40 protein-coding genes are annotated in these 52,016 nt (G+C 61.0%); 13 read left to right on the top strand and 27 right to left on the bottom strand.

Translation table 11 applies throughout. The annotated features are described in order from the left end of the window. Both RR842_RS01285 and RR842_RS01280 read left to right on the top strand, forming a co-directional pair. Window positions 1-1,674 (top strand): FAD-binding protein (locus RR842_RS01285; protein WP_332728838.1); only part of this gene is annotated, 1,674 nt, incomplete at its 5' end. A gap of 170 nt (window positions 1,675-1,844) precedes the next feature. Beyond that, window positions 1,845-2,381: a DUF2510 domain-containing protein gene (locus RR842_RS01280; RefSeq protein WP_332517345.1), complete on the top strand. Its 537-nt coding sequence runs from the start codon at window positions 1,845-1,847 to the stop codon at window positions 2,379-2,381. A gap of 125 nt (window positions 2,382-2,506) precedes the next feature. Here RR842_RS01280 and RR842_RS01275 read toward each other — a convergent pair whose 3' ends face one another. The 3 genes from RR842_RS01275 to RR842_RS01265 are packed head-to-tail and all read right to left on the bottom strand — an operon-like array spanning window position 2,507 to window position 6,385. Further along, window positions 2,507-2,968, bottom strand: coding sequence for a VOC family protein (locus tag RR842_RS01275; RefSeq protein WP_332553147.1), 462 nt, complete (start codon window positions 2,966-2,968; stop codon window positions 2,507-2,509). Window positions 2,969-2,981: 13 nt separating this feature from the next. Then, window positions 2,982-3,803, bottom strand: a complete 822-nt coding sequence (locus tag RR842_RS01270; RefSeq protein WP_332511576.1) for a 4Fe-4S dicluster domain-containing protein — start codon at window positions 3,801-3,803, stop codon at window positions 2,982-2,984. Between the two features lie 2 nt (window positions 3,804-3,805). Then, a complete protein-coding gene (locus RR842_RS01265; protein WP_332511577.1) occupies window positions 3,806-6,385 on the bottom strand; it encodes a molybdopterin-dependent oxidoreductase in 2,580 nt (859 codons plus the stop codon). A 356-nt stretch (window positions 6,386-6,741) separates the two neighbouring features. Here RR842_RS01265 and RR842_RS01260 point away from each other — a divergent pair, with 356 nt between their 5' ends. Continuing rightward, window positions 6,742-8,379: a LuxR C-terminal-related transcriptional regulator gene (locus RR842_RS01260; RefSeq protein ID WP_332728839.1), complete on the top strand. Its 1,638-nt coding sequence runs from the start codon at window positions 6,742-6,744 to the stop codon at window positions 8,377-8,379. Between the two features lie 136 nt (window positions 8,380-8,515). Continuing rightward, complete coding sequence (locus tag RR842_RS01255; protein WP_332521989.1) at window positions 8,516-9,724, top strand: MFS transporter; 1,209 nt, start codon at window positions 8,516-8,518, stop codon at window positions 9,722-9,724. Here the strand turns inward: RR842_RS01255 and RR842_RS01250 are convergent. Further along, window positions 9,711-10,094 (bottom strand): hypothetical protein, encoded by a 384-nt coding sequence (locus RR842_RS01250; protein WP_332728837.1) that lies wholly within the window; start codon window positions 10,092-10,094, stop codon window positions 9,711-9,713. The genes RR842_RS01255 and RR842_RS01250 overlap by 14 nt on opposite strands. A 159-nt stretch (window positions 10,095-10,253) precedes the next feature. Here RR842_RS01250 and RR842_RS01245 point away from each other — a divergent pair, with 159 nt between their 5' ends. Together RR842_RS01245 and RR842_RS01240 are read left to right on the top strand one after the other, a co-directional pair. Beyond that, the gene (locus RR842_RS01245) at window positions 10,254-10,661 is read left to right on the top strand and encodes an MFS transporter (protein ID WP_332728836.1); all 408 of its coding nucleotides are present in this window, start codon (window positions 10,254-10,256) and stop codon (window positions 10,659-10,661) included. Between the two features lie 207 nt (window positions 10,662-10,868). After that, window positions 10,869-11,549 carry a Crp/Fnr family transcriptional regulator gene (locus RR842_RS01240; RefSeq protein ID WP_332511581.1) on the top strand — a complete coding sequence of 227 codons (681 nt, stop codon included), beginning with the start codon at window positions 10,869-10,871 and terminating at the stop codon, window positions 11,547-11,549. Here RR842_RS01240 and RR842_RS01235 read toward each other — a convergent pair. The 10 genes from RR842_RS01235 to RR842_RS01190 all read right to left on the bottom strand — a co-directional run bounded on the left by RR842_RS01235 (window position 11,546) and on the right by RR842_RS01190 (window position 21,950). Then, window positions 11,546-12,508, bottom strand: coding sequence for a radical SAM protein (locus tag RR842_RS01235; RefSeq protein WP_332511582.1), 963 nt, complete (start codon window positions 12,506-12,508; stop codon window positions 11,546-11,548). The two genes, RR842_RS01240 and RR842_RS01235, sit on opposite strands and share 4 nt — an antisense overlap. Further along, complete coding sequence (locus tag RR842_RS01230; protein ID WP_332728835.1) at window positions 12,505-13,743, bottom strand: molybdopterin molybdotransferase MoeA; 1,239 nt, start codon at window positions 13,741-13,743, stop codon at window positions 12,505-12,507. Before RR842_RS01230 ends, RR842_RS01235 begins: the two co-directional genes overlap by 4 nt. A gap of 57 nt (window positions 13,744-13,800) precedes the next feature. After that, window positions 13,801-15,051 carry a nitrogenase component 1 gene (locus RR842_RS01225; RefSeq protein ID WP_332511584.1) on the bottom strand — a complete coding sequence of 417 codons (1,251 nt, stop codon included), beginning with the start codon at window positions 15,049-15,051 and terminating at the stop codon, window positions 13,801-13,803. Continuing rightward, window positions 15,051-16,250: a nitrogenase component 1 gene (locus tag RR842_RS01220; protein WP_332511585.1), complete on the bottom strand. Its 1,200-nt coding sequence runs from the start codon at window positions 16,248-16,250 to the stop codon at window positions 15,051-15,053. Before RR842_RS01220 ends, RR842_RS01225 begins: the two co-directional genes overlap by 1 nt. A gap of 1 nt (window position 16,251) precedes the next feature. Further along, the gene (locus RR842_RS01215; RefSeq protein ID WP_332511586.1) at window positions 16,252-17,013 is read right to left on the bottom strand and encodes a nitrogenase iron protein NifH; all 762 of its coding nucleotides are present in this window, start codon (window positions 17,011-17,013) and stop codon (window positions 16,252-16,254) included. 66 nt (window positions 17,014-17,079) lie between these two features. Next, window positions 17,080-18,171, bottom strand: coding sequence for an ABC transporter substrate-binding protein (locus RR842_RS01210; protein ID WP_332511587.1), 1,092 nt, complete (start codon window positions 18,169-18,171; stop codon window positions 17,080-17,082). Further along, window positions 18,168-19,013: an ABC transporter ATP-binding protein gene (locus RR842_RS01205; protein ID WP_332511588.1), complete on the bottom strand. Its 846-nt coding sequence runs from the start codon at window positions 19,011-19,013 to the stop codon at window positions 18,168-18,170. Before RR842_RS01205 ends, RR842_RS01210 begins: the two co-directional genes overlap by 4 nt. Then, on the bottom strand, window positions 19,013-19,987 hold the full coding sequence (locus tag RR842_RS01200; RefSeq protein WP_332511589.1) for an iron ABC transporter permease: 975 nt from the start codon (window positions 19,985-19,987) through the stop codon (window positions 19,013-19,015). The genes RR842_RS01205 and RR842_RS01200 overlap by 1 nt, the downstream gene beginning before the upstream one ends. 254 nt (window positions 19,988-20,241) lie before the next feature. Continuing rightward, window positions 20,242-20,844 (bottom strand): HD domain-containing protein, encoded by a 603-nt coding sequence (locus RR842_RS01195; RefSeq protein WP_332511590.1) that lies wholly within the window; start codon window positions 20,842-20,844, stop codon window positions 20,242-20,244. Window positions 20,845-20,993: 149 nt separating this feature from the next. Then, the gene (locus RR842_RS01190; RefSeq protein WP_332511591.1) at window positions 20,994-21,950 is read right to left on the bottom strand and encodes a putative manganese transporter; all 957 of its coding nucleotides are present in this window, start codon (window positions 21,948-21,950) and stop codon (window positions 20,994-20,996) included. A gap of 111 nt (window positions 21,951-22,061) precedes the next feature. On the opposite strand from RR842_RS01190, the gene RR842_RS01185 reads away from it, so the two are divergent. Next, complete coding sequence (locus tag RR842_RS01185; protein ID WP_332511592.1) at window positions 22,062-22,985, top strand: DMT family transporter; 924 nt, start codon at window positions 22,062-22,064, stop codon at window positions 22,983-22,985. A gap of 122 nt (window positions 22,986-23,107) precedes the next feature. Here RR842_RS01185 and groL read toward each other — a convergent pair whose 3' ends face one another. The 6 genes from groL to RR842_RS01155 form a co-directional block, all read right to left on the bottom strand. Beyond that, a complete protein-coding gene (groL, locus tag RR842_RS01180; protein WP_332511593.1) occupies window positions 23,108-24,739 on the bottom strand; it encodes a chaperonin GroEL in 1,632 nt (543 codons plus the stop codon). A 221-nt stretch (window positions 24,740-24,960) separates the two neighbouring features. Next, window positions 24,961-25,248 carry a co-chaperone GroES gene (locus RR842_RS01175; protein WP_332511594.1) on the bottom strand — a complete coding sequence of 96 codons (288 nt, stop codon included), beginning with the start codon at window positions 25,246-25,248 and terminating at the stop codon, window positions 24,961-24,963. 219 nt (window positions 25,249-25,467) lie between these two features. Then, window positions 25,468-26,268 carry a response regulator transcription factor gene (locus RR842_RS01170; protein WP_332553142.1) on the bottom strand — a complete coding sequence of 267 codons (801 nt, stop codon included), beginning with the start codon at window positions 26,266-26,268 and terminating at the stop codon, window positions 25,468-25,470. Further along, on the bottom strand, window positions 26,261-27,487 hold the full coding sequence (locus RR842_RS01165) for a sensor histidine kinase (protein WP_332511596.1): 1,227 nt from the start codon (window positions 27,485-27,487) through the stop codon (window positions 26,261-26,263). Before RR842_RS01165 ends, RR842_RS01170 begins: the two co-directional genes overlap by 8 nt. A gap of 204 nt (window positions 27,488-27,691) precedes the next feature. Continuing rightward, complete coding sequence (locus tag RR842_RS01160; RefSeq protein ID WP_332728834.1) at window positions 27,692-32,572, bottom strand: acyl-CoA dehydratase activase-related protein; 4,881 nt, start codon at window positions 32,570-32,572, stop codon at window positions 27,692-27,694. Window positions 32,573-32,622: 50 nt separating this feature from the next. Then, window positions 32,623-33,273, bottom strand: a complete 651-nt coding sequence (locus tag RR842_RS01155) for a TetR/AcrR family transcriptional regulator (RefSeq protein WP_332511611.1) — start codon at window positions 33,271-33,273, stop codon at window positions 32,623-32,625. A gap of 404 nt (window positions 33,274-33,677) precedes the next feature. Between RR842_RS01155 and RR842_RS01150 the strand changes: the two genes are divergently transcribed. Then, window positions 33,678-34,649 (top strand): biotin--[acetyl-CoA-carboxylase] ligase, encoded by a 972-nt coding sequence (locus RR842_RS01150; RefSeq protein WP_332511598.1) that lies wholly within the window; start codon window positions 33,678-33,680, stop codon window positions 34,647-34,649. 60 nt (window positions 34,650-34,709) lie between these two features. Here the strand turns inward: RR842_RS01150 and RR842_RS01145 are convergent, their stop codons facing one another. Then, window positions 34,710-36,005 carry a hypothetical protein gene (locus RR842_RS01145; protein ID WP_332553138.1) on the bottom strand — a complete coding sequence of 432 codons (1,296 nt, stop codon included), beginning with the start codon at window positions 36,003-36,005 and terminating at the stop codon, window positions 34,710-34,712. Between the two features lie 290 nt (window positions 36,006-36,295). Here RR842_RS01145 and RR842_RS01140 point away from each other — a divergent pair, with 290 nt between their 5' ends. Both RR842_RS01140 and RR842_RS01135 read left to right on the top strand, forming a co-directional pair. Further along, the gene (locus RR842_RS01140) at window positions 36,296-37,813 is read left to right on the top strand and encodes an FAD-dependent oxidoreductase (protein ID WP_332517337.1); all 1,518 of its coding nucleotides are present in this window, start codon (window positions 36,296-36,298) and stop codon (window positions 37,811-37,813) included. Window positions 37,814-38,021: 208 nt separating this feature from the next. After that, complete coding sequence (locus tag RR842_RS01135; RefSeq protein WP_332511601.1) at window positions 38,022-39,386, top strand: PFL family protein; 1,365 nt, start codon at window positions 38,022-38,024, stop codon at window positions 39,384-39,386. A gap of 165 nt (window positions 39,387-39,551) precedes the next feature. Here RR842_RS01135 and RR842_RS01130 read toward each other — a convergent pair whose 3' ends face one another. Then, entirely contained in the window at window positions 39,552-40,283 is a 732-nt protein-coding gene (locus tag RR842_RS01130) for a TlyA family RNA methyltransferase (protein WP_332511602.1), read from the bottom strand. Between the two features lie 110 nt (window positions 40,284-40,393). Here RR842_RS01130 and RR842_RS01125 point away from each other — a divergent pair, with 110 nt between their 5' ends. The 3 genes from RR842_RS01125 (at window position 40,394) to RR842_RS01115 (ending at window position 45,951) form a co-directional block, all read left to right on the top strand. Next, the gene (locus RR842_RS01125) at window positions 40,394-43,270 is read left to right on the top strand and encodes a sensor histidine kinase KdpD (protein ID WP_332724272.1); all 2,877 of its coding nucleotides are present in this window, start codon (window positions 40,394-40,396) and stop codon (window positions 43,268-43,270) included. Beyond that, window positions 43,267-43,980: a response regulator gene (locus RR842_RS01120; protein ID WP_332511604.1), complete on the top strand. Its 714-nt coding sequence runs from the start codon at window positions 43,267-43,269 to the stop codon at window positions 43,978-43,980. The genes RR842_RS01125 and RR842_RS01120 overlap by 4 nt, the downstream gene beginning before the upstream one ends. A 309-nt stretch (window positions 43,981-44,289) precedes the next feature. After that, a complete protein-coding gene (locus tag RR842_RS01115) occupies window positions 44,290-45,951 on the top strand; it encodes an FAD-binding protein (RefSeq protein WP_332511605.1) in 1,662 nt (553 codons plus the stop codon). 281 nt (window positions 45,952-46,232) lie between these two features. On the opposite strand, the gene RR842_RS01110 is transcribed toward RR842_RS01115, so the two are convergent. From RR842_RS01110 to RR842_RS01090, 5 genes are all read right to left on the bottom strand, one after another. After that, a complete protein-coding gene (locus RR842_RS01110; RefSeq protein WP_332511606.1) occupies window positions 46,233-47,726 on the bottom strand; it encodes a LuxR C-terminal-related transcriptional regulator in 1,494 nt (497 codons plus the stop codon). 166 nt (window positions 47,727-47,892) lie between these two features. Next, entirely contained in the window at window positions 47,893-48,933 is a 1,041-nt protein-coding gene (locus tag RR842_RS01105; protein WP_332574288.1) for an aspartate-semialdehyde dehydrogenase, read from the bottom strand. Window positions 48,934-48,941: 8 nt separating this feature from the next. Continuing rightward, entirely contained in the window at window positions 48,942-50,219 is a 1,278-nt protein-coding gene (locus RR842_RS01100; RefSeq protein WP_332511608.1) for an aspartate kinase, read from the bottom strand. A 228-nt stretch (window positions 50,220-50,447) separates the two neighbouring features. Then, window positions 50,448-50,633 carry a hypothetical protein gene (locus RR842_RS01095; RefSeq protein WP_332511609.1) on the bottom strand — a complete coding sequence of 62 codons (186 nt, stop codon included), beginning with the start codon at window positions 50,631-50,633 and terminating at the stop codon, window positions 50,448-50,450. A 240-nt stretch (window positions 50,634-50,873) separates the two neighbouring features. Beyond that, window positions 50,874-52,016 (bottom strand): helix-turn-helix domain-containing protein (locus RR842_RS01090; RefSeq protein ID WP_332728833.1); only part of this gene is annotated, 1,143 nt, incomplete at its 5' end.

Below are 52,016 nucleotides of genomic sequence, written 5' to 3'. Positions count from 1 at the left end.
GCGTTTGCCGCCATCGGGCTGTCGGGCTGCGCACCCAAAGCCAGTGCAGAAGACACCTCGGCAAAATCTGCCGCCGCAGGCGACGCTAGCGCGACAGCCGCAGCCGACTGGCTGGGCAGCGCACCTGAGATAGCCGCGAGCGATATCAAGGAAACCAAGAGCACCGATCTGCTGATCATCGGCGCGGGCAACGGCGGCATGGCCGCCGCAGCAACCGCCACCGACCTCGGAGTCGACTTTATGCTGTGCGAGAAGACCGGCTCCATCCAGCGCTCACGCCACTGGTTCGGCGCCATCAACACCAAGTACACCAAGGCCGCCGGCGTGGAAGTGGACGAAGGCCGTCTGCTGAACGAGTTCTCGCGCTACGCCTCCGGCCAGTGCGACCAGCGCGTCATCCGCACGTGGATTCGCGAAAGCGCCAGCGTGGTGGACTGGATCGACCCCATCCTCACCGGTGCTGGCATGAAGTGCGCCTTCGATGCCGATATCGACCACGAGACCGGCGGCACAAGTTACTACCTGGCGCCCATGGAGCACTACTACTCGGGCAAGGACGCCAACGGCGAGGCCATGGAGCGCAACAAGGTGCTGCTCTCCTACCTTAACGGCAAAGGTCACGATGTAGTCTTCAACCACAAGTTGGTGAAACTGGTGCAGGGCGACGGCGGCAAAGTGACCGGCGCCATCTTCGAAACACCCGACGGTTACGTGCAAATCGATGCCGCAAAGGGCGTGCTGCTGACCACAGGCGGCTATACGAGCAACGCCGAAATGCTGAAGGCCTGCAACCCGTTGGTGGACCGCTGCGTCACGCTGCAGTACGGCTCACCCAACAACGTGGGCGAGGGCATCAAGGCCGGCATCTGGGCAGGTGGCCAGAAAGACAGTACCGGCGCGCCCATGATCTTCGACCGCGGCGCCGTGAAGCCCGGCGAGAACGCAGGTGTCGTGAGCGAGCCGGGCGCCACCGCCGGGTTCGCAGGCACCGACAAGCAGTTCAACCTGGGGTCACAGCCCTTCATGAAAGTGGTGCGCGACGGCAAGCGCTTCGTGAACGAGTCCACCCCCTACGACTTCTGCTGCTTCGCGGCGGCCGAGCATGAGGGCGGCGTGTTCTGTCAGGTGTTCGACTCCAACCTGAAAGAGGACGTGAAGCGCTTCTCCACCATCGGCTGCTCGCGCCAGACCCAGCAGCTGCTGGCCAAGAAAGCCGCAGCCCCCATCGACGACATCTACGCCGCCGAGCTGGAGAAGGGCGTCATGGTGAAGGCCGACACCATCGAGGAGCTGGCCGACAAGCTGGGCTTCGAGAGCGGTGCCAAGGCGACGTTCTTGGCCGAGGTGGAGAAGTACAACGGCTTCTACGACGCCCAGAAAGACGGCGACTTCGGCAAGGAGGCCTACCGCCTGTCCGCCTTGCGCACAGCGCCCTTCTACGGCGGCTGGTTCGGCGGCTCGCTGCTCACCACGGTTGACGGCCTGCGCATCAACGAGGATATGCAGGTCATCGATGCCGACGCCAAGCCCATCGAGGGCCTGTACGCCGCTGGCGACTGCTCCGGCAGCATCTTCGGCAACAACTACCCCGAGTACATCGTGGGCTGTGCCTGCGGCCGCACCATCACGTTCGCCCGCCACGCCGTGCGCCATGCAGCCGGCGACTTGAAGTAGCCCATCCTCCTCCCCTTCGAGAACTCCTCCCTTTCTCGAAGGCTCCAGAACAGCCGGAAGCCCCGTTTTGTGGGGCTTCCGGCTGTCACCCCGCCCAAGCGTCGGCACGACCAGCCGAAATCTTAAGGCGAATCTTAAGAACCCGTTACGTTTTGCTGTCGCCGTGTGCCATGCGGCTTCTCGCGAAGCTCGTGGGCTATACTGGCAAGAAAGTTACTACTCTTATCGTGCTGTTGGAGGACGACATGGCAAATGCGCAGGCAGGCTGGTACCCCGACCCATCGGGAGACACAACGAGGCTCCGATATTGGGATGGAGCGCAGTGGACCGAAAACGTAGCGAATGCCCAGCCAGCAGGCAGCGCGGAATATGGGTACGGCACTCCAGCATACGACCCAACCGCCTACACGCAGCCCGCTTACGCACAGCCCGTCTACGGACAACCTGTCTACGGGCAGGCCTACTATCCGGTGGCGCAGGGCAACGACCGCACTTTCGCGCTGATCGCTTTCATCTTCTGTCTTCTTTCAACGGTGACCGTCGGATGGCTGCTCATACCGCTCGCCTGGATGATTCCCATGACCGTCCATTGCTGGGGAATCTACAAGGGCGAGAAGCCCAACACCATAGCCTTCGGTGTGTGCACGCTCATATTCCTCAACTTCGTGGGCGGCATCTGCCTGCTTGTAGGTGAAAAGGACCTCTAGCCGACTCGCTCGCAGCACGTGCTTCCCGCCGCAAGCCGAACCCGCCCGGGAAGGGGTCATCTTCCCCAGAGTGCCCCCGACAAATGGCGGGGGCACTCGACCTTCCGTATGCAACAGTTGGCAGTCTACAATCCGGAGATGTTGTCCTGCACGATCTCGAAGCGCTCGTTGCCGGGACCCCTGAAGAAGCAGATCCTCATGTTGAGCCCGCGCTCGCTGCACGTCTCGAACACTTCGCCCTCAAGATCGCAGGGACGATCGAAGTCAAGCGGCGGGTCGAACGGACCGGCTTCTATCTCCACACCGCACTCCACCAGATGGGCCACTGCCGCATCCATGTCGGGCACGCGGAACGCCAGATGGTTCAAAGAGCACGCCGTCGCCTCGAGCGGCGCTTTGTCCTCCTGCTCCAGCAATTCGACGATGATGCCTTGCGGGTGGCGCATCCACGCCATCTTCAGCGGCTTGTCGCCCTCCATGGCCAGCGACTCGAACAAGAGCTCGAAGCCGAACACGTTCTCGTAAAAGGTAACGGATTCCTTGATGTCACGGCAGTAGATGCCCGCATGCTGCGATCTGATATCCATGACAGCCTCCTCCTCAAGCCCGGTACAGGGCGATGGTTCCCACGTTCAGGTCGCGCTCGACCGTGGAGATGAAGTCTGTCACATGGCGCGTACGATAGCCGTCCATCTCCACGTCGATGCTGTACTCCGCCGCCGGAATCTGCTTGAACCAGAAGTCGCCGAAGTCGTCGGTCGTCGTCTCGAGGGTCTCGCCCGATGCGAGGTTCGTCAGCACCACACGTGCGCCAATCAGCACTTCTTCCGCCTCAAGATCGGCCACTTCGCCGCCGATGAAACGCTTGGGCAGGTTCAGATAATACACGTGCGGATTGGTACCGGCCTCTGGCAGCAAGCATTCCGCAGCATCCAACTCGCCTGCGAAGTCGTCCAGCTCGCCGAAGCGCAGCGCGTCATGAGCGCACGCCTCGACGCAGCGCGGCACCGTCCAGCCGTCGTCCAGCAGGTGGGCACAGCCGGTGCACTTCTGCGGGATCTGCAGCTCTTCATTCCAGAACACGGCATGGTAGGGGCATGCCTTCACAATCTGTTCCTGACCCTTGGACTTCACCGGGTCGACCACGACCAAGCCGTCCTCGCGACGGTACACCGCTCCGTCCTTGGCGACGGCCATGCAGGGCGCGTCGGCACAGTGCTGGCACAGGACGGGCGTGTAGGTGACGCACACCTTCGGCGACTGTCCGCGCTCTTGCTCCTGCACGTTCATCCAGAACTGGCCGGTATCAGGCTGAGGCGCCGCATAGGGCATCCAATCGTTGTCGCAGTGCTCGTCTTTGCACACCAACTGGCAGCTGCGGCAACCGACGCACTTATCGATGTCGACGACGAATACTTTCATGGCTACTCCCCTTCCTTGATGATGACGGCATCTGCAATCTGACCGGTGTGCTTGTCGTACTTCTTAGCGAACGCCTCGGGATACTGCTCGGCCAACGCAAGCACGTCTGCCTTCTCCACGTTGACGAGGAAGCTGTTCGTGACCTCGCCCGGGCAGTTCTTGGACGTGGTGTTCGAGGGGCAGATGAGGTTGTTCGCACCGGCGCGGTCGAACTCGCCGATGACGATGTTGTCCACGCGTGCGCCGTGGTCTTGGTACAGGGCACCGGGGATGACGCGCTCGCTCAGGCGAACGCCGCCGAGCACCGCGCCGCGGTCGTTGAACATCTTCACGATGTCGCCATCGTGCATGTTCAGCCTCACGGCATCCACCGGGTTGATCCACAGCGGCTCGTAGGCGTAGCCGTCCGGTCCGACCACCTTGCACGTCTCGATCTCACGGCACCAGGTGTTGTCGTCGTTGTTCGCGTGCACGCGCCAACGGGGATGGTTGGTCACCAGCAGGAACGGGTACTCCTTCGAGCGCGGGTGCAGCATGCTTTCCTGATGGGACTCGCCGTAGGGCACGAAGTGCGGCACGGGCGGGCGCTCCACGTCATCGGGGTAGTGCTCGGCCAAACCGGTGGAGTAGAACTCGATCTTGCCCGTGGGCGTGTCGAGGCGCAAGGCTTCGGGGTCGTCATGCCAATCGCGCATGCCAACCGGATCGTCTTCCCAGCCTTCGGCCGTGGGCACCACGAAGTAGCCCTTCTCCAGCCAGTCCTCGTAAGAGATCATGCCGGCCACGCCGGAATTCTCAAAGCCCTTCTTGATGAGCTCGTCTTCGGTACCGCCCACATACTGCTCGTAGAGACCCAGCTTCTTGGCCACCTCGCCGACAGCCTCGAAATCGGACAGCGAATCTCCCACATGCGGTACGGCCTGCTCCTCGTGCATGAGCATGTTATACTGGCCGCTGAACAGGTCGTTCGACACGTCGTGCACTTCGAGCTTCGTGGTGGTGGGCAGGATGATGTCGGCAAACAGGCAGTCATTTTCCAACCATGGATGCTGCGCCACGATAAACTCCAGGTTCGGGTGCATCAGCGCACGCTGCATCTCGTTGCCGCCGTTCCAGCACGTCTGCCAGCACGGGCTGTCCGTCCATACCATGTGCAGCTCGCCGGAACCAGGCTGCGGGAAGTCCCACTCGATGAACTGATCCTCGGCCGGCAGGCCCGCTATGACGTGTCCACCCGACCAGTGCACCGGCGGGTTCATGATGGCCTGCGGGATGAGCGTCTTGGGGATGAAATTCACGGGCTCGGTGAGCATGGCCCAGCCGTTGTAGATGGAGTTCAGGTCGGGCTGGCACACGGAACGTGGCAGCGGGTAGATGGCGTCGATGCCGAACAGGCCCAAGTCCATGAAGTTGATCTGGCCCGCGCCCGGCTTGCCGAGGCCTTGCATGACCAGCAACGCAACTTCGAGACGCGCAGGTTCGCTCGAATAGGCCGCACGGATAAGGCCGCCGCCGGCACAGTGCGCGATGGACACAGCATGCTTCGCCCAGTAGCGCGCGAGCGCCTTGATCTGACGAGCCGGAACGCCCGTGATGGGAGCAGCCCATGCCGGGGTCTTCGGCACGCCGTCCTCGTTGCCCATGATGTAGTACTCGAACCAATCGAAACCGACCGAATGCTCCTCGACCCACGTGCGATTGAACAGCCCTTCGTCAAACCACACGTGAGCAATGGCGCACTGCAGTGCCGCATCGGTGTTGGGCAGCACGGGAATCCACTTGTCGGCATGCACGGCCGCGGCGTAGTTGAGGTCGGGGCAGATGAACACCTGCATGATCTCGGCTTCGGTAAAGAAACTCTCGATGCGGCCGGGCATCATTCCGCCCCAGCCCCACGGCGTGGTCTCGGGGTCGGCACCCCAGAACAGCACCGCGTCGCCGTTCTCCGCAATATCCTTGAACAGGTTCTCCGTATGGGCCTGCTTGCCTACCGGGTGCATACCCCAGATGTGCTTGGCGCCCCACGTCCAGCCTTCCCAGCTGTCGGGCTGGCGCGCTTGCAGCGTATAGCCGCCCATGAGGTCGAGTAACTTGCCGGGGCAGCCGTGGGCCGCATGGATGATCTTCGACTCGCCATGTCCGTCGATCTGGGCCAGTACGGCGAAGGGGCCGTACTCCTTATGGATGCGGCGCAGCTCATCGGCGATGATGGTGGTAGCCTCGTCCCACGAGATGCGTACGTACTTCGACGTGCCGCGCGTCTCGGGATGGCGCTCTCCATTCGGGTCCCAGTCCACGCGCTTGAGCGGATAGGGAACGCGGTTTTTTGAGTAGACGCGCTTCTTGTAAGCGTATTGGAGCGGCGTAGGCAACGTGTGCGTCTTCGGTTCGAGCACGGCGCCGTTGCGCGCGGTGATCTTCCAGGGGCGCAAATCGTCCATATCGTATTTCTCGTCGTAGTGCATCGGACGGATACGCAGGATCTTCCCGTCCTTCACATCGACCGCAGCGGAGTTCGAACCCAATCCAAAACCACAGAGCCCCAAGGACTTGTACACTGTCTTGCTGTTGGCTTCCGACATTGCTTCTCCTTACCTCTCGGTTCGCAAACTTGGCTGTGCAACGTCTCGCGACAATCCGCGCGACGATGCTTTTCTGTTCGGACCCGCACCATGCAACCCGCTTGTGCCAGACGCCGCGTTGCATGCAAGGACGGCGCCAGCGCTTTGCTCCCCTCCCCTCTGTGAGGTATAATCTTCCCGTTGGAGCTTTCGGCTTGCCTCCAACTTCCAATTCAGGTGCGTCTGCCAGGACGAAACCTCCTCCGAGTTTATGCGCTCGTACAAAAGCGGGCCATACCTCGGATCGATTGAAACACCGCAAACGCCTACAGCGAGAAACGGTATTCAGCGTGATGAAGGAGAGGTAGGACGTGGGGATGTCCGTCACCAGCAGAAAACCTGTCGCAGAAAGCAGCCCATCCGAAGCATGTGAAGCACGCGCCGCCCGAACCGCGCCCGAAAGTACGACCGATGCGCCTGAGCACCCCGGCGGGCGCGAACCTTTCTGGGAGCGTTACACGAACATCCCGTTTCGCCTTTTGGGATACGGCATGCTCATGGGGTGGCATTTCCTGCTGCTGTACTTCCTCATCCAACCGCTGAGCGGCAACGCCGACCCCGACGTGCTATTCTTTCGCCAAATGGCACTGAACGTCTCGCTGGTTTGCGTGTTCGCGCTGTTGGCTGCATTGGGACGGAAGGATTTTCTGCCTTCGCCGGGCTTTTCCATCAGGTTCCTCGTCGCAGTATCCGCACTGGCAGCGGTCGCGACGGCTTGCACCGTGCTCGCCGCCCTGCAAGCGAGCGCCGTCCCCATGATCGTGTTTACGGTCATTGCAGGCGCCACTGAAGCCGTGCTGCTTATGGCATGGCTCCACTACTATTCGGAGTCCTCCGACGACTACGCCACTCAGTACATAGCATTCTCCCTGATAATCGGTGCTGCTGTCGCATTTTTCACCCACCATCTCACACCTGAGCTCGGATGGGGCTGCTTCGTGGTACTGCCGGTGCTCTCAACCCTTATGCTTTCCAGCAGCATGAAGCAAACCCCCATACGCAGCGCCGAACAGGGAGAACGTGGCGTACGCGACCACGAGGGGGCTATGCGACCACTCGCGGCGAGCACGCTGAACCTCGTGGTATACGGCGCTGTGTTCGGCTTCCTGCAAGGAAGCGGATCGGCCGACGGCGGACCCATCCTCACCATATTCTCGCCGAACACCGTGATCGGAGCAGGGTTGGCCGGAGTGCTTACCCTACTCGCTTACCACAAGGTTCCCGGCAAACGGGCGGCCGAAGCACTACGGCGGAGCTCGCTTATGCTGTTCGTAACGGGAGTGCTGCTCATTGCAGTGCCCTCGCCCCTCGCCAAGGATCTTGCAGGCAACCTGGTGATGATGGGCTTCATTACCGCCGATATCACCGTGCTTGTGTACGTAGTACGCCTGATACGCGCTTATGACCTGAACTCTTTTTTTGCCATCGGATTGAACCGAGCAGCCGAGTACGCGGCTTTTGCGCTGTTTATTGCCATAGGGGCAGCCTTAGCAAAGGTTATGGGAGGCGCCTCTTACTACCTGCCGACCGTATGCGGCTTGTCTACGGTTATTGTCCTGGGGTACACCTTGCTGAGCATGGGCGAGGGCCGTCTCGACTGGATTCACCAGCTCTACGCCCACGAGCCCGCCGATCAGGTATCGGAAGGCGAGAATGAACCCGAAAGGACCGATGAGGCGGCGCACGCGGGCGGGCGCTGGAAAATGCGCTGCCGCATCATATGCGAGCGCTCGGCGCTTTCGCCGCGCGAGTCGGAGGTCTTCACGCTCATGGCCAAAGGGCGCAACGCCGACTACATCCAAGGAGCACTTGTCATTTCCGGGTACACCGCCAAAACCCATATCGCCAATATCTACCGCAAGGTGGAGGTGCATTCGCTGCAGGAGCTTATCGACCTCGTCGAGCAAGTCGATCTGGAAGCAGCAGAGAATCAGCACCTCAACCACGCAAGCTAGTGTCTCCGACCCGAGGCGAAAACGAGCTTTCAAGCACGCAGGGGGATGCCCGATAACCGTCGAGCCCCTATCATGCAAGTCGGATCTACTGCCAGGACTACAACTGCCTATCCCGTCTTGATAAACAGGAGGCACCATGAACGACAAGAACCAAGCGTTCTCCATGGGGCGCCGTTGGTTGATTTTCTCCACGGTATTCGTAATCGGAATCTTGGCAGCCTACAACATGTTCAAAGCACCGCCCTTGTTCTCCGTGATCATTCCCGAGCTGGGATTCACCGACGAGAACGTGGGCTGGGTCATGTCGATGTTCGGCATTATCGGCGTGGTGCTGGCCTTCCCCGCCGGCGCCATCCTGAACAAGCTCGGCATCAAGAAGAGCCTTATCATCACCGCAGCCAGCCTCGCAATAGGAAGCGCGCTCGGTGCTGTAGCCACCAACGCAGGTATGCTGCTGGCCTCGCGCGTAGTCGAGGGCATCGGCATGGGGCTCATCTCGGTCGTAGGACCCGCAGCCATCGCCACCATCATTCCCCGCGCAAAACAGGGCCTTGCCATGGGGCTTTGGGCCGTATGGTTCCCCGCTGGAACCGTGTTCGCATTCAACACTGCCCCGGCGCTGTCTGCGGCGCTGGGCTGGCGCTCGGTGTGGTGGATGGCGGCAGTGCTGTCGGTAGCAGCCCTGGTGTTCGCCGCCTTGTGTTATGCCCAGCCGCCCGCAGAAAAGACCGCCGAGGAAGCCGGAGCACCTGCTGCCGCACTGCGCAAGCCCGATATGCGCAGCATTCTGCTGGTAGCCATCGGCTTCATGGTGTGGAACATGTTCAACGCCGGAGCCATCGGCGGGTTCTACCCCACCTTCTTGCAGACCGTGCACGCCATGGACCCGCAGACCGCCGGCTTCGTGGCCAGCATCACGAACATCTGCGTGCTGTTCTTGGGACCGATCTCGGGCGTGGTGTCCGACAAGCTGGGCACGCGCAAGGGTTTGCTGGTATTTGCCTTTGCCGGAGCAGCCGCATTCCTGGCATTCGGCTTCGGGAACAACCTGGCGCTTATCTACGTGTTCCTGATCGGCTACTCGTTCTTCTCGGCATCCGCTGCTACCGGCACGTTCTCCATCATCCCGGAGCTCACGCATCAGCCTGAAAAGATCGGCTTCAGCATGGCCATCGTCGCGTTTTTGCAGAATATCGGCATTGTCGTCGGATCGGCCGTGTTCCCCGTCTTGGCAGCAAGCTTGGCCTGGGACTGGAATACCGCATCGCTGATGTTCTGCGTGCCCCTAGCCGTCGTCGGCCTCGTATGCTCGATCTTCGTACGCGAGAAAGCTAACAAGGAATAGCGTGGTTCTGCGGTGGAGGCACCGTCTTGGACGGTGTCCCTGCCGCACCCGCATCGAACTTGCAACATCCGAACCGACGGCGCACACCTATCGCCGCACATCCGAAAGGAGACACCTCCATGTGCTTCAGACCCCCCTCCGTCGAACAAGATCCTAGCAAGGCGGCTCCCACCGTTCCCGGTGCCCCGCCGGCGCCCGGCGCACCGGGCGCACCCTCGGCACCGGGCACATCGCCGAGTCCCACAGCACCATCCGCCCCGGGAGTCCCTTCGGCCCCCAAGGTGCCCACCGTACCCACGGCACCACCGACCAAGTAGGACAAAGCTTCCTGCAGGCAAGCCGGTGTGATGTCGAGTACGCAGCTCGACATCACACCGCCAAACACCCCGACGAAGCGCGAGACACCGGTACGCATCCGAAGCGAGAAAACAAGATACTTGTCAAGGTTATTTTGTATCTGTTAGGCCTGTTCATCGGCGCTCTGGACACCGGCATCGTCACCCCAGCCCGTACCGTCATCTAAGATGACTTGCAGATAGACGAACAGCTGGGCATTTGGATGATCACCATCTACACGTTGGCCTACGCAGCAGCCATTCCCGTCATGGGAAAGCTGGCCGATAAATTCGGACGCAAGTACATCTACCTGGCAAGCATCTTCTTGCAGAAGATGAAGGACGGCATGCCCCAGGCACTCGATGGCGCGAAGCAGAACTACCTTTCCGCCATCGACGCGAAAGCCGGGACCATCGAAGATAGGTACCAAACCACTTTGAGCGACGGGTTCCGCAACATGTTCATCCTTGTGGCAGCATGCTCGGCAGCGGACCTAGTGCTGACAGCATTCTACCGTGACGACAAGCGGGCAGCGAGAAAGGCCGCGGAAGCAGACGCACCGGAGGCAGCAGCTGCCACCCAGCGGCAAAGTCCCGCTTAGTGCCCAACCGCCCATCGCCCCCTGCAACGTCTGAGGGAGAACATTTCGAGGCGCGAGACCTTGATCTCTACGATAAACGATCAGAGCTATGTCGGACAGAGCGACAGACCCACCTGACGAACAGTGCGGCGACAAGCTGAGGGGTTCGCATATCCGCACTTCTATATTATACTTAGACAAGAATATAATCAGGAGTGAAGAGATGCCGTGGATACCCTTCCCCAACAAATCGCCGATCTGCCTATAGACTCTCTCGAGCTGCTCAAAGGAATACCTTCCGAAAAGCATCGAGCCGTTCTGCGCTGCCTCGACGCCCGTCTATCCCATTTCGACAAGGGCGATCTGCTGGCCGATCGCGATTCCACCCCAACATGTACGCGCTACCTCACAAGCGGGGCGGCACTCATCTTGCGCTACGATATCGAAGGAAACCGCTCCATCCTGGGAAGCTACCGAAACGGATCGGTGATCGAAAGCGATATGTCGCCGCAGTTCCGCCAGGCAAATGGCCTGGACATTGTGGCAACCGAGCCTTGCACAACCTTCGATTTCAGCATTTCTCAAAAAATCGAGGGTTGTGCCTGCTGCATCAAGTACATCAACCTCATCAAAGGTAATCTCGTCCAATCGCTCGCCGACACGAACCTCGGGTTCCTCAAGCGGCTCGACACCCTCGCCCACCGGTCCACGCGCGAAAAGGTGCTCGCTTTCCTGCGCGAGCAATCCCACGAAGCCGGAACGCGCACGTTCAGCATTCCCTACAATCGCCAAGAGCTGGCGGATTACCTGTACATCGAACGAAGCGCCCTCTCTCGCGAGCTAGGGAGCATGCGCCACGAAGGCATGATCTCGTTCGAGCGCAACGTTTTCTGCCTTACGGACGACTAGCGGCCAGATGCCGCCCAATGAGTGCGACCCTTCGAGAAACTGCAGGGTATAGTGATGGACCCAGCCCCAGCCCCTGTGGCGCGGACTTGATCCTTTGCACACCATCCTGCGGCGGCTCGAATATGCACTTCGCGCAGCACCAAGCGAGCCATGGCAATAAGTGCGAGCGCCTCGTCGAGCGGGCACTCCGGATGATCGTTCATGAGTATGCGCGCCGCATGCCTGAACTTCGATACGTACACACAGGACAGGTTTTCAAGAGCCGCAAGATCTGAAAGAGCTTTCGCATAGTCTTCGAAACGCGTGTCGACCGGCCCCAATCCTGCCATGATACCCGAACCCACCTCCATGCCCGCCTGCGCGATGCGCGCTGCAAACCGCCTTTTCTCGTCGAGATCGTCCCCTGGCTTCGTTGCAGAGAACACCTGTGGATTCGTAGTCTCGAACACCGAAAACACGCGCTTGACACGCAGTTCCTTTAATCGCGCAAGGTCAGCATCGGAAAAGGAGGCACCGCAGTTCACCACCACATCCATATCCACGAATCCGGCATCCCGTATAGCCTCGACAATACCCACGACACCGCAGTCCTCCGGTCCACGCAATGAACCTCCGCTGAGATGAAACTGGCGCACCTCGGTTTCCTCACGGAGGTAACGCACCTGCTGAACAATTTCCTCGACGCTCATAAGTTCCTGATTCTCATCGCGCCAATAGGGGCAATAGCAGCACAGCGGACGAAGCAGGCAAGGCACGACCGAGTTGAAGGCCGCCTCCACTTCGTCGCGTCCATTCATTTCGCGATCGCGCACCCTTGCAGCCACTTCGCACAATGCGGCAAGTGCCTGCGCGCTCCCGTCGACCGCCCGAAAAAGCCAGATCGTTTCCTCAAGCGAAGGGGGGCGCGTTCCCATCTCCTCAAGCAGCTGACTGAACGCACTCACCTCAAAACCATTCATGCCGAAACTTCCGCATCCCATGAGGCGCGCACCGCTTCCCAGGGGCGCAGCAACTCAACCTCTACGACTGCTCCCGCCTGAACGCCTTCAGATTCGATAGGCAGAACAAGCATGGCATCGCTTGCTGCCACGGTGCCCGGAACGTCCAGCCCGGCGGAAAGCAGCGAGCAGGTGCAGCCTCCTTCTGCACCGGGAGCGAGGGAAACGCGGATGAGGCGCTCGAATCCTTTCGGCTTTGCTACGGATTCGGTTATTGTCGCCCGAACCTTCTGGCGGCGCGGCATTGGAACGTCGTAGAAGTGGGCCACGAGGCCCCGGATGAGCCAGTCCATGCACAAAAATGCCGCGAGCATCGGACCCGGCACATTCACCACAGGCTTTCCCTCGACAAGAGCCATGCCCACCGGCCGGCCGGGAACTGCCCTTACTCCGTGGCGAAAATACGTTCCCCGCCGTTGGAGTAGACGCGCGTTGAAGTCCTCCTCACCGCGCGACGAACCGCCGTTGACGATGACGATATCGGCGTACTCGAGCGCCCGGTCGAGCGCCCGGTCGATGACGACCTCATCATCGCACGCAACGGGATAGCAAAAGCACTCGGCGCCCCATTCAGCGAGCATGCCCGCAACCATAAGGCTGTTGACCTCGATGTTCTGACCACGCTTCGGAGCCGACCCCCAGGAAACCAACTCGCTGCCGGTAGGTAGGTAGGCCACTTTCGGCCGTGCGAACACGGGAATCTGCGCCAAACCCCCCATGGCGGCAGCCGCGACCGATTCCGGCGCCAAACGCCGGTGCCGCGACACCACCATGCTGCCTTCGCGCACGATAGACCCGCAGGGATTGACTCCCGCCCCCGGCAGCACTTCTAGAGCATCGTTTATGATGGACACGCCTCCGGCCTCGTCGAAGACGATATCCTCCACCGCGATCACCGCGTCGAACGCATCGGGGAAATCGTCTCCGGTATCGGCCTGGGCGTAATCGATGCCGCGGCGCCAAGCGCACGTATCGGGCGCTCCTTGGACGAAATCGGCCGCCCGCACTGCAATGCCATCACGCTTCGACGAGCGCTTCACCGGCAGCGAGCACACGGCGTGCACCTCATGTGCAGCAACGCGACCAAAAGCCCGATCAAGCGGCACCACCTCCACCTGCGGATGCGGCCTCCACCGCTCCTTTAACTCTTGCAGCGCCACCCCACGCTCTACACTTTGCTCGTATTCGAATTTCATCGGTGCATTCCTCTCTTCTATCATCCGCATGTTTTACTCGTCTTCGGTCGCCCTCCCTCAGCGACCCAGCCTTTTCACAAACACATCGAGAGCCTCGATTGTCTCGGACTCCGTATAGCGCAGCAGCCGCTCTGCAAACAGCGGCCCGGAAACCGCTTCGTGAGGAAGCTCCAAAAAGACAGCGTCGCGAAGCGCCGGTATCTGCGTAAACAGCGGGTCGGCCACCACCGCAAGACCCGGATGGCTCTCGGCGAATGCCATGAGCGCACATTCGTCGTCAAAGGACATATCGCCGGACTCCGCCCACGTTCGCTCCGAGGAGAAGAACGTGCCCACCACCACGGGACGCTCGATGCCCGCCCAGGAAAGCCGCGCACGCACGTGGGGACGCAGCGAGTTCATGACCACCTGATCCCCCACCAAAAGCACCGGAGGGTTGCACGATGCGGATTCTCCTTCGGCTGCGCTCGGACCGTTCGCGCCATCCCCGATTACAGCCCAAAGCGGCCGAAAATGTTCGCCGCGCACCTCGCGCGCGATTGCTTGGCAGTCGTCGTCTCCGAAAGGACAGGCCGCGAGATACGGTACGCCACACCGGTCTTGCAGCAGCTGCGCAGCAGCCACGCCTGACCAGGCCACCACGATGCTGGCATCCGCCCAACCCGCACGCTCGACGTCGTCCAGCGAAAAGCTGCGCGCGGTACTGAACCCAATCTCCAGTCCCGCTTTTTCCAGGCATCTCTCGACTGCCTCCATATTTGCCTCCGACGCGAAATCGTGAGGGGTCATACCCAGCACGTTCACCACGGGCCTTTCGCAAGCAGTCTCGCGCCCGCCTCTAAGCGAGTCTGCGCTACGCTCGCCAACCGCAAACCGACGGCAAAGGGCCTCGAGCGCAAGCGAAGCTCCCTGCTCATAGGTTTCAAACCCCGAAGTCGCAAGACCCAGCGAGGGCACGCCGGATACCTGCTCGATCTCGTAGGCCATACCCGCCAAGTCCATGCCCACGATAGCCGGCACCGGTGTGCCGACTAGGGCGATGGCGGCAGGATGCAATTCTCGCGCCACTTCGAGCGTCTCAGCAATGATGCGCGAATCGTCCCCCAGCACCGCGTCGAGGGTGCGCAACTGGGCGGAGAACGCGCTTTTTCGCCGACGCGCCCAGCGAGTCTCGTCGTATTCCACATAGTTGCGCGTGCAGCAGCCCGCATCCACGATGACGATAAGGCAATCCAGCCCGAACAGCGTCGAACACGCTCCCGCATAATCGCCCGCAAACGGGGGGAGATACAAAGACAAGCGCGCCATCAGATGATCCATTCCTGCGTGCGGCCGACCGCAGCGGCAAGCTCCATCATCAAGCGTTCCACGCCGTGAAACCCGAAGCAGCCCTCGTCATGGTACAGATCGGCCAGGTGGCGCGCGTGCAGCAAGAATCCCGCGTCACTGCCCACTGCAACCCAGCGCTCACCCATTCCGTAGCCGCAAAGAGCCTCGTAGCTCTCACGCCGCACGACCATGATCTCGGGGCATTCAGCCATAAGCCGCGCCTCGGCCTCATCGTCGCATCCCTTCAGATGAAGCCCGAACACCGCCCTCACGTTGAACCCGTACGCCCGAAGGGCGAGCGCCAGCGAAAACGGCATCATGGACGATGACGAATCCACTGCAATCGGAAGGTCACCCACTGCCTCCCGCGCCCACGCCACTGCCTGCTCAGCGCGCGCACGATATCCGGCACAATCCACGGGATTACTTCGCAGCGCCAAAGCGAGCTCTTCGTAGCGCCGTTCTATCTCATCGAGGTCATAGCTTGCAGGCCAGCGAAAGCTGGGGATGCCCAACCGCGACTCCATATCCGACGCGGCCGCGTCTCCCAGATGAGACAGGCTCAACGTGAGCATACTCGAAGCCATACGCGCATAATCGCCATACGACACCGAAGTAACTATCTGGCGAATCGGGCCTGCCTGCGCCCCACGGAGCACGTCGTAAAGCTCGCAGTCGGCTGCAAGCGGCTCGAAACCACCCACCAGATTCACCCCCGCATCCTTATGCGCACGCGGTTCCAGCAGCGCGTAGAGGTTGGCGTGGATTCTCTGGGCGGTCGAGCTTTGCACATCCGCAGCGATAGGGTTGATATGGGACAGCAAAAACCGCGTTTCCGGAAACCGTGTGCGCAGCCCTGCCAAAAGGCTTTCGCCATCGGTTCCCAAAAAGTCATCGATGCAGTTCACGTACAACGACAATACCTGCGGGCGCGGCCGTACCGTCGCTAGCAACGTGGCCACGGCATCTTCCACCTGCTCGAGATAATCGCCCAGCACTACGTCGGCCTGCGAGAAGCGCAGAAACGACACGTGGTCAGCAACGCCGTTGCGCAAAGCACGCAAGCCCTGCCGTCGCCCGCAGGCATTCGGACACAGGTAGAGCGTATGGCTTTCGGGCACGCGCAGCACTCGTCGCGGTCGCCCCCGGTCGGGTATCTGGTAGGAAAGCTGAGCCATCTCAGGCACCCTTCCTTTCCGCATCTTGCGCCACCAGGTCGGCGAGGGATCGGTACGCACATGCCAAGTCGGAAGAGACAAACGCCTCGATCACGGTCGCGCCGGCATCCTCGGCCTGCTGGATAAGCCCGCAGCGGGGAATCGTCGCCACCACCTCGACTTGCTCTTCCTCGCAAAAGCGCGCTATCTTCTCCTGCTCATCATCTATGTTGCGCAAATTCGCCACCAGACCGCGCAACTGCGCATACCCGCGCTTCTTGAAATGATCGATGGCGTGCATGATATTGCTGGCAGCATACAAAGACATCATCTCGCCCGAGGTGACGATAAGCACCTCATCGGCGTAGTCGCCACGCAACGGCAGGGCGAACCCGCCGCATACCACATCCCCCAACACATCGTAGAGCACGAAATCGGGCTGGTACGTCTCGTAGGCATGCAGTTTTTCAAGCGCCTCGAACGCCGCGATAATGCCGCGGCCCGCACATCCGATACCCGGCACAGGACCGCCCGCCTCAACGCACAGCACCCCGTTATCCGCACGGCGCACTATCCGGGAGAGATCGAGGGCGCCCCCCTCCCTCATGCAGTCGAGCACGGCAGGCAGAGCATCGCCGCCTCGGTGCAGATGGGTTGAATCCGCCTTCGGGTCGCACCCGATTTGCATGACCGTGAATCCCTGCGCAGCCAACGCCGCTGCAAGGTTGCAGGTCGTCGTAGACTTGCCGATGCCCCCTTTGCCGTAGATGGCAACCTTATACATCTTCGATCCTATTCAGTCGGAGGGTGCGCGCCCCGGCTCGCAAAAGCCGGGGCGCGCAAGGAAGGACTACTGGTAGTTGATGATGCCCTTGATTTCCGCATCGGACATTTGGTAATTGAAGAAATGACTGTAGAAGTATTTGATGTCTCCCGAAAGCTCAGTTTCAGAGTAGAGCTCGGGATACAGCTTGTTCATGGCCCACAGCACCGTCAACGGTTGTTCGACCGTGCGGTTGCCCCATACATGGGCGACCGTCGGCACCGCATAGATGCGCTTGTCCGCAACAGCCGGAAGGCTGGCGATGTTCGCATTGGCGTAAAGCGCATCGACGTTGATGCTGCTGGAGAAAACCACCTGGGGCTGCCACGCCAGCAATTCTTCCATCGTGTATTCGAGGGAGTTCTTCTTGTGCGTTTCGGCCGTCACGCTCTTGCCCCCGGCGGCATCGATCCACCATTCGGATATCACGTGGGGGTTCGTCAGCGATTCCACGTCGCCGTAGAGAACGGCGAGTTTATCGGCATCCGCCAGCTTGGACGTGCGATCCGTAGCCTTGGCAACGGTTTCGTCGAAGTACGTGCGGTAATCGGCCGCGCGATCCTCGGCACCCAGGATCTGACCCATAAGATCGACAGCCTTCTTCACGTCCTCAGTGTCGTTCCAGGTGAGCACGATGACATTTAGCCCCGCTTCCTCAAGTTGCTGCGCTATATCCTCCATCATAGTGATGCACAGATCGGGATTCAGCGACATGGTGGCCTCCATGTCTACGCCGTCCGCCGTTTCGAGCACCGGTCCGTTCTTGATCTGCGGGGCGAACTGGTACTGCATGGCCCACTTGTCGCTTTTCGTGAAGTTAGCAGGCATCTCGTTTGCGATGAGATCGCCTTTGCCCATACATTCCACGAACGCATTGAGCACGCCTACGGAGCCGAACGTGGCGACGCTCTTGACATCGATCGGAAGCTCCACGCTGCGTCCGGCCATATCGGTGACGGTGCGAGTTTGCGGCTCTTGCTGCTGGACGGGTGCCGGCTCGCTTTTCTGCTGCTCGGCAGGCGCCGAGCAGCCGGCAAGCCCCATGCATCCAAGCGCCGCCGCAAGCATTGCGCCAACTGCGGTTTGAAGCGCCGTCCTCCTGGTCATTGCATATTTCATACGGTCGATCCTTTCTGGGTCGGATTGGTATCTTCTTCCTCCAAAGCACTAAGGGACAGCGCCTCGTCGAGCAAAGGAATGCAGGTTTTTATCGAGAAACCACCCATATCGGCACGCGCCACATGAACCGGCGTATTGTAAAGCGCGGTCAGGCTCTCACTCGTAACCACGTCATCAGGTGCCCCCAGCGCGACGATACGCCCTTCCCGCATAAGCGCCACTTTGGAGCAAGCGAGAAAGGCGTGATCGGGGTAATGGGATGTCATGAGGATGCCGAGTCCTTGCTGGGCCAGATGCTTGATAGCCACGAGTATCTTTACCTGGTTGTGGTAGTCGAGGTTCGCCGTGGGCTCATCCATCACCAACAGCTGCGCCTCTTGTGCCAAGGCGCGTGCCACCAGCACCATCTGCTTTTCACCGCCCGAAAGCTCCTGATAGCGCCGAGATGCCAAATGCGCTATCTGAAGCCTCTCCATTGCGTCGAGGGCTGCCTGCTTGTCGGCAGCCGCGTGCGCAGCGCCGACGGCAAGGTGAGAGACGCGCCCCATGAGCACCACTTCTTTCGCCTGATAGGGAAAGGCGAGCTCCGAGGATTGCGGAACATAGGCCAGGTAACGGGCGCGCTTGCCCACACGCATGGCCGAAACATCTCGGCCATCGATCGAAACGCTTCCGTGCTGGGGCTTCGAGAACCCGAGCAGGCAGCGCAAAAGCGTGGTCTTGCCCGTGCCATTCGATCCCAAGAGGCACAGTATCTCGCCTTTCTCCAGACAAAACGTCACGCCCTTGAGTACCTCCCTGCGCGCATGGTAGGAAAAACGGATGTCTTCGACGGCAAACATCAGGCCCACTCCCTCCGCGTGCGCACCAAGAGGAACACGAAGACCGGCGTACCGACGAGCGCCGTGAGCACCCCAAGCGGAAGATCAGCGAAGGAGGCACGCACGATGTCATCGATAAGCACCAGGAAGATGCCGCCGATAACAAACGAGCCCGCAACCAGCTTTGCATAGGACGCACCCGTCACCGTGCGCGCTATATGGGGAACCACCATGCCTATCCAGCCGATAATTCCCGCCACCGAAACCGCGCATGCCGTCATGAGGGTCGAAGCAATGATGACGACCCCTTTGACCAGAGTCACGTTCACTCCCATAGCCGCCGCCTCATCCTCGCCTGCCGCGAGCACATCGATCTTGTGACGGAACACGAACAGAAGCGCCGTCGACAGGACGGTCGCAGGAAGCATGACGAGCAAATCGGTATTGTCGCCCTTGTTCAGACTGCCCATAAGCCAGAAGGTAATGGAAGGCAACACGCTGTCAGTATCAGCAACCGTCTTGACAATGGAAATGAGCGCCTGAAAGAAGCTCGACACCACCACGCCGGCGAGAACGAGCACGGTCAGATTCTGCTTGCCGAATATGGCGCCGATGAAGTAGGCAACGCACACGGCCACGATACCGCATACGAATGCCGATATCTGCACCTCCCACCACGTTCCGCCCGCAAGCATGGCCGCCGCAGCACCGAAACCGGCACCTGCCGACACGCCCAAAATATCCGAGGACACCATAGGGTTCTTAAACACGGTCTGATACGAGGCACCCGAAACCGACAACGCTCCACCAATAAGAAGCGACAGCGTGATCTGGGGGAATCGGACGTTCAGCATGATAGGTTCCAGGACGTCGTCCCAATACTGCTCCACCGGCATGAGCTGCGAGCGCAACACATCGATCACCGTTCCCACGGAAATATCGACGCTGCCGATAAGGAACGAATACAGGTACACCACAACGAGCACAGCCCCCATGACAAGCATCTTCGCTGAAAACCCGAAACGGAGCCTCGATGATCCTCCAGATTTCACGCACGTCCCCTCAACGGTTTGAGAGATGCCGCGCCAAACGCCCTTTCGCACAAGAAGGAACAGGGCGACCATCATCTCTCAAAAAATTATTCTCAATAAGCTATATTAGTTTTGTATGAGGATAATTGCGGTTGCATTAGCAACGAGAGGCGTCCTTTTGGCCGCCTCTCGGAAGGAAAACGCGCTTTTGGACTGGCTTACGCTACCGGGACGAACGTGTCCTTGTCGGGCGCGAACGACTGCATGGCGACGATCGTGCGGGCGAACAGGTCATCCAGCTCCCAGCCCAGCATTTCGGCACCGGAGCGGATGACGTCGCGGCTGACGCCGGCAGCGAAGCGCTTGTCCTTGAACTTCTTCTTCAGCGATTTCACCTCGAAGTCCATGACGCTCTTCGAGGGGCGCATGGCAATGGCGGCCCCGATGAGGCCCGTAAGCTCCTCGGCTGCGAACAGTATCTTCTCCATCTGCAACTCGGGCTTGGGCAGCTCGGGGTTGAAATCGGACGTGTGGCTCTGAATGGCGCGAATGAGCTCGGGCGAGCCGCCGGCCGCCTCGATGTCCTTGGCGGCGAACACCGTGTGCAGCTCAGGCTCGTCGTCATGCTCTTCCCAATCCAGGTCGTGCAGCAGGCCCACGATGCCCCAGAACTCCTCGTTTTCCGGGTCGAACTCGTGCGCGAAGTAGCGCATGGTCTGTTCCACCGTCTCGCCGTGCTCAAGGTGGAACGGATCCTTGTTGTGCTCCTGCAACAACGCGAATGCAGCCTCGCGCGTGATACCGGCTTCCAGATTACCCATAACGCTCTCCTTTTCGCCTGCAATACTTTGCTTGACGATATGCTAACCCAAAGCCCCGCCAATGTCAGGCCCGAATGCCCGCTAGAGCACGTTGCAAAACAAGGACGTAAAAGTACTAGTTTTCGCATTTTCAGGACGAGCTTGGCGTTCTAAAACACGATCCCCAGCGCGTTCACCACGAGGCCCCAGAACACGCCCATCGCGTACAGCGCCACGATAACCATGAGGTTCTCCCGCACGCGGCGGTTCGTGCGCACCAGCACCAGCAGGCCCACGCCGGCAGAGACCAGCAAGCCGGCGAGCATGGCACCCGAGCCCAGCGCGCCCTCGACGTAGAGCTGCGCGATAACGATGCTGGCTGCGCAATTGGGCACGAGGCCCACCAGCGCCGACCCGAACACCGACAGCACCGGGTTCGATCCCAAGAAGTCGGCGAGCACGTCCTCACCAACCACTTCCAGCACGCCGTTCAGCACGATGGTGATAACGAAGATGAACACCGCGACCCGCAGCGTATGCCGCAGCGCCGAGCGCACGATGGAGCCGTGCTCGTGGTCGTGGTCGTGGTCCTCGTCGTGCTCGAAGTCATAGGCAAGCTCGGGGCTTTCCTCGCAGGTGGCACAATCGCCGTTACAGCCGCAGTTGTCCTGCTCGCACAGCTCATGGATACGCAGTTTCTTGCTTTCGCGGCGCGCGATGCGCACGGCGGCATCCACGACGAAGCCCATGACCATGCCGATGACGACCTTGGCACCCAGTATCTTCAGGATGACGTCCAACGGCACCTGCTCCGCAATGAAGATGGGGAGCATCTCGTCGGACGTGGACAGAAAGACAGCGAACAGGGTTCCCAGAGTAATGACGCGGCCCGCCCACAACGTTGCCGCCACCGCCGAGAAACCGCATTGCGGCACCACGCCCAGAAGCGCGCCCGCGATCGGACCAGCCGCACCCGCACGCCGGATGGCAGCCTCGGTCTTGCCGCCCGTCTTGTGCTCCAGCCACTCCATGAGCAGATACGTGGCGAACAGAAACGGGATCAGATACAGTGTGTCGCCAACCGAATGGGTCAGCACATGCCGCATTATGTCGGGAAACGATTCCATGAAGAAGTATTGTACCCCTCCGGACGGCTCCGGCCTTCAACGTAGGCGAATGGTCATGAAAAGCAGCACTGTCGCCAGCCATAAGACAATCCCCTGCTATACTTCTGACCCATGAACTCAGAGAAAAGACAACTTCCCCGCTGGATATATGCAGCACTGCTTATCGCAGCAGCGGCAATCTGGGGTCTGAGCACGGTCGTCATCAAGGATACGGTTGCCTCGTTTCCGCCGGGATGGCTGGTGGGCATTCGCTTTCTTGCTGCAGGCATCGTGCTTTCGGTGGCGCTGTTGCCGCGCATGGTGCGCACCCTGAACGCCGACCATCTGAAAACAGGTGCGCTGCTGGGCGTATTCGTAGGGATGTCGTATCTGCTCAATTCAACCGGACTTGCCTACACCACTGCTTCCAAAAGCTCTTTCTTAACAGCCACCTACTGCGTACTCGTCCCGTTCCTTTCGTGGGCCATCCTGCACAAGCGCCCCTCGGTCTACAATATCTCGGCTGCAGCCATCTGCATCCTGGGCGTGGGGCTGGTATCGCTGCAATCGTCGGCTTCGTTTTCCTTGGGTCTCGGCGACAGCATCACCCTTGCTTCCGCCTTGTTCCTGGGCGCGCACTTAGCCCTTACTTCCAAGCTAGCGCCGGGGCGCGACATCCTGGTACTGACCGCGTTGCAGTTCATCGTGGCCGGCCTTATGGGCCTGGCCTGGGGTGCGGTATCCGAGCCGTGGCCCACGCCCGAGCAGTTCAGCCCGGACATGCTGTTTAATTTGGCGTACATGGTGCTTGCAGCTTCGTGCATAGCCCTTTTGTTGCAAAATATTGGCTTGGCGCACATCCCCCCAGCGCCCGCCTCGCTGTTCCTGGCCACCGAGTCGGTGTTCGGCGTAGCGTTCAGCGTGTTGCTGCTCGGCGAGGTTCTCAGCTCGCAGATGGTATTCGGGTTCATATTGATCTTCTTTGCCATCATGGTAAGCGAATATTTCCCCACCTCGAAATTCATGAAGAGGGTTCTCGCCAAACGTCAGAAGTAGAGTCGGGTAAGCGGCTCCGGGCTATCACCTGCTAAAAACGCACTGTGCTCCGGCACACAAAAGGAGAGCCTGCTTGACGCGGGCTCTCCTTTTTGGTTCGGTTCGCAGAAGGTTCTGCGAACTTACATCATACCGCCCATGCCGCCGCCGGCACCGGCCAGCGCAGACAGGTCCGGACCGTCCTTCGGAATGTCGTTGATGGTGGCCTCGGTGATGAGGATGAGGGCCGCAACGGAAGCAGCGGACTGCAGAGCCGTGCGGGTCACCTTGACCGGATCGTTCACGCCCATCTCGATCATGTTGCCGTACTCGCCGTTAGCGCAGTTCAGGCCTTCGCCCTTGCCCATGCCCTTCACGTGCTCGACCACGACGCTGCCCTCGAAGCCAGCGTTTTGGGCGATGGCGCGCATCGGAGCCTCGAGCGCCTTACGGATGATAGCCACGCCGACCTCTTCGTCCTTGTCGACAGCCTCCACCGTATCCAGCACGGGAAGCACGTCCACCAGCGCCACGCCGCCGCCGGCAACGATGCCTTCTTCCACCGCCGCACGGGTTGCCTGCAGGGCATCCTCGATACGGGCCTTCTTCTCCTTGAGCTCGGACTCGGTCGCAGCGCCCACCTTCAGCACCGCCACGCCGCCGGACAGCTTCGCCAGACGCTCCTGCAGCTTCTCGCGGTCGAAGTCGGAATCGACGCGCTCCAGCTCGGCCTTGATCTGGGTGATGCGGTCCTCGATGTTCTTCTTCTCGCCAGCACCGTCCACGATAAGGGCGGCGTCCTTGGTGACCTTGACCGTCTTGGCATGGCCCAGCATGTCGACGCGGGCGTCGGCCATGGTCATACCGAAGTCCTTGTCGATGACCTGGGCGCCCGTGACGGCCGCGATGTCCTCGAGGATGCGCTTGCGACGGTCGCCGAAGCCGGGGGCCTTGATGGCGACGCAGTTGAACGTGCCGCGCAACTTGTTCAGCAGGATGGTGGCCAGCGCCTCACCCTCGACGTCTTCAGCAACGATGAACAGCGGGCGGCCGGACTTCATGATGTCTTCCAGCAACGGCACCATGTCCTGGATGCTGGTGACTTTCTGGTCGGTGAGCAGGATGTAGGGGTCGTTCAGCACGGCCTCCATCTTCTCCATGTCGGTGGCCATGTACGGCGAGATGTAGCCGCGCTCGTACTGCATGCCCTCGACGATGTTCATCTCCAGGCCGAACGTCTGGCTCTCCTCGACGGAAATGGCGCCATCCTTGCCCACAGCCTCCATGGCTGCAGCGATCTTGGAGCCGATCTCGGAATCGCCGGCAGAAATGGTGCCGACGTTGGCGATCTGGGCTTCCGTGGACACCGGGGTAGCGTCGGCCTTGATGGCCTCCACAACGGCGTCGGTGGCCTTCTGGATACCGCGGCGGATGCCCAGGGCATCGGCACCGGCGGTTACGTTGCGCAGGCCCTCGGACACGATGACATCGGCCAGCAGCGTGGCGGTCGTCGTGCCGTCGCCGGCTACGTCGTTGGTCTTAACGGCAACTTCGCGCACCAGCTGGGCGCCCATGTTCTCGATGGGGTCTTCCAGCTCGACTTCCTTGGCAACGGTCACGCCGTCGTTGGTGATGGTGGGGGCACCATAGGACTTCTCCAGTGCCACGTAGCGGCCCTTAGGACCAAGCGTCACCTTTACTGCGTCGGACAGCTTACGCACACCGGCAGCAAGGGCGCTGCGGGCATCGGCCTCAAATTTGATTTCTTTCGCCATGATTCGCTATTCCTTTCAGATTGCGTATCTTATACCTACTGCTTGTGGGTTTTCCGGCTTCGCCGGAGGTAGAGCACCAACTCAAACAACAGGGTTTCCGTGGTGAGTCGCATAGCCGTGAAGCACCGAGGAGCTTGAACTAAGCGGCCTTCGCGCCGTGCATGAAAGCGACGAGAAGGCTGAACGGCTAGGCGGCCGCCACGGGAAGCCGTCAGGTTGCCTTATGCAAACACTGCGTACAAGTCGTCGGCACGCAAGATCATGACGTCTTCGCCATCCACCGTGATCTCGGTTCCGCCGTACTTGCCGTACAGGACCTTGTCGCCCTCTTTCACGGGCATGGGCAGCAGGTTGCCGTCCTTGTCCAGCTTGCCAGCACCCACGGCCAGCACGGTGCCCGTCTGGGGCTTTTCCTTTGCTTCGGTCGCCAGATACAGACCGGATGCCGTCGTCGACTCAGCCTCGTCCTGCTTGATGATGACGCGGTCACCCAATGGTTTCAAATTCATATCCTTGCCTTCCTTTCGTCCGCCTCTTGTCCGAAATTGGTTGAACGTTTCTATTTAACCACTCCGTCTTAGTGACTGCTAGCACTCATTGGGTAACGAGTGCTAAACATTGCGTTATCATAGCAGCCCTGCCGACGAATGCAAGAGATATTGAGGAAATATGAGCGTAGGAGACTGAGGTTTGCGCCAATCGTCAGAGGATCGTCACAATTCCAACATTCACCGCTCGCCCGGCTTCACCAAGCCGCCCTCGTAGGCACGTACAACCAGCTGGGCACGATCGTGGGCATCGAGTTTCGCCATGATGCGAGCAAGGTGCGTCTTGACCGTTGCGGGAGATATGAACAGGTCAGACCCTATTTCATCATTGGACAGCCCACGGGCTACCAACACCAGTATTTCGCGCTCGCGCTCGGTGAGTACGGCAAAAAAATCGCTGCCGGAAGCATCAGAGGGCCCCGTTGCCGGGCGCGTGCGCACAAACGTCTCTACCAGGCGGCGCATGACCGAAGGCTGAATAAGCGCATCGCCCTTGGCCACCACTTCGATGGCGGCAGCAATGTCGTCGGGCTCGGCATCTTTCAGCATGAACCCGCTGGCACCGGCCGCCAGGGCATCATATACGTATTCGTCGATGTCGAAGGTGGTCAAGATGAGCACATGTGTGCCCTCAAGCTGAGGATCGGCCCTGATCGCCCGGGTGGCTTCGATGCCGTTTTCCACCGGCATACGGATATCCATGAGCACCACATCGGGTCGCGTCTCGCGCACACGCTCGACCGCCTGGCGCCCGTCGCCCGCCTCCCCCACCACCAACAGACGAGGATACGACGACAGGATAAGCCGAAAGCCGCTGCGCACCAGATCCTGATCATCGGCAACCACTACGCGCAACACCGTGTCGTCGCGCCGCCGTTCGTCGGCACGCCTCGCCGCCTGGGCGCTGCTCTCGCGCAGCCGCTCCTGCACCGCACGGTACGCGTCATCCTGGAAACTACCGCCGATAAGCTGCTCAGACATGAGATGCCCCCGTCCCGCCCAGCGGCAGGCCCACCCGCACGGCGAACCCGCCTTGAGCTCGATTGCCCGCCCAAAACGTGCCGTCCAGCAGCCCCACGCGCTCTGCCATGCCGGCGATGCCATGGCCGCCGGGCGTGACGGCATCGCCGCGACCGCGTCCGTCATCCTCGATATCGAGCCGCGCCGTGCTGCCATCGAGCGTCAAGCGCATAACCGCCGTGCGCGCATCTGCATGACGCACGATATTCGTGGCCGCCTCGCGCGCGATGCCGTACAGGGCCACATCGACATAGGCGGGCACGCGGGAACGGTCGTAGCCGCCCCTATCCAGAATCGTCTCCACGCCCGCATTCCGCAAATATACCGCCAGGTCCTCCATGCGCTCGGTGCCAGCTGTCGGCTCTGTTTCGGCGACGTCGTCACACCGGAGCACGCCGATCATGCTGCGTATCTCCTCAAGCGCATCCTTAGCCGTCGTGCGTGCGGTGGCAATAGCCTGCTTCGCCGCCTCGGGATCGCGGTCGATCAGCCGTTCAGCAGCAGCCGCCTGAATGCTCACGGCCGACAGCGAGTGAGCCGTGATATCGTGCACCTCGCGCGCAATGCGCACGCGCGCCTCCTCCACCCGACGTGCCGCCTCTTCCCCGCAGGCGCGCTCCGCCTCAAGGGCCCGCTGCTCGGTTTCGACCACGTAGGCGCGGTGCGTGCGATATGCGTAGCCGGCCAAGGCCGCCGCAGCGGCAAACGCGATGTTCTGGAAGCGCGTGAAGAAGATCAGGCTGGCCGTACGCGCCGACATGTCCACAAAGAGCAGCCCGCCCACCGCCAAAACGGCGGCCACCAGCGCCTCGACGCGCCCCCGCTCGCTGGCAATGGTATAGAGCGCCACCGCGGGCCCGATCATCGTAAGGGAAAGTCCGCGAAACGAGCTTTGCAGTCCCAAAAACACCACCATGACAAACAGGAACACCGGCCAAGGAAACCTCCTGCGCGCCACAAGCGGCAGCGTGGTAAGCGCCAACGCCACGAACACCGAGGCATCGGGCACCACGTTCACCGTACCCAAGTATTGGCGCAGCGCCAGGTCATGGACTACAAGCGACGACGAGGTGACCATGAGCTGCACGCAGCCGAAAAGAAGCGCGGCCACGGCGAGGGCCACATCGATGCCCCAGTCCTTGGGCGACATCGGACGATTGTTCACCAAAAAGTTTTCCATGCATCCATACTACGCGACGCACCTATCAAGCGCCATACACCGGCAAGGGTATTTTCCGCCCTTCAATTCCAGGCTTGCCAAGTCGAGCGGACCGACAAAGAACGTCTAGCGCAAGGAGGCGTCACACGACAAGGACCCTCCTGCCGCTCTTGGCTAGAGGGTCCTTGCAGCCGTTTCGCTCAACCTCTACCGAGGGAACCTGCTCTACACCTTCTCGGTTTCTACCTGCAATTCCCCCGCCGACTCTTGGACCGCAGTAAAGCCGCCTGCTTTGACGAACTTGTCGCGGGCTGCTTTCGCCTCGGCTTCCTTCTCGGTCAAGTTCGCCTTGGCCACGCTGATCATCAACTTGATGCGGTTCAGCTGGTTCACCTCGGAGGCACCGGGGTCGTAGTCCACCGCCACGATGTTGCTCTCGGGATAACGGCGGCGCAGCTCCTTGATGACCGACTTGCCCACCACGTGGTTCGGCAGGCACGCAAAGGGCTGCGCGCACACCACGTTCGGCGCACCGGTGCGCACCAATTCCACCATCTCAGCCGTGAGCAGCCAGCCTTCGCCCATCGAGTTGCACAAGCTGAGTATCTCGCTAGCGTACCCGGACAACTCGTAGATATCGGCCGGCACCTCGAAGCGGTTCGAGGAGGCAAGCGCCTTCGTTATCGGGGCACGCAGTTTCTCCAAAGCCGCAATACCGACACGCGCACCGAAGGCGCTCTTCCTTGAACGTCCGAGCGGGTCTTTCTGGAAGATGGCCCCGGCAATGCCGAACAGGAAGAACTCGGTGATCCCCGGCACCACCGCCTCGCAGCCTTCGTGCTCGATTACCTCCACCACCTGGTTGTTCGCGGTAGGATGGAACTTCACCAATATCTCACCCACGACACCCACGCGCGGCTTCGCACCTTCACCCGCAAGCGGCAGCGTGTCGAAATCCTCCACGATACGGCGCACGGTGTCCTTGAACGTGCGACGCGAGAGGCCTTCCAGAAGCTGGCGGCGACACGTGCTCATCCAGTGGTCGAACAGGCGGTTCGCACTGCCCGGCGTCACCTCGTAGGGGCGCGTGCGGTACAGCGTCTGCATAAGCAAGTCGCCGTAGAAGATAGCGTACGCCGCCTGCAGCAGCATGCCGGGCGTCACCTTGAAGCCGGGATGGTTCTCGCCCAGATCCTTGAACGAAAGCGCGATCACCGGCACGTGAGCCAGGCCCACCGCAGCCAATGCCTTGCGGATAAGCGAGATGTAGTTCGTGGCACGGCAGCCGCCGCCCGTCTGCGTAATAATGACGGCCAGCTTGTCCGTATCGTATTTGCCTGACATGACCGCTTCCATGATCTGGCCGGTAACCAGGATGGACGGGTAGCAGATGTCGTTGTTCACGTACTTCAGACCCGCATCGACCGCACCATGATCCACCGACGGCAGCAGCTCGAAGTTGTAGCCGCTTTTGCGGAATATCTCCACCAGCAGGTCGAAATGGATGGGAGCCATCTGCGGGCACAGGATGGTATAGCCCGCATCCTTCATCTCCTGCGTAAACACTGCACGGGGGAACTCCGTGGTAGCGCCCTTGCGGTGCTTGTAGCGCTCGGCCACTTCGGGGGCGGACTTCTCGGCAAACGTCTCAGGCGGGGCGGGCGCCTCAGCCGCAGCATCGGCAGCGTTCAGGCTCCTTGCCGCCAGTTTTTTGGCGATTGCGGCCTCCGTGCGGCCGGTTTTTCCCGCCACCGCCGCATCAGGCGAGGAGATGAACCGGTCCGGATCGAACTCCATAGCCGGGCAACCGCGCAGTACGCGCCGGGCCTCGACCTGCTCGTCGGACTGGTCCTTGAGCGCCGCCAGCAGCGAGCGCACGCGGATGCGCGCTGCGCCCAGGTTCGACACCTCGTCGATTTTCAGCACGGTGTACACCTTGCCGGCGCGCTCCAATATCTCCTGCACCTGGTCGGTTGTAAGCGCATCCAAACCGCAGCCGAAGCTGTTCAACTGGATAAGATCCAGGTCGGAGCGCTCGGTGGCCACCTTGGCCGCAGCATACAGGCGCGTGTGGTACATCCACTGGTCCACCAGGCGAATGGGACGTTCCAGCTGCCCCAAATGCGCAATGGAGTCCTCCGTAAGCACCGCAAGGCCGAAACTGGTCAGCAGCTCGGGGATGGCGTGGTTGATCTCGGGATCGCTGTGGTACGGACGGCCCGCCAGCACGATGCCATGCGTGCCGGTAGCCTCCATCCACGCAAGCGTCTCCTCGCCCTTGGCGCGGATGTCGCGCTTGTAGGCCTCGTCCTCGGCCCAGGCCGCCTCCACCGCCGCGTCGACCTCGGCCTGCGTGAGGGCGGCGGCGCCCAAGAACTCGGGATGGTGCTCCGCCAGCTCAACGAACAGGCGCTTCTTCAAATGTTCCTTCTGATCGTAGGGCACCCACGGCGTGAGCAAGGGCACCTCTGACGTGCGCAGCTCGTCGATGTTCAAACGCAGGGCCTCAGGGTAGCTTGCCACGATGGGGCAGTTGAAGTGGTTGCCCGCGCCTTCGTCTTCCTGGCGTTCCCACTTCGAGCAGGGCATCCAGATAAAATCGGGATGTTTGTCCAGCAGGTTCATGATATGCCCGTGCGACAGTTTCGCCGGATAGCACACGCTCTCCGACGGCATGGACTCGATGCCCGCCTCGTAAGTCTTCTTCGTGGACGGATCGCTGAGCACCACACGGAAGCCCAGACGCGTGAAGAACGTGAACCAGAACGGGTAGTTCTCGTACAGGTTAAGCGCCCGCGGGATACCCACCGAGCCGCGCGGGGCGTCCTGGGGAGACAGGGGCTCGTAGCCGAACGTGCGCTCGGATTTGTACTCGTACAGGTTAGGCACGTCCATGCTCTCGTGGTGCGTGCCGGCACCCTTCTCGCAGCGGTTTCCCGTAGTGAAGCGGCGGTGCTTGCCGGTGCTCTCGTCTATGCCGAAGTCGTTCACCGTCAGAAGGCAGCTGTTCGAGCAGCCCTTGCAGCGCACGGTTTTATGCGAGGGGGACAACGCCTCGATCTGCTCGAGGGACAGCAGGGTTGAGCGCACCTCGCCAGCAGCATCCTCGGTGTCGAAATCGGAACTCCACGCAGCAGCCGCTTCGGCCCTGCTCGCTTCCCGCATCCGAGCGGAGCGGTGGTGATCGCGCGCCAGAAGGGCTGCGCCGTACGCGCCCATGTTGCCCGCGATATCAGGGCGCACGGCCTGGACCTCGGATAGCTGCTCAAAGGCTCGCAACACGGCGTCGTTCAAGAACGTGCCACCCTGCACGATGACCTTCGTGCCCACGTCATGCGGGTCGCGGATCTTGATAACTTTGAACAGTGCGTTCTTGATGACGGAAATGGCCAGGCCCGCAGCGATATCGCCCACGGTGGCGCCTTCCTTCTGCGCCTGCTTCACGCGGCTGTTCATGAACACGGTGCAACGGCTGCCCAGATCCACCGGACGCTCGGCCTCGATGGCTGTCTGCGCGAACTCGGCCACGTCCAGGTTCAGCCCCGAGGCGAAGCTCTCGATGAAGCTGCCGCACCCGGAACTGCATGCTTCGTTCAGCATGATGTGGTCGATGACGCCGTCCTTCACCCGCAGGCACTTCATATCCTGCCCGCCGATGTCCAGGATGAACTCCACGCCCGGCAGCATCTCCTGCGCGCCACGCAGATGCGCCACCGTCTCGATCTCGCCGGAGTCTACGCGCAAAGCCTCCAGCAGCAGGCCCTCGCCGTAGCCCGTGACCGTGGCATGGCCGATGCGCACCAGCGGCTCACCGGTGTCGGCATCGACGGGAAGTTCGTTGTACAGGTTCGCCAACGCCGCCTTTGCGCAGCCCAGCACATCGCCCTTGTTGCTGGCGTAATGCGACCACAGGAGCGCACCGTCTTCGCCGATGAGCGCTGCCTTGAAGGTGGTGGAGCCGGCATCGATGCCCAAGTAGGCCGTACCCGTATATTCCATGAGATCGCCCCTGCGCACACGCTCCTCTTGATGGCGTTGCGTGAAGGTGTCGCGCTCGTCTTTGCTGGCGAACAAGGGGGGAAGGCGCACGACTTCGGACCCCTGCATGTCGCCTAGGTTCTTCAGACGGTCCAACACGTCGTCCAAAAGCTCAGTTCGCGACGTCTCGCTGGCCGCACCCGCCAAAGCGCAGCCGTTGGCTACGAACAGGTGGGCGTCTTCGGGCACGATACGGTGCTCGTCGTCCAGGGCGAGCGTCTCGTAAAAGCGCTTGCGCAGCTCGGGGAGGTACTGCAACGGACCGCCCAAGAACGCCACGTAACCGCGAATAGGACGACCACACGCCAGGCCGCTGATGGTCTGGGTCACCACAGACTGGAAGATGGACGCAGCGATATCCTCCTTGCGCGCACCTTCGTTCAGCAACGGCTGCACGTCGGTCTTCGCGAACACGCCGCAACGGCTGGCGATAGGATAGATGGTCTGGCTGTTCGCCGCCAGCTCGTTCAAGCCGCCGGCGTCAGTGTTCAACAGGGTGGCCATCTGGTCGATGAACGCGCCGGTGCCGCCGGCGCACGTACCGTTCATGCGCTGCTCGATGCCCTGGTCGAAGTAGATGATCTTCGCATCTTCGCCACCCAGCTCGATAGCCACGTCCGTCTTGGGAATGAACGCCTCAACCGCCGTCTTGGAGGCGATGACCTCCTGCACGAACTCGATGCCCAGCCACTGCGCCAGCAGCAAGCCGCCCGAGCCGGTGAGGGCAATGGTCATGGCCTCTCCGCCGAAATCGGCTGCGGCCTCCTCCAGCACCTCCACGATCGTAGCCCGTATGTCTGCGTGGTGGCGGCGATACACCGAAAACCTCACCTTGCGAGTCTCGTCCAAGATAGCCAGCTTCACCGTAGTAGACCCCACGTCGATGCCGATATGCAGGGTTTCCGGTACCTTGTGCTGCACTGCCGAAGCAACAGCAGCCGAAGCGGCCTGCTCCTGCGGCAGCGAGACAACACGCGGTGCGCACGATGCGCACGTCGACGCCTCAGCCGAGGGGTTCGTCGCCTGGGGGGTGCTGCTCTTGCTCTCATCCATGGGCTCGTTCACCATGACCTTCTCCTTCGTACGCTTGCTATCAGTTGCGGGCAGAGCCCGGTTGGTTACAGCTTGATGGTGTCGCCCGGCTTGATGAAGAACAGCTTCATGGCGATAAGGGCCATCTCTTCGGAGCTTTCGTGCATGCCGGTATCCAGCCACCGCGAGATCACCCCCAGATACGCCTGCGCGTAAAACGCCACGTAGTAGCCCACAAACGGCGTAGAGTCGCTGCGATAGCGCTCGTGTAAGATGGACTGGATCAAGTTCGTGCAGATGGAGTCGCGCAGGCGCGGGCCGAACCGCACATCGCCGCCCGGGCCCAGCACCGCATGCAAAAACGCGCCCTGCTCGCGCAGGTAGTCGAACAGCTCCACCAAAAACGGCAGCGGCTTCTTGCGCGTGCGGTACGCCAGAAGTTTGCGCACGGTCATATCCTGCAGCTGCGTCTGAAAATGCTCCAGATCATGCATGACCTCGTCCTCGAACGTGGCCAGCAGGTTCTCTTTGTCGCGGAAATGGTTGTAGAACGTACCACGGTTCAGATCGGCGCGAGCACACAGGTCGTTCACCGTGATAGCGTCGAACCCGCGCTCTTCCATGAGGGCGATAAGGGCATCGTGCAGTGCCTTTTTGGAGCGCACGATGCGGCGGTCTTCGCAAAAAGACGCGACAGGACAGGCAGTGGGCACCCCAGAAGCCGGAACATCCGACATGTCATCCGCTACGGCAGAAAGAGGTTGCACAAGGGGCTGTTTCGCCGTTGCAACGCCGCCAAGAACATCAGTTGCCATGCGTTCCCTTCGCCTGCCGCACGCTTGCGGCCCAAATAGACATCTCGATCAAAAATGAACACGTTGTTCAATAGCAGTCATTTTACGAGGAAACAAGCAGAAAGACAACGATTGGGAAGGACCTTACATGGATTTTACGAAAACTTGCACCTTATTGTCACCTTCTCTTTTCTTTATCGTTGACAAAATAAGCCCCCTCGCACCAGAATTGCCAAAACGACACGCACCGGCGAACCGACACGGCAAACCGGACATCAACTGCTCTTGGAGCAGCCCGGAAAGGCCCAACGGCTCGACCGCCCGGCACACGCTCACGAAAGGACCCCATGACGACGAAGAGCCGAACACTGCGCTTGCTCGAGGAGAGCCAAGGCGATTATGTGTCCGGGGTCAAGCTTGCCTCGGCGCTGGGCGTCAGCCGCAATGCCGTCTGGAAGGCCGTGAATGCGCTGCGCGAAGAGGGCTACGACATCGCCGCCACCACGAACAAGGGATATCGCCTCTCACAAGACAGTGACCTGCTGTCGCCTGTAAGCATCGGCAGGTTCCTGCCCGCCGGCCACCCCTTCGACATCGTACTGCGCAAGCGCGTGACCTCAACGAACACCGAAGCACAGCAGCTCGCCCTCCTCGGCGCACCCGAAGGCACCGTCGTCGTGGCAGAAGAACAGACTGCCGGCAAGGGGCGGCGTGGCAAATCGTTCTTCTCCCCGGCATCCACCGGCATCTACCTGAGCATCGTGCTGCGCCCCCTGCTGCAAGCCAACGCCTCCGCATGCCTTACGGCGGCGGCAGCCGTAGCCTGCGCGCAGGCCATCGAGGCGGTAACCGGGCGAAAAACCGCCATCAAATGGATAAACGACATCTTCTGCGACGGCCGGAAAGTAGTAGGCATCCTCACCGAAGGAGCCTTGAGCGTGGAGTCAGGGCGCTTCGAATACGCGGTGCTGGGCATCGGCATAAACGTGAAGCCGCCCTCTGCCGGCTTCCCCTCGGAGATGGCAGACGTGGCAGGAGCCCTCTGCCCCGTCAACGCCGACCCCTTGCGCAGCAAACTGGCAGCCGAAGTGCTCGCACGGTTTTGGGGCCTGTACGAGAACCTGGATAGCCGCTCGTTCTACAGCGACTACCGCGACCGCTGTTTCCTGCTTGACCAGCCCATCGTGATCACCCGCCGCGGACAGCGCATCCGCGCGCGAGCGGTCGATTTGACCGAGGACTTCCAGCTGGTCATCGAACTGCCCGACAAGACCCGCGAGAACCTTCAGTATGGCGAAGTGAGCACGGCGCGCGCTTAACTCCGCCAAGATGCGCGAGCTTCTTGGCGCGAAGAGCGGGCGGGCACGCCGGGGTCGGACTCAGGGACGCAGACCAGCAGGGCCGACCAGCATTTGGCGAATCCCCGGCACGACCGTAAACTCGAAGGCTCGCTTGACACGTCGGCACTCCAGAAAACCCATACCGACAAGCCCCAGCAGATCGGCACGTGCCGTTGCATAGACCACCCGGTGGGTTTTTCGATGGGATTCGATCCTGAACACCGCCGCAGGGTTGCTCAGCGACATTTGGAGGACCGTGCGCTGGCGATGGTTTATATCCAAGTCATCTCGAAGCGTCTGGGAAAATACCTGGTCCCTCTTGATGACGCGCTTGAGCTCTCCCTCCACTTCGTCAAGCTTGAGCCGGGCCAGCTGCGTCATCACCGTAACGTAGACGGTGTAGTCGATCTCGTCGTCGATGAGGATAGACGAGCCCTTCACGCTCGCCGCGACCGCGGGCGGGCGGATGATGCCCTGCTCCCACTCTCGACACGCTTCCAAAATCGGCACGAACGCGAGCACCGGCAGGCGCGACTTCAAGAACAGCAATTTCATAATCAGGGAAGACACCACGCCGTTCCATGCCGGAAGCGGAAAAGTACTCATGAACAGAAACCGCACAGCCATGGCGAGCAATAGCGGATGCTCGGCGCTGTCTACTCCCTCTCCGTTGACGAGGCGTGCTATGAGCAGCAGCGATGCCGTACTATCGAAGCGATTGCTGCCCCACAGCACCGAGGCCTGCCTCGAGGAAAGCGAGGTTTGCTCACCCGCACCCTTCGCAACCTGTCGGTAAATATCCCAAATCAACTCGGGCGTGCAGGGCGCATCGCGATAGCGCTCGAGCTCCCAAACGGCACGATGTCCATTGAGTAGCAGCACCTCTTCCGAGGCTTCCGGACCGCGCTCGCCCCGCAAGACCTCGCGCGCTTTCTCGTAACCCAGGTTCAATCCGTCTTCACGAAGCCCGGTCACGGCGTCGTTGACGTGCGCCTCGATGAGGAAATAGACGGTGTTCCGAGATTTAGTGGCCAAATCGAGCCACGACCCCTCATGGCAGCGACGGCTGATATCGTCAAGCGATGCCTGGATAGATCGCGTGGCCGAATACCATCCCTGGCGCCCCGAGGTACCGAAAAACGGCAGCAAAACGGCTGTTTGGCGGCGAATTGCATTGAGCACCCGCCACGCCTGCTCGGCCGAAAGGCCCGGTGGCATAGGCATCTTCTTGAAAGCACTCCACGAAAGCGGGCTCTCGTTCGCCTGCTTGCACAGGGCTGCAAAAGCGGGGTCCTTCAACAATCCGATGAAGTTGCGCACCATCTCATCCGACATACTCCGACTCCTTCCCCCAAGGCCATCGTCAGCTGATCCCGTTCATTTGCACTATATCATTTTTTAATAGTTTCCCATCTTTGGCAAGACTCAAACCGAGCAGAGCGTTTCTCAGTGGAAAAACAATTATTTAACCTGGTATTTCTTTCGTATTACCTTCCCCGTCGCCAAGGCTTTCTTCGTAGTTTAACTATTAATTTTTGCGATATTGACACTTAATCAAGGAGGCTTGTATGGTTCGTGGTATGCCGCTGTTTCGGCACGTACATCGACTGAAGGGGAGTGGGAACATGGCAGCAAACAAGGAGAAGATCACCCGAAGGAATTTCGTCGGAGCCGCAATGGCGGGCACCATGGGGCTCGCTGCAGCCTCTTTCCTAGGGGGATGCAGCAAGCCCGCAGCAGGCGATAAAGCTGCGACCTCATCCGACGGAAGCTGGCAAGAAGAGGCCGACATCGTCGTTGTGGGCACAGGAGGCGGCGGCTACGCTGCGGCTGTCGAAGCTGCCAACGCCGGCGCAAGCGTGCTTTTGCTGGAGAAGTCCAGTGCCGTAGGGGGCGACTCCGCGCTCTGCGACGGCATTCTCGGTGGCTGGGGAACCCGCTTGGCCAAAGAGCAGGGCATTAGCGTCACGGCCGACCAGGTATACGAGTGGTTCATGGCGCATCCCGAATGGTACGGCCCGAAAGATGCGGAGATCGCACGCGTCCAAGCCGACAAGAGCGGCGAGACCATCGACTGGCTCCAAGACTTGGGCACTCCGTTCGCCAAGGAAGTCGGACCGCGCTTCGGCTATACAGAGCTTCCCGTCATTCACCAGGTAGAAGGCCTTGGTGCCGCCATGATCAAGTCGCTCGGCGCAGCGGCAGAGAAGGCGGGCGTGAAGACGCTTATGGAAACACGGGCGTCCAAGCTGCTGACTGATGCCGAGGGTCGCGTCATCGGCCTTGAGGCTTCCCAAAAGAAAGACACCCTTCGCATCAAGGCAAACAAAGGCGTAATTCTGGCTACCGGTGGCCACTCCGGCAGTAAAACCATGCTGGCAGCCATGAACCCCGAATGCGCCAACATCCTGCCCGGATCGAACCCCGGAGCAACGGGCGACGGCCTTGCCCTCGCCACCAGCGTCGGTGCGCTTGCTACCCGTGCGGCCGCCTTGCCGCTAATGAGTTCGCTTGCTGGCTTGGACACAAAGTCTATCGTCAACCTCAACTATTCCGAACACCTGCATGGACTTTGGCTGGACGCCAACGGCGAACGCTTCTTCAACGAGGAAACACCCTATGAAAGCCCCTTGGGCCATCGTGCCATCCTCCGCAAGCACAACGAGCAGGGCCGCCCTGCCGTCGTGCTGCTGCCGACCACGCCCGAACTTGAAGCTGTGCTGGCAAAGCGTCCTTTGAACTGGGTAAAAGCCGATACGGCAGAAGATGCTGCCGCCCAGGTGGGTCTGGACGGAGCCAAGGTGAAAGCTACGGTGGAGCGCTACAACGCCTTCTGCGCAGCAGGGCGCGATGACGACTTCGGACGTCCCGCCGAGTCCCTCATTCCCCTGACAACGGGACCTTTCTACGCCTCCGCCATCATGGTAAGCACCTCCGTCGTAACCGGCGGCATTAAGACGAACGCACAAGGTCAAGCACTCAGAATGCCCGCAGTCTCCAGTGGTGAAGCGGCCGCCGAGGCTATTCCCGGCCTGTATGTGGCTGGCGTAGCAGCCGACTGGAACTGCGCAGCCGGAGCCACCGTTCTGTGCGCCATGACCATGGGCCGCATCGCCGCCCAGAACGCGACAAAGAACGCCTAGCAACCGAAACTATCGTTAAGGAAACTTTTCGCCCCTCCCCGCCCCTGTTGCCCTGTACCTGGCAACAGGGGTCCTTTATTTCCGGCGTTTCTTCGCCCATGAGAAGAAACGCCGGAAATAACCAGGCCGCTGTAACAGTTGCCTGGTTATTTGCTATGCTGACACGATTACCTCTACACGCGGGACCTACGAGAGAAAGACGGGAACCATGCAGATCACCCCTGCCGAAATCGCCGAAACGCTGGCGATGGTGAGCAAGCAGCACCTCGACATCCGCACGATAACGCTGGGACTGAACCTGCGAGCCTGCACCGACACCGACATCGACGTCATGGCGCGCAAGGTCTACGACCGCCTGACTTCTGCTGCCGAGCATCTGGTGCCCATGGCAGAACAGCTTGAGCGCGAGTACGGCATTCCTATCGTCAACAAGCGCCTGTCCGTCACGCCCATCGCCGAGATATGCGCAGCCACCAACGCGCAGGACCTCACCCCCATCGCCGTAGCCATGGACAATGCAGGCAAGGAAGTGGGCGTGGACTTCGTGGGCGGCTTCGGGGCGCTGGTGCACAAGGGCGCGTCTGCATCCGACCTGAAACTTATGAACTCCATCCCGCATGCGCTGTCCACGACCGACCGCGTCATGTCGTCGGTGAACGTAGCCTCCACGCGCGCGGGCATCAACATGGATGCCGTGCTGAAGATGGCAGGCATCGTCATCGAAACGGCAAAAGCCACCGCAGATCGCGAGTGCATCGGCTGCGGCAAGCTGGTCGTATTCTGCAACGCCGTGGAAGACAACCCTTTCATGGCCGGAGCCTTCCACGGATCGGGTGAAGCCGATGCCGTCATCAACGTGGGCGTGTCTGGCCCCGGCGTCGTGCGCGCCGTGCTAGCCGACCTGCCCAAAGATGCCGACATCACGTCCGTTGCCGAAGCTATCAAGGCAACCGCGTTCAAAATCACCCGCGCCGGCGAGCTCATGGCCCGCGAGGCATCCAAGCGCCTTGGCGTGCAGCAGGGCATTCTCGACCTGTCGCTGGCACCCACACCGGCAGAGGGCGACTCCGTGGCCGAGATCCTCGAAGCCATCGGCGTAGGCCAATGCGGCGGTCCCGGCACCACAGCCGCACTCGCCATGCTCAACGATGCCGTGAAGAAGGGCGGCGTCATGGCGTCGTCGTCCGTCGGCGGTCTGTCCGGCGCGTTCATCCCCGTGTCCGAAGACGCAGGCATGATCCGCGCTGCCGAGTCGGGCGCGCTGACCTTGGAGAAGCTGGAAGCCATGACCTGCGTATGCTCGGTCGGGTTGGATATGATCGCTGTTCCCGGCGACACGTCTGTCGAGACCATCTTCGGCATCATCGCCGACGAATGCGCTATCGGCCTCATCAACACCAAAACCACCGCAGTGCGCCTCATCCCTGCTATCGGCAAGAAGGTGGGCGACCGACTGGACTTCGGCGGCCTCTTGGGGTACGCCCCGGTCATGCCGGTCAACCAATATGCAGGTACCGTGTTCGCCCACCGCGGCGGTCGTTTCCCCGCCCCCATCAACTCGCTGAAGAACTAAGCTGTCCGGAAAGACTAGCCCACCTGCAAATACCGACAAAACCGCAGGCAGGCTAGTCTTTCTAGTCCGATATGTTGCACTTTCCTCTTTCTTCAATGGGTAGGTTTCCCCTAGACCGCCGCACGGCAAGGATTCTCTTTCAAGCAGTCGAATGCTTATCTGAGCCTAACCCGCAAACACCGCGCGCACCAAGTACTCCACATTGCCCTCGGGGCCTTTGATAGAAGACTCGACTACGCCTGTCACCTCGAAGCCTTCGGCATCAAGTGCCGCGCGCACTTCGTCCACCGTACGCTGCCGCACGGCCTCGTCGCGCACAACGCCACCGTCCGTCTCGTCGGCGCGCGATTCGAACTGCGGCTTCACCAACCCGATAAACACCGAGCCAGCTTCAGAGAGCCGCGCGAACACCGGCGCAAGCGCAGCAAGGCCGATAAAACTGAGGTCGGCCACCAAGATAGCGAACGGAGCACCCAGCCCCAGGGGGTCGGCCAACTTGATGTTTGTGCGCTCGAACACGCTCACCCGCTCGTCTTGCCGCAACGACCAGGCCAGCTGCCCGTAGTTCACGTCCACGCACGCCACACGCGCAGCACCCGCCTGCAACAAGCAGTCGGTGAAGCCACCGGTAGACGACCCGATGTCGATGCACCGCAGCCCCTGCACGCTCTGTCCGAACGCGTCGAGCGCCCCTTGCAGCTTGTGGCCGCCACGCGAAACGAACCGCTTGCGTCCCTTCACCACGACCTCCGCATCGGGCGCCACCTTCAGGGCGGCGCTCGTCGCGTACACATCGTCGACCTTCACCTCATGCGCCAACACCGCACGCAATGCCGCACCCGCATCGGGGAAATAGCCCTGCTCCACCAGGAGTGTATCCAGTCTCGTTTTCTTCATAGGCTCCAGTATACTCAAAACTACCGGCCCCTCTGCCTTAATGCAATCTTTACGTCAGACGCGCGACCTTAATGCAATGCTCGCGTCCAATGCCGTATCATGGCGACGTAATGGAATTTACCTCGACACCCACGCAAGAACCTTGCCGTCCCGACCCCGACGACCTGCTTCGTGCGATCACCGCCGAAGAGCAAGCAGGCACGTCCGGCAAGCGGCGCGGACGGCTTAAGGTATTCTTCGGTTATGCAGCCGGCGTCGGAAAGACGTATTCGATGCTCGAGGCGGCGCACGTCGCACATGAGCACAAACGCGACGTGGTGGTCGGCTACATAGAGCCGCACACCCGCCCCGACACCCTTGCCTGGCTCGAAGGGCTCGAGGTGCTGCCACCACGCGAGATATCCTACAAAGGCATGGTCCTCAAGGAATTCGACGTGGATGCGGCACTCGAGCGCAAACCCGACCTGATCCTCGTGGACGAGCTGGCCCACACCAACGCCTCCGGCAGTCGGCATGCCAAACGCTACCTTGACGTGGAAGAGCTGCTGCACGCTGGCATCGATGTGTACACCACGGTCAACGTTCAACACCTGGAAAGCCTGAACGACAAGGTGTCTTCCACCACCGAGATCGTAGTACAGGAGCGCATCCCCGACCGCATCTTCGATTACGCCGACTCGGTCGAGATTATCGACCTTGATCCCGACGACCTCATCGACCGCCTGGAAGGCGGCAAGATATACCGGAGCGAACGCGCCAAAACGGCACTGGCGAACTTTTTCTCGAAGAAGAACCTTGCGTACCTGCGCGAACTGGCGCTGCGGCGCACGGCCGACCGCCTGAACCGCAACCTCGAGCGCGGATTCGGCCGATCGACTGCCGATGCGCGCGACGACGTACTGGTTTTGGTAAGCCCTTCGCTTGGCAATGTCTCGGTCATTCGCGCCGCCGCACGCCTTGCCGCCGCCTACCGAGGCACGCTTACGGCATTGGTCGTGGAGCCCACCGACACGCACAAGCTTTCCGACCAGAATCAAAATGCCCTGCACTCGAATGTCGACCTGGCCGAAGAATTGGGAGCGCACATCGTCACCGTACCCGGAGACGATGCCGCCGTACAGATTGCGCAGTACGCCCTGTCCGGCACTATCTCCAAGATCGTCGTAGGTTCGTCGGAATATGCACGGCCACTCCTGCCGTTCTTGCCCGCCTGGCGCACCATCGCGGACCGCTTGGTAAGCCTCTCGTGCACCACCGATGTCGTCGTCATCGCCGATCGCCATAAAAAGCGTGCCGTCTCGGGGCCAAAGCTAGCCGAACGGTTCAAACCCACCGGCACCGACTTTATCGCCGCAAGCCTCGCCCTGTTCGCCGCGACGGTACTCGGATTGCTGTTCCACGAGGGCGGCCTCGCCGGCAGTACCATTCTGGCCATCTATCTGGTAGCCGTCTTGCTCGGCGCCTTGAAAGCAGACAGCTTCTTCTACAGCCTTATCGTGTCGCCGTCGGCAGTGCTTCTGTTCAACTTTTTCTTCACCACGCCGCGCTTCACGCTTTCGGCCTACGGCTTGAACTACCCGTTTCTCTTCGTGTTCCTGTTCGCTACCTCGATGATCGTGTCGTCGCTGACCATCCGTACCCGACGCGAAGCCGAGAAGAACGCCCGCAAGGCATACCGCACCGAGGTGCTGCTCGAAACCGAGCACCGCCTGCAGGAGGCCAGCGGCGTGGCGAATATCCTGTCCACCACCGCCGAGCAGATCATCAAGCTGCTGCGCACGACCGTGGTAATCTACCAGGTAACCCCCCACGGAACGCTCAGCGATCCCAGCCTGTTCTCGTCGAACAATCCCGACGAGAACGTGTCCATGACCGACTTGGTGCGGGAAGACGAAGCAGCCGTGGCCGCCTGGGTAGCGGGCAACAACAAGCGCGCCGGCACCGGCACCGACACGCTCATGAACGCACGTTGCCTCTACCTGCCCATTCGCGGCAAGGAAACCGCCGTAGGCGTAGCCGGCATCGTCTTGTCCGGAACCGACGGGCTGGATGCATTCGAAAAGAGCCTTCTCTTGGTCATGCTCGACGAGTGCGGGCAGGCGGTGGAGCGCGAGCGCGCCTCGGAAAACGCGCATCGCAGCCGCCTGAAAGCCGAGCAGGAAAGCCTGCGGGCAAACTTGCTACGCAGCATCTCTCACGACCTGCGCACGCCGCTGACCAGCATATCGGGAGATGCATCCATCCTACTGTCCAGTGCCGACGTGCTTTCCGACGAGAAGAAGCGCGCCATCTACACCGACATCCACGAGGATGCGCTCTGGCTCGTGAACCTGGTCGAGAACCTGCTGGTGGTGACGCGCCTGGACAACGGCACCCTGTCTCTCAAGACCGAGCCCGAACTGGTGGAAGACGTCGTGCGCGAAGCCCTGCGGCACCTGAACCGTAAAGCCGCCGAGCACCTCATCTCGGTGCGCGTAGACGATCCACTGCTTATGATGCAGGCGGACGGGCGGCTTATCATGCAGGTCATCATCAACCTAGTGAACAATGCGGTCACCTATACGCCCGCAGGCTCACACATCGAGGTGTCAGCACATCATCGGGGGTCAAACTTTGTGTCCATAGCGGTTTCGGACGACGGCCCCGGCATAGCCCCGGCCGAACGCCCCGACATATTCACGATGTTCTACCAAGGCAAGAACGTCGGGGGCGATGCACGACGAGGCCTGGGGCTAGGACTGGCACTCTGCAAGTCTATCGTCGAAATCCACGGAGGAACGATTGCCGTCGATGCCCTTCCTCCGCGCAAGCGCGCCAACCCCGAGCGCCCCGGCACCGTGATCACGCTCACGCTTCCTGCGGTAGAATACGAGATGAACACCACACCGGACGAGACCGACGACAGCTCGTGGGCGATGGCCCCGACCACCGGACTGACAGCGACAACGCCGTCCGGCCAAGCCCCCGGCAAAGGAGAAGGCGCATGACCGCAATCGATGAGCACGGAGCATACACCATCCTTATCGTGGAGGATGATACCGCCGTAAAAAGCCTGATAGCAACCACCCTCAAGGTTCAAGGTTACCGCGGGCTCGAAGCTTCGACCGGCACCGCCGCCCTGCTGGAGGCCACTACGAAGAACCCCGACGTGATCATCTTGGATCTCGGTCTTCCCGATGCCGACGGCATCGACCTTATCCGCGAGATACGTACCTGGTCGCGCACGCCCATCATCGTGGTATCGGCCCGCACCGACGATGCCGACAAGGTGGCCGCACTCGATGCGGGAGCCGACGACTACCTCACCAAGCCCTTCTCCGTCGAAGAGCTGCTGGCACGCCTGCGCGTGGCAACGCGCCGTCTTGCAGCCGAAGGCGCAGCAGACGCCGACGGCCCTGTCTACGAAAATGGCAGCCTGCGCGTGGACTTCGCAGCCCGCACCGTCACCCTGAACGATGAAGAAGTGCACCTCACGCCCATCGAGTACAAGCTGCTGGCCCTTTTGGCCCGCAATACGGGCAAAGTGCTCACGCACAACGCCATCTTGAAGGAAGTCTGGGGGAACGCGCTCGCCAGCGACCTGCCTTCCCTGCGCGTGTTCATGGCAACCCTGCGCAAAAAGATCGAGCCCGATCCGGCGCATCCCGACTACATACAAACCCACGTAGGCATCGGCTACCGCATGCTGCGGAAGTAGCCGAACCGGTAAGGTCCTCTCGCAAAGCGAACCTGCGATCACCTCGGCAATGGTGCCCACCGGCCCTTTTCTCGCGCTCTGGCTCAACGATACCGTACAACCAAAACAAAGAAAACAAAGCGCAGCAACAGCCTGCCTACATCAAGGCAGGAGTGGTCCGTCTGGCGCTCAACACCCCCTCCCCCGACCCCACAAAATGCGGGGGTTTGCACTTCCATCAGGCAATACCCGCAGTTGGGGTGTACCCTCTCATGCCGCAAAAACCTAAGGTAGCGCTTGTCATTCCAACACGATCGAGGAGGGAATCGCATGGACGAGAGCAGTTCGCACCCCGCTCTACAGCAAAGCCGTCGCACGTTTTTGAAGGCAGCCGGAACCGCAATAGTGGGTGCCGCCGGGCTCGGCATCGTCGGCTGCGCGCCAAAAGGGGCCGGCGACAAAGAGGGCAGCACCAAGGTTTCGACAACGGGCGGCACGCTGGATATAAAGTGGGACGAGGAATACGACGTCGTCGTAGCGGGCGCGGGTGCCGCCGGCATGGCCGCGGCCATCACGGTAGCGCTCGAAGGCAACGGGGCCACCTGTCTTTTGGCCGAAAAGGCCGACAAGCCCGACGGCAACACGCCGTTCGCCAAGGGCACCGTAGTGTACGCCACCGACGAGGAAGCCTTCGCCAACTACATGAAGGAGATGGCAGGCGAGCACGCCACCACCCCCGACGACGTGCTGGAAGCCTACGCCAAGGGTGCGACCGAGAACTTCGGGTGGATCTTCGACACGCTGGGCGCTCCGAAGGACGAGGCAGGCATCAACGAGCCCACAACGGTAGACGACCCGCTGAAAACGGCACCGGAGTATCCTGAGTTCAAGCACTGCTATTCGCTGGGCAAGTTCACGGTCGGCGCTGCCAAGGAGAAGGAGATCAAAGGTCCCAAGCACATTGCTGTGCTGCTGGAGAGCAAGATCAACGAGAACAGCGACACCATCACCTACCGCACGAAAGCCCCACTCGAAGAGCTGGTGAAGGACCCGGCAAGCGGGCGTATCGTCGGCGCCGTCATCGACGGCAAGGCCGTGCGCGCGAAGCGCGGTGTGATCATGTGCACGGGCGGCTTCGAGAGCAACCCCACCATGATGGAGAACTATGCGGGCATGGGCGCCGCGCGTCCCGCCGCCGGCAACTCCAACACCGGCGACGGCCACAAGGCATGCATGAAGGTGGGCACCGACTTCTGGCACATGGAGCATGTGGCTGGATTCTGGATGTCGGGCCGCGACCTGAAGAATACGAAGTTCACCAACAACCAGATCATCTCTCCCTCTCCTAAGCAATACGGCATAACCGTGGGAGTGAACGGCCGTCGCTGGTACATGGATTGGGACAGCTATTCCAACAAGTCCAAGATAGCCTATCAGGACGATTTGTCGCTGGCCGTAGGATCGCGCCATGGCCACATGAACGTAGGCGGCGCCTGGCCGCACATCACCCAGCCGGCAACCTCCTGGTTCGTGTTCGACCAGCCCGGCCTGGAGGCCGGCGCCATCCCCGCCACCACCACCTCGGACCCGGTGGGCGACAAGCTCGTGGTCACCGCAAACACCATCGAGGAATTGGCAGCTGCCATGAACGTGCCGGTAGACGAGCTGGTCACCACCGTCGCGCAGTGGAACGAATGCTGCACCAACGGCAAGGACGTGTACTTCCACCGTCCCGCAAACACGCTGCAACCGGTGTCCACTCCGCCGTTTTACGCGCAAATCGCCATCCCGGCGTTCCTGAACACCGACGGCGGCCCCGTACGCAACGCCCAGGGCCAGATCCTCGACCCCGATGGACAGCCTATGCCGGGCCTGTACTCGGCCGGCGAGTTCGGCTCCATCTGGTGCGGCGTGTACCAGGGTGGCGGTAACGTGGCCGAGTGCCTCATCTTCGGCCGCATTTCCGCCCGCAGCGCGCTCGCCGACGCATAGGGAGCCACGACAACCGATCGAGTAGGAAGAGCCTTTCGTTAAGCAATTTGTGAAAGGCTCTTCCCTCTCACACCTTCCCCCTCCTCAAGCGGGCCCGGCTGGATTCAGCTGGGCCCGCTTGCATGCAGAACGGGAGGCGTGCAACGCATCAAGCGTCCTCCACCGCCCTACCGCCGTCAGTGACGCATTCCCCTTGCACGAAAACAGGGGATGCCAGCAAGGTTGCCCCAGCAGGACGATGCCCGTGGCGTGGCACAACAGAGAAGCAGGCCGCGGTGGCCCTACAGCTCCTTCACGAAGTCGATGAGATCTTGCTTGGAATGCACGCCGAGCTTCTGATAGATGTTCTTCACGTAACTGCGCACGGTATTGTCGGACAGGTACAGCTCCCCGGCGATATAGGTGGAGCTGCGGCCTTCCGCCAACAGCAACGCCACCTCGGTCTCGCGCTGCGTCAACCCGAAGCGCTCGTGCAACGACTCCTGCCGATGCGAAGCGTTCTCGACGTGCTCGCCCGGAGCAACCTCCTGCTCGCACGCATCAAGCGCAGCCGCCTTGGCGCACTGGCACAACTCGGCAAAAAGAGGCCTCTTACCCGGCAGTGCATCAGTAAGCAGAAACCCCACGCTCACCGCTATCAGGCAGATCATCACCGCTATGACCAGCATCATCTCGATACCGCCCGAGCTCCCGATCCACCACATGACCAAGCGTCCGCTCTCGCGGAAGAACAGGTGGAATATCCAAAAGAACCCAAGCACCACGTACGAGGGCAAGGCGCGGTGCCGTGCCACATCGTAGGAAACGAACCACAGGAACGCAACCTGGAACAAGTTCGTGATGGCGATGAGCGTCGCACCGATCTGTCCGGCAAGCGGATCGAGGGTCGACAACAGCATCACCCCTACCGCCAGCGCCGCGAGCTGCGCCTGCCAAAGCGCCGAGAAGCGGAAACGCCGACCTCGAACCAACGTCCACCAGATAATGCCCAGCCCGATAGCCGCTACGCCCAAATGCTGCACCAGCTGAGACACGGGAACCAGTTCGATAGACGTTCCGAAAGGGAAACCGCGTGAAGCGCCCATCACGAAACTGAACAGGGCAATGCCTATCGCGAGTCTCACCGAAGTACGTCGCGGCTCTTCGGCATAGATGTCGTCGCGAGGCGGGGGCAGAGCGATGCCCGCGCTTTGCCGGCCGTCAAGCACTTTCGTGGCCCGCTTGTACATGACGAACGTCATCATGGGCAATAACATGCTGATAAAAAAGGCAATGTACTCAGACACGAATGCAATGAACACGCCGATAAGCGTCGAGAGCGAGAGCGAAGAGAACGTGTGCAGCAACGCCTCCCGAATATCAAGCCGTTCGTACACTTTCATCCACATGCCACCGCTCCAGGCCAGACCAACGCCCGAGCATATCGCTGCAACCGTAGTAAAAGGAAGCCACGGCGACAGAGCCTGTACGAAGAACAGCAGGCTTCCCAAGGTCATAAGGGCAACCGACGCCCATCCGAGCATCGTCTCGGTGCGTGAAGAAAAAACCTTGTGCAGCGCAACAGCCCCCAGCACCACGATGCAGGCACAGCGGGAGAAATTGATGGCAACCGTAGTCAGTCCAGAGTCAACCCAGATATAGCGTGCATAGAGGATGCACTGTATCCACACCAGCACAAAGCCCGTCCCCAGAAAAGAAAACGACCAGCGCGGCTTGTAGGTCGCAAGAAGAGATGCCCAACTGCCAAGTCCCTGACCTTCTTGGACTTTGCTCACCCTTGCGCCCCCTTATCCCTTTGTTCTAGTGGTTCACTCTGTATTTTACCATGCAGCACAACCACCCCCGCTCCGGCCAGCAGGGATATCTGCGACAAAAAGAAACGGCCTTCCCGAACCATTCGGAAGGCCGTCAATCGAGCGTGGGCGCAAGCTGCCAAAAGCTTTAGGGGATCAACAGCTCTGCGATCTGAACCGCATTCAGGGCGGCACCCTTGCGGATCTGGTCGGCTACCACCCAGAAGGCCAGGCCGTGATCGACCGTGTCATCGCGACGCAGGCGACCGACGTACGTCTCATCGGTTCCGGCCAGCAAACCGGGCATGGGATACTCGCAGTTGTCGCAATCGTCCATGAGCACGACGCCCGGCGCGGCAGCGTAGGCGCCACGCGCCGCCTCGACGCTCACGTCGCCCTCGAACTCCACGTACACGGCTTCGGCATGGCAGCGCAGCACCGGTACGCGCACGCAGGTGGCGGCGACTTTAATGCCCTCGTCGCCCATGATCTTCTTCGTCTCGACGACCATCTTCCACTCCTCTTTCGTGGAAGCGTCGTCCATGAACTTGTCGATGTGCGGGATGCAGTTGAAGGCGATGCGGTGCTGGAACACCTCGACCGTAAGCTCGTCGCCGTTCAGGAAGTCTTTGGTCTGGTCGTACAGCTCGGCCATCGCGGGCGCGCCGCCCCCGCTGGCAGCCTGGTAAGTGGACACCACCACACGCTTGATGGGCGACAGGTCGTAGAGCGGCTTCAACGCCACGACCATCTGGATGGTCGAGCAGTTCGGGTTCGCAATGACACCGTTATGCCAAGCCACGTCGCCGGGGTTCACCTCCGGCACCACCAGCGGCACGCCTTCGTCCATGCGAAACGCGCTCGAGTTGTCGATCATGACGGCACCTGCCGCGACCACGGCCTCGCGCATCTCCTTCGAGAACTCCGCGCCGCACGAGAACAGGGCGATATCCACGCCCTCGAACGCCTCGGGAGTCATCTCCTGAACCGTCAGCTCGCCGGCCGGCACCTGGCCGCATCCGGCAAAGGGCAGCTTCTTGCCCGCCGAACGTGCCGACGCCAGCGCCCGCACCTCGGCCGCCGGGAAATCTACGTCATGCAGCACCTGCAAAAACTCGGTGCCCACGGCACCCGTCGCACCTGCAACCGCCACCACCGGATTCGCCGGCATTGCTTTTGTCCACGCCATGTCGATCCCTATCTTCCCTTGTTCATCTTCGCAGCAATCTCCTCGGCAGAGAGCTGCGTCTCCTCAAACACGCTGTCCGAGTCCAAGCCGAACGCCGTATGCAGGCAGCGCACCGCAGCCGCAGCCTGGGCCACGTCCACCACGACCGACAGGCGGATGGGCGACGTGGATATAGCCAGGATGTTGATCTCGTTCTCGCCGAGCGCCGTAAACGCGCGGGCCGCCACGCCGGGCGACGACTTCATGCCCGTGCCCACCAAGCTCACCTTCGCGATATCCTCGTCCGCATCGAACTCGCGCGCCTTGATGTCGGGCAGGATGCGCTCGACCGTCTCGCGCGCACAGGACAGGTCGGCACCGGCGCAGGTGAAGCTGATGTCGGTAAAGCCGTCCTCGGAGATATTCTGGATGATCATGTCCACGCGCACGTTGTTGCCTGCCAGCGCACTGAACACTTTCGCCGCCACGCCGGTCATATCAGGTACGCCGCGAATGGTGACCTTCACCTCGGACGTGTCGTGGGCGATGCCGGTAATGACGGCTTCTTCCATGTCGATTTCCTCCTTGATGTAGGTACCGTCGGCATCGGAGAACGCCGAGCGGGAATGGATGACTACTTCGTACTTGCGCGCGAACTCGACGGCGCGCATCTGCAGCACGCCCGCGCCGGAACCGGACAACTCCAGCATGTCGTCGTAAGAGATGGCATCGAGTTTCTTGGCGCGCGGGCACACGCGCGGATCGGCCGTGTACACGCCGTCCACGTCGGAGTATATCTCGCACACGTCGGCGCAGATGCCCCAGGCGACCGCCACCGCCGTCGTATCGGACCCACCACGACCAAGCGTGGTGATGTCGTCGTTGGGATCGATGCCCTGAAAGCCCGCCACCACCGGGATGAAGCCGCGCGAAAGCGCTTCCATGATGCGCTCGTTGTGCACTTTCACGATCTTGGCCGTGGCATGCATACCGTCCGTCTCGATGCCCGCTTGGCGGCCGGTGAAGCTCATAGCCTGGTATCCGCGCGCCTCAATAGCCATAGCCAAAAGCGTCATGGATACTTGCTCGCCGGTGGAAAGCAGACGATCCATCTCGCGCGCGGGCGGATTATGGTTTACGGCACGTGCCAGCCCCACCAACTCGTCGGTGGTCTTGCCCATGGCAGACACCACGGCGACAACGTCGTGACCAGCCTGTTTCTTCGCAATAAGCTTCTTCGCAACCATCTGGATGCGCTCAGGCGAAGCGACGGACGTACCCCCGAATTTTGCTACGATTAACGACATGGCGTTCTTCCTCGTGCGCAGTGAACACAGTTTGGCTGTTCACTATACCAAACAACCCGATGCCTCGCCGTCGAAATGCCCGCGAGCAGGCGGTTTTTCACGGGGAAAGCGAAATGAAAAGCCCGAAGGCTCTGAGGTTCTTCGGGCTTTCAGGGTTGTCGCAACCGTGGCGAATACCGGCTGCGACGCATGCTGTGCCGCGCTCGGCGACCAGCGGCACCGCGCATGTTAGCCGGCTTGGTAGATCGTTTCGAGCGATTCGCTTTCCATAAGGGTGCACAGGGCAGTACTGGCCTGTGCCGGTTCGATACCCAGGTGCTCGAAGCGTTTTGCCAGTTTCAGGCAGTAGGACAGGTCGCCAGACTCCAGCGACAACAGGGCGGACGTTGCTTGATCGCTCAGATTTCCAAACATGGCAGTTCTCCTTCTCGCGGTTCTATCCTTTTCGGCAACCCTAGCTTACGCACCGGAAAGGACAGGGCTTTTGGACGATCGGAGAACTTCGCGCACCTGTTTTGGCCGTTTGGACAAGCCGGGAGCCAGATGAGACCATGAACCCAAGAGAAAACGCAGGTCGGAGGTTGGTTTGCCAGAAGAACCGGAGGTAGTGCGGCTCAAACCACCCCCGCAAGGGATTAAGGGTGCCGCCCAAGACTACAGCAGTGGATTCGTGTGATCGAGGTACACGAGCCCCAGCAGAAAGGCAAACTCGCGATCGGGAGAATCGGACATCCCCAGCACATCCTTCGCTTTACGCAGGCGATAGCGCAGCGTGTTCGGATGCTGATGGAGCATCTCGCCCGCCAAACGTACATCGCCGTAGGCGCGCGCCAACGCCTCGCATGTTACAACGAGCTCGGTACCGTGCGCGTCATCGTGCTCTTCCAACAAAGCACGATGGAGCGCCGCCGTGCGCCAGAACAGGCGGCCTTCGGTCGCTGAGGCACGGAAAGCATCGTGGTGCAGATCGGCCCAGCTCACTCTCTCCTCGTTCTCGATCTGAGCCGTCTTGAGCGCAGCAAGGGCTTCGCGCGCACTCATATCTCCGTCGGAAAGCGGTGCCTCTTCGCCCACGCCAAGCGACACCGGCCCGATGCCCAGCAGACGCACCACCAGATCGGTCTCCGATCGGGTGCGAACGCCCGCAGGAGGCTGCGCGTACGAGACAAACGCGAGCAATGCACCATGATAGCGGAAGGCGAACACGGCCTCCACCACATCCCAATCGCGCTTGAAGTCTGCAAGGGCGACAGAAAGCGCATCGAGCGTCGCATACAGCGAGCACTCGTCGAGCAGGTGCGGAGCTACGGCGACGCACTGCACGGTGGAGCCTGTTGCGCCCGCAAGCTCGTACAGCGCTGCGCGCGTGGCCTGCGGATCATGGCCCGAAAGCAATTCGTCTAAGATACGCCCCTTGTCCGACTGTTCGCCGTCGCGGCGGATGAGGTCGAGAGCCTGGTATGCCACCACTTCATGGTACGCTCCCTCGTAGAGGAACAGAGGAACGCCCGCCTCCTCACTGGCAGCGATAACGCACTCGCTGACAATAGGACGGTACACCGTCTTCAGGGCGATGGCCGCCACCCCGCGTCCAATGAGTACCAACAGCGAGCGCTCGGACAGTTCGGGATCGTCCCGGGCGAAGCCCAGGTTCGACACGATAAACTCGCCCGGAAGATAGATCGCATAGCCTCGATCCTTGTCGGGCGAACAATCGAGTATGCCCACGTTGCGCACCTCGCGCCCCTCGGCTCCCGCGCACACGGCAAGAGGCTGCACGCGCTCGAACGCCGACAA

Origin of the sequence: Gordonibacter sp. (genome assembly GCF_036667095.1) — a bacterium.
Classification (GTDB): Bacteria; Actinomycetota; Coriobacteriia; order Coriobacteriales; family Eggerthellaceae; genus Gordonibacter.
The sequence above is the reverse complement of the archived record's forward strand: the minus strand, read 5'-3'. Positions and strand labels throughout refer to the sequence as shown.

Excerpts from the sequence above, each read along its gene's own strand:
- RR842_RS01095 (WP_332511609.1), bottom strand. The coding sequence starts at position 50,633 with ATGTTTGGAAATCTGAGCGATCAAGCAACGTCCGCCCTGTTGTCGCTG.
- RR842_RS01230 (WP_332728835.1), bottom strand. The coding sequence starts at position 13,743 with ATGAAATTCGAATACGAGCAAAGTGTAGAGCGTGGGGTGGCGCTGCAA.
- RR842_RS01145 (WP_332553138.1), bottom strand. The coding sequence starts at position 36,005 with ATGTCGGATGAGATGGTGCGCAACTTCATCGGATTGTTGAAGGACCCC.
- RR842_RS01210 (WP_332511587.1), bottom strand. The coding sequence starts at position 18,171 with ATGAAATATGCAATGACCAGGAGGACGGCGCTTCAAACCGCAGTTGGC.
- RR842_RS01155 (WP_332511611.1), bottom strand. The coding sequence starts at position 33,273 with ATGTCGGATGTTCCGGCTTCTGGGGTGCCCACTGCCTGTCCTGTCGCG.
- RR842_RS01130 (WP_332511602.1), bottom strand. The coding sequence starts at position 40,283 with ATGAAGAAAACGAGACTGGATACACTCCTGGTGGAGCAGGGCTATTTC.
- RR842_RS01200 (WP_332511589.1), bottom strand. The coding sequence starts at position 19,987 with ATGGGGGCTGTGCTCGTTGTGGTGTACCTGTATTCGTTCCTTATCGGC.
- RR842_RS01115 (WP_332511605.1), top strand. The coding sequence starts at position 44,290 with ATGGACGAGAGCAGTTCGCACCCCGCTCTACAGCAAAGCCGTCGCACG.
- RR842_RS01125 (WP_332724272.1), top strand. The coding sequence starts at position 40,394 with ATGGAATTTACCTCGACACCCACGCAAGAACCTTGCCGTCCCGACCCC.
- RR842_RS01220 (WP_332511585.1), bottom strand. The coding sequence starts at position 16,250 with ATGGCTCAGCTTTCCTACCAGATACCCGACCGGGGGCGACCGCGACGA.
- RR842_RS01260 (WP_332728839.1), top strand. The coding sequence starts at position 6,742 with ATGTCCGTCACCAGCAGAAAACCTGTCGCAGAAAGCAGCCCATCCGAA.
- RR842_RS01250 (WP_332728837.1), bottom strand. The coding sequence starts at position 10,094 with ATGTCGAGCTGCGTACTCGACATCACACCGGCTTGCCTGCAGGAAGCT.
- RR842_RS01170 (WP_332553142.1), bottom strand. The coding sequence starts at position 26,268 with ATGTCTGAGCAGCTTATCGGCGGTAGTTTCCAGGATGACGCGTACCGT.
- groL (WP_332511593.1), bottom strand. The coding sequence starts at position 24,739 with ATGGCGAAAGAAATCAAATTTGAGGCCGATGCCCGCAGCGCCCTTGCT.
- RR842_RS01270 (WP_332511576.1), bottom strand. The coding sequence starts at position 3,803 with ATGAAAGTATTCGTCGTCGACATCGATAAGTGCGTCGGTTGCCGCAGC.
- RR842_RS01215 (WP_332511586.1), bottom strand. The coding sequence starts at position 17,013 with ATGTATAAGGTTGCCATCTACGGCAAAGGGGGCATCGGCAAGTCTACG.
- RR842_RS01100 (WP_332511608.1), bottom strand. The coding sequence starts at position 50,219 with ATGTCGTTAATCGTAGCAAAATTCGGGGGTACGTCCGTCGCTTCGCCT.
- RR842_RS01175 (WP_332511594.1), bottom strand. The coding sequence starts at position 25,248 with ATGAATTTGAAACCATTGGGTGACCGCGTCATCATCAAGCAGGACGAG.
- RR842_RS01140 (WP_332517337.1), top strand. The coding sequence starts at position 36,296 with ATGGCAGCAAACAAGGAGAAGATCACCCGAAGGAATTTCGTCGGAGCC.
- RR842_RS01255 (WP_332521989.1), top strand. The coding sequence starts at position 8,516 with ATGAACGACAAGAACCAAGCGTTCTCCATGGGGCGCCGTTGGTTGATT.
- RR842_RS01235 (WP_332511582.1), bottom strand. The coding sequence starts at position 12,508 with ATGAATGGTTTTGAGGTGAGTGCGTTCAGTCAGCTGCTTGAGGAGATG.
- RR842_RS01185 (WP_332511592.1), top strand. The coding sequence starts at position 22,062 with ATGAACTCAGAGAAAAGACAACTTCCCCGCTGGATATATGCAGCACTG.
- RR842_RS01150 (WP_332511598.1), top strand. The coding sequence starts at position 33,678 with ATGACGACGAAGAGCCGAACACTGCGCTTGCTCGAGGAGAGCCAAGGC.
- RR842_RS01275 (WP_332553147.1), bottom strand. The coding sequence starts at position 2,968 with ATGGATATCAGATCGCAGCATGCGGGCATCTACTGCCGTGACATCAAG.
- RR842_RS01135 (WP_332511601.1), top strand. The coding sequence starts at position 38,022 with ATGCAGATCACCCCTGCCGAAATCGCCGAAACGCTGGCGATGGTGAGC.
- RR842_RS01280 (WP_332517345.1), top strand. The coding sequence starts at position 1,845 with ATGCGGCTTCTCGCGAAGCTCGTGGGCTATACTGGCAAGAAAGTTACT.
- RR842_RS01160 (WP_332728834.1), bottom strand. The coding sequence starts at position 32,572 with ATGGTGAACGAGCCCATGGATGAGAGCAAGAGCAGCACCCCCCAGGCG.
- RR842_RS01165 (WP_332511596.1), bottom strand. The coding sequence starts at position 27,487 with ATGGAAAACTTTTTGGTGAACAATCGTCCGATGTCGCCCAAGGACTGG.
- RR842_RS01120 (WP_332511604.1), top strand. The coding sequence starts at position 43,267 with ATGACCGCAATCGATGAGCACGGAGCATACACCATCCTTATCGTGGAG.
- RR842_RS01105 (WP_332574288.1), bottom strand. The coding sequence starts at position 48,933 with ATGGCGTGGACAAAAGCAATGCCGGCGAATCCGGTGGTGGCGGTTGCA.
- RR842_RS01225 (WP_332511584.1), bottom strand. The coding sequence starts at position 15,051 with ATGGCGCGCTTGTCTTTGTATCTCCCCCCGTTTGCGGGCGATTATGCG.
- RR842_RS01265 (WP_332511577.1), bottom strand. The coding sequence starts at position 6,385 with ATGTCGGAAGCCAACAGCAAGACAGTGTACAAGTCCTTGGGGCTCTGT.
- RR842_RS01190 (WP_332511591.1), bottom strand. The coding sequence starts at position 21,950 with ATGGAATCGTTTCCCGACATAATGCGGCATGTGCTGACCCATTCGGTT.
- RR842_RS01195 (WP_332511590.1), bottom strand. The coding sequence starts at position 20,844 with ATGGGTAATCTGGAAGCCGGTATCACGCGCGAGGCTGCATTCGCGTTG.
- RR842_RS01205 (WP_332511588.1), bottom strand. The coding sequence starts at position 19,013 with ATGTTTGCCGTCGAAGACATCCGTTTTTCCTACCATGCGCGCAGGGAG.